A 57,671-nucleotide genomic window follows, 5' to 3' on the forward strand; every position below is an offset into this window, starting at 1 on the left:
ACATCATCAAGGCGACCGGCTATGACGCCTTGCTGCTGCCGATGGTGTCGGCGGCCATGGCCTACGACATCATCAAGAAACACCCGGAAACGCAGCACTTCACGGAAAACGCCACCAACCAGTGGCACTATGCCACCGATGGCTACCACGCGCTGCTGTGCCAGTTGCAGCACCAGGCCCAGGTCGCCGGCGTGGAATTCCAGCTCGAACATCGCTTGCTGTCCGTTGAAAAATCGGGCGCCGACCATGTGCTCGCCTTCAGCCACCACGGCGACACGCAGATGCACCGCACACGTCATCTGGTGATGGCCATCCCGCCATCCGCCATGCCGCGCCTGAACCTGGATTTCCCGGCCGCCTGGAGCCCGTTCCAGTACGACTCGCTGCCCCTGTTCAAGGGTTTCCTTACGTTCGACACGGCCTGGTGGGACGCGCTGGGGCTGACCGACAAGGTGCTGATGGCGGCAAATCCCCTGCGCAAGATCTACTTCAAGAGCGACAAGTATGTGCTGTTCTACACCGACAGCAAAAGCGCCAGCTACTGGCGCGACAGCCTGGAACTCGGTGAAGACGTGTACCTGGAGCGTGTCCGCAGCCACTTGGAAGAAGTCCTGCCGCTCGATGGCCGGCCGCTGCCGCGGATCAAGGCGCACTTCCACAAGTTCTGGCCGCATGGCGTCGAGTTTTGCGTGGAACCGGAAGCCGAGCATCCGGCCGTCTTGCTGCACCGGGACGGCATCATTTCCTGCTCGGATGCCTATACCGGGCATTGCGGCTGGATGGAAGGCAGCCTGATCAGCGCCCAGCAAGCCAGCGGTCTGTTGCTGCAACGGCTAGCTCAACTGGACGAGGTCGCGGCCGCCAATGATACCTTCATCACTTCCTCGACCGAGCGCGCATGAGCCTACTTGACTTCCCCCGCCTGCATTTTCGGGGTTTTGCCCGCGCCAATGTGCCGACGGGGAATCGCAATACGCACGGCAACATCGATATCGCCACGAATGCGGTATCGATGGCGGGCGAGGCCGTCGACCTGAGCCGGCCGCCGGCCGAATTCCATGCGCACCTGAAACAGCTTGCCCCCCGCTTCAATGCGGAGGGCAAGCCCGATCCGGACGGCGTCTTCAGCCAGGCTGCAGGCTACAACCTTTGCGGCAACAACCATTTCTCGTGGGAAAACGCGCGGATCACGGGCGTCCAGCTGCGCGATGGCGAGGTCGATACGCAGGACGCGCTGGTGGGCGCCAAGCTGGCCCTGTGGGGCCACTACAACGAGTACCTGCGCACGACGTTCAACCGCGCCAGGTGGATCGACAACAACCCGGCACAGCCGGACACCACGCTGATCTACGCCGGCCAGTTCACCTTGAGCGACAAGCTGGCCACGCCCAACACGCCCACCTTGTTCACAGCCGATATCGCGCAGGCGCACTCGGTACGCTGGCTCGGCAGCGGCCATGTCACGGAACGCAGCGGGCATTTCCTGGACGAGGAATTCGGCCGCTCCAGGCTGTTCCAGTTTTCCGTGGCCAAGCAAGATCCGCATTTCCTGTTCAATGGCGATCTGCCGCTGCCGGCCAGCATGCAGGCCTTGCGGCAAGCCCTGGCCGACGACGCGGTGCTGGGCCTGACGGTGCAATATGCGCTGTTCAATATGTCGACGCCGCTAAAACCCGATTCCCCCGTGTTCTACGACCTGGCCGGCAGCATCGGCCTGTGGCGGCGCGACGAGCTGGCAACCTATCCGGCCGGCCGCCTGCTGCAGCCGCGCCAGGGCAGCCTGGGACCGGTGCTGGTGAAAATGCATGCGGACCGCGTCACTTTCAACATGCCGACCGCCATTCCCTTCACCACGCGCGGCACGGGCGCCGTCTCGGAACAGCATCCCACGCATGCCCTGGGCGACAAGCAGGCGCTCGGCGACCTGCTGCTGCAGGACGGCGCCGGCACCTTGCTGGCGCGGATACCCGAGCAGTTGTACCGCGACTACTGGCGCCATCACGGCGTCTTCGACGTGCCGCTGCAGCACACTGGCGCGGCCACGGCTTCGCTCAGCCTGGGCAGCGCGCAGGCCCAGTGGGACGAAGCCGACTGGGTACTGCAATCGGACAGCAATCAGCTGTACCTGGAAGCGCCGAACCGCAACAAGCACGAGCATTTTCCGCAGACGATCACCGTGCAAAGCCGCTTCCGCGGCGAACTGGCGGCGCCTGCCCTCCTGCCGGCGCAGGCCGAGGACGGCGCGCTGCTGGCCGTGGAGCAGCAGCCGTCGCCGCTCGGAGATGGCTACACGGCGCTGACCCTGACGGGGCGCCAGCCGGGCGCGACCAGGATCGTGCTGGGGGCAGGCAAGGATAAACAATACCTCGGCGTGCGCGTGCTGCCCGACGACTGGGACCTCGACGACGTACCGGCCGAACAGGTCGACTACGCCTTCCTCTACCGGCATGTGATGAGCTACTACGAGCTCGTGTATCCCTTCATGTCGGACAAGGTCTTCAGCCTGGCGGATCAGTGCAAGTGCGAAACCTATTCGCGCCTGATGTGGCAGATGTGCGATCCGCAGAACCGCGACAAGAGCTACTACATGCCCAGCACCCGCGAACTGTCGCTGCCAAAGTCGCGCCTGTTCCTGAAATACCTGACGCAGGTCGAGGCAAAGGCCAAGGCGGCGCTGCCGGAAGCGGCGATGCCGCCTGTCATCGGCAGCAAGGCCGAGCTGATCGAGGAACTGAAAAAGGCCATCGACCTGGAACTGTCTCTGATGCTGCAGTACCTGTATGCCGCGTATTCGATTCCCAATTATGCGCAGGGGGCGGCGCTGGTGCGGGCAGGCCGCTGGCTGCCGGCCGAGCTGGAGCTGGCCTGCGGCGCCGAAGACCGGCGCCGCAACAGCGGCACGCGCGGCGCGTTGCTGGAGATCGCCCATGAAGAAATGATTCACTATTTATTAGTCAACAATGTGTTGATGGCGCTTGGCGAACCGTTTTATAGCGGCACCCCGGTGTTGGGCCAGTTGGCGCGCAAGCGTTTCGGCCTGGACACGGAATTTGCGTTCGAACCATTTTCCGAACACGTGCTGGCCCGTTTCGTGCGTTTCGAATGGCCCGACTACATTCCCACGCCGGGCAAATCCATCGCCACCTTCTATATCGCGATCCGCCAGGCCGTTGCCGAATTGCCCGGCCTGTTCGAGAGCGGCGGCGGCAAGCGCGGCGGCGAACATCATTTGTTCCTGAAAGAACTGACCAACCGCGCCTATCCCGGCTACCAGCTGGAAGTGTCGGACCGCGACAGCGCGCTGTTTGCCATCGACTTCGTCACCGAACAGGGGGAAGGCGTGGCCGTCGATTCGCCGCATTTCGCCTCGTCGCACTTCCAGCGGCTGCGCGCCGTGGCCGGCAAGTTTTCAGCCTGCGACAAACCGTTCGAGCCGGCGCTGCCGGCGCTGAAGAATCCCGTGCTGGAAGCGCGTGCGGACTGCACCGTGGTGACCGACCGGAAGGCGCGCGCGCTGATGCAGCTGTATCAAGGCTGCTACGAACTAACCTTTTTGATGATGGCGCACCATTTCGCGCAGCGGCCGCTGGGCAGCCTGCGCCGTTCGCGCCTGATGAATGCATCCATCGACATCATGACCGGCCTGTTGCGTCCCCTGTCGGCCGCCCTGATGAACATGCCGTCCGGCGTGCCCGGCCGCCATGCGGGACCGCCCGTGCCAGAGCCGGTCAGCAGCCTGATCAGCAGCGACTACAGCCTGGGCTGCGACATGCTGGCGCAGAAATGCCAGGCGCTGGCGCAATACGCGCGCGGCCTTGAGAGCGATGTCATCGGCATGGCGCCGATAGAGATGTTGGAGTTTTTTAATCAGCAACTTACCGATTTATCTCGGGGAAAGATGTCAAGAGAGGCTTGAAATGCATAAAATCATTATCGTCGGCGGAGGCCTGGCAGGTAGCCTCAGCGCCATTTATCTGGCGCAACGGGGACACGATGTCCACGTTATCGAAAAACGCGGCGATCCGTTGCTGGAGAATGCGGCAAACACGGACCCGGTCAACTCGCGTGCCATCGGCGTGAGCATGACGGTACGCGGCATCAAGGCCGTCCTGGCAGCTGGCATCAGCAAGCAGGAGCTCGACCAGTGCGGCGAACCCATCGTCGGCATGGCATTTTGCGTGGGCGGCCGGCACCGCATACGCGAGCTGACCCCGCTCGAAGGCCTGTTTCCCCTGTCGCTGGACCGCACCGCCTTCCAGCGCCTGCTGAACCGGCATGCCGCCCTGCACGAGGTGAAGTATTACTTTGAGCATAAATGCCTGGATGTCGACCTGGAAAGAAAAATCGTGCTGATCCAGGGCCCGGACGGCGCCGTGCAGCAGCTGCATGGCGACCTGGTCATCGGCGCCGACGGCGCCCACTCGGCCGTGCGGCGCGCCATGCAAAGCGGCGTGCGCCGTTTCGAGTTCAAACAGAGTTACTTCCGCCACGGCTACAAGACGCTGGTCTTGCCGAACGCGGCGGATCTGGGTTTCCGGAAGGATTTGCTGTATTTCTTCGGCATGGATTCCAAGGGCCTGTTTGCCGGCCGCGCGGCCACCATTCCGGATGGCAGCATCAGCTTCGCCCTGTGCCTGCCCTACACGGGCACGCCCAGCCTGGGCACGCTCAACCGCGAAGCCATGGCCGACTTCTTCAGCCGCTACTTCGGCAACCTGCCGCCGGACCGCCGCAAGGAGATGATCGACCAGTTCATGGCGCTGCCCAGCAACGACCTCATCAATGTCCGTTCCAGCACCTTCCACTACAAGGCCAATATCCTGCTGATCGGCGATGCGGCGCATGCCACCGCCCCCTTCCTCGGACAAGGCATGAACATGGCGCTGGAAGACGTCCACGTCTTCGTTTCTCTGCTGGAAAAGCACGGCAATACCCTGGGCCCCGCCCTGTCCGAGTTCACGCAGCAGCGCAAGGTGCAGGCGGACGCCATGCAGGACATGGCGATCGCCAACTATGAAGCGCTGAGCAATCCGAATCTGATTTTCTTCCTGCAGACGCGCTACACGCGCTACATGCACAAGAAATTCCCCCGTGTTTATCCGCCAGACATGGCGGAGAAACTGTACTTCACATCGGTTCCTTACGATGAATTGCAGCAAATCCAGAAGAAACAAAACGTTTGGTACAAACTTGGAAGGGTAAATTAATGAACATTCTCGTTATCGGCGCAGGCCCCGCAGGACTGCTCTTCGCCAGTCAGATGAAACAAGCCCAGCCCGGCTGGAATATCAGCATCACGGAAAAAAATACCCCGGAAGAAGTGCTGGGCTGGGGCGTCGTGCTGCCGGGACGGCCGCCGCGCCATCCCGCCAATCCGCTCTCCTATCTGGAGCAGCCGGAACGGCTCAATCCGCAGTTCCTGGAAGAATTCAAGCTCGTGCACCACGACCAGCCCAATCTGATGAGCACCGGCGTGACCCTGTGCGGCGTCGGACGCCAGGCCCTGGTGCAGGCGCTGCGCGCCAAGTGCGTGGCGGCCGGCATCGCGATCAGCTACGAAACGCCGCCGGCGCCCCGGGCGCAGCTGGAAGCCGAGTACGACCTGGTCGTGGTAGCGAATGGCGTCAATTACAAATCGCTGGAGTTGCCGCCAGCGCTGGCGCCGCACATCGATTTCGGCCGCAACAAATACATCTGGTACGGCACCACCCAGCTGTTCGACCAGATGAACCTGGTGTTCCGCAGCAATGAGCAAGGCATTTTCATCGGCCATGCCTACAAATACTCGGACACGATGAGCACCTTTATCGTCGAATGCAGCGAAGAGACGTACGCCAGGGCCGGCCTGGAAGCGCTGTCCGAGCGCGACGCCGCCGCATATATCGCCAAGACGTTCAAAGCCGAGCTCGGCGAACATGGGCTGCAGAGCCAACCGGGCCAGGGCTGGCGCAACTTCATGACCCTCAGCCGCGACCGGGCCCGCGACGGCAAGTTCGTCCTGCTCGGCGATGCGCTGCAATCGGGGCATTTTTCCATCGGCCATGGCACCACCATGGCGGTGGTGGCGGCCCTGCTGCTGGTCAAAATCCTCAATACCGAAGCTGGCACGGCCGCCGCCCTGGACAGCTTCAATGCCCGCGCCGTGCCTCTGATGCAATTGTTCAAGGACCACGCCAACGCCAGCCGCCTGTGGTTTGAAACCGTAGGCGAGCGTATCGACCTGAGCAATGCAGAGCTGACCGACAGCTTCGACGCCCGCCGCAAGGACTTGCCATCGCTGCAGGAAGCGCTGATGGCCAGTCTTGGCTACGCGCTGGGCCGCTAGGGAGATACCATGCCGACACACGTCTCCCCGCCGCTGCTGCCGATGCAATGGAGCAGCGCCTATGTTTCCTACTGGACGCCGATGCAGGAGGACGACCAGATCACGTCCGGCTATTGCTGGTTCGACTATGCGCGCAACATCTGCCGCATCGATGGCCTGTTCAACCCCTGGCCGGAAAAGGAACATGGACACCTGTTGTGGATGTCGGAAATCGGCGACGCCCGGCGTGAACAAAGCCGCAAGCAAAAAGTGGCTTATGCACGGCAGGCGCAGGCAACTGGCGCGCAGCTGCAGGGAACGGCGCTGGCCGACGAGGTGACGCCGTTTCAGGCGCTGTTCCTGCCGCAAGCGGTGCTGCTGGACGGCGGCGCCCGTCACGACGGCCGCCACAGCGTGCTGGGCCGGGAGGCGGATGCCTGGGTAGTCGAGCCAGCGGGCAAGCCGCCATCGGTGTTTTACCTGGAGGCCGGTGGCAACCGCCTGCTGCGCATGGTCACCGGCAATGACCCGCAGCACCGTTCGGTACGCGACTTTCCCAATCTGTCTGTCGGCGACATTCCGGACAGCGTCTTTACGTCTTGCAACACCTGACCAGGGCATGGCGCGTGCAAGGGCCGCATGCGGCCGGCGCGCGCGCCATCCCTGGCTAGTGTTTTTTGTTATTACTCTCGAAGGATATTGCTATGCCGCTGGTTGTTTACATTCTGGGGTTGACGATCTTTTCGTTAACCACATCCGAATTCATGGTGGCGGGCATGATGCCGTCACTGGCCCTGGCCATGGACGAACCGGTGACACGGATCGGCTATCTGATCTCCCTCTACGCCATGGGCATGGTCATCGGCGGGCCGCTGAGCACCATCGTCCTGCTCAAGCTGCGCGTGCCGAACAAGCAGGGGCTGCTGTGGCTGCTGGGCTTTTATGTCCTGGCCCAATCCGTCGCCGCCTCCGCCACCAGCTATGACATCCTGGCCGTCGCGCGGGTGGTCACGGGCGTGGCCGCCGCCACCTGCTTTGGCCTGTCCCTGGCGATCTGCGCCGATATCGTCAGCCCCAACGCGCGCGGACGCGCCGCCGCCGTCGTGATCGGCGGCCTCATGCTCGCTTCGGTGGTGGGCGTGCCGGTTGCCACGCTCATCGACCAGCACCTGGGATGGCGCGCCAGCTTCTGGCTGGTGGTGCTGCTCGCGCTGATGTGCCTGGCGCTCATCACCGTGCTGGTGCCGCGCACCAAGCCATCCGAAGTCGTCAGCCTCGGCAATGAACTGGCAGAGTTCCGCAACCGCCACCTGTGGGCGGCGTATGCCAGCAGCGGCCTCATCATCGGCGCGATTTTCGCGGCGTTCAGCTACTTCGCGGCCATCCTGACGGAAGTTACCGGTTTTCCGGCCTCCGCTATCCCCTGGCTGCTGGGCGTCTACGGCGTCGCCAATGTAGTGGGCAATGGCGTGGTCGGCCGTTATGCGGACCGCTACACCACCGTCATCATGGTCTGGGGCATGGTCATCCTGAGCATCAGCCTGGCGCTGTTCGCCGTCTTTGCGCACGACAAGACCATCAGCGTTGCCCTGCTGGTCGTCACGGGCCTGGTCGGCATGTCGATGAATCCCGCCATCATCGCCCGCGTGATGAAGACCGCCCATCCGGGGCCGCTGGTCAACACCGTCCATACCTCGGTCATCAACATCGGCCTGGGCGCCGGCTCATGGCTTGGTGGCCTCGGCATCGCCGCCGGCTATGGCTTGCGCTCGCCGCTGTGGGTCGGTGTCGCGCTGGCAGTGCTTGGTCTCATCAGCTTGCTGCCTTACCTCGGGCACAAGTCGCGCGATTCGGTGCTGTCGCATTAGCGGCCGGCGACGTGTCTTGACGGCCAGGCCCAATCCCGGCAAGATCATGGTGCTGGCTGACAAGCTGCCGGCAACAGCTACCCTCTAGCGCTGGAGCCACCACCATTGAGCCAGGAATATTCCACGGCGATGCGCGACCTACTTGCCGCGCGTGACATCAGGCATGCCCGCACGCCGCCCGTCAGCGGGCTGACGCGGCAGCACTTCAGCGTCGCCAGCGAGCACAAGGAACTGCAGCTACTGGCCTGGCGCGATTATCTGGGCCGGTTCCTTGACCTCCAGGTAAGGCGCCAGCAGCTGGGCAATGGTTTTCACGCAGAACTCGACACGTACTTGCTGCCGGACATGGCATATCTGGATAGCCGCACGGACGCGGTTACCCAGCTGCGCAGCAATGAGCGCATCTCCACCGACAGCATGCGCGATTTCGTCTTTCACATCGCCGTGCAGGGCATTATCGAGACCAGCACGGCGCGCCCCAGCGCAAAAGCGCTGCAATACACGCCAGGCATACTGGCCCTGGACATGAACCAGCCGATGCGCATGGTGCGGCCGACACGGGCGCATGTACTGGCCTTCTTCCTGCCCCGTGCCGCGGTCAGCGCGCACCTGCCCGACGCCGAAGCCATTCATGGCCGCATCGTCGGCTATACCACGCCACTGACGCGCATGCTGCCGGCTTACCTGAATATCCTATGCCAGCGCCTGCCAGCGCTGCCGGCAGACCAGCAAGAGCAGACGCTACGCACGTGCGCCCGGCTGATCATTGCCGCATTTGCCAAGCAGCAGCGCCTGGAAGAGCATGGGCGCGCTGTCGCCCGCGCCGCGCTGCAGGGACAGATCGAACACTATATCCAGGCGAACCTGCACGAGGAACACCTGACGCCGGACGGCGTGATGCGGGCGTTTCCCGTCGCGCGCTCGACCATCTACCGCCTGTTTGAATCCCAGGGGGGCCTGGCCGCCTACATCCGCCATTGTCGCCTGCGCGACGCGGCACATGAACTGACCAGCATGCGCCATCTTGCCGTGACGCAGATCGGGCTGGGACTGGGCTTCAACAGCGCCTCCGATTTCTCACGCGCGTTCAGCCGCGCGTATGGCATGTCGCCGCGCGATTTTCGTGAACAATTCGGGAACAGTTCAGGCACAGTCCGGAATGATCTTTCCTCAAAATAATATTTTAAAAAAGTGAAACAGGGTGTCAAGTCGGCATGAACCGGGGATGGAGAATCAAGTTCCCTACCCGCCCGCGACAGCTGCGGGACCGGTTCCTACTCTCGACGGAGTTCTGCACCCATGCGTAACGACAACAACGATGCCACCTTCGCCCCCGCCCTGGCTCCGTACAATGAAAAGGCGAACGCCGCCATCGTCAAGGCGGTGCGCGCCAGGGACTGGACAAAAACGGCGGTGCGCTACGGTGAAATTTGTTTGACTTTGGCCAAGCCGGATGAGTTCACCGAAGTATGGAGCCAACTGGACCTGAGCACGTTCCCCCCCGACCTGAACAACATGCCGTGGATCGGCCTATACCATTTCACGGGCAGCGGGCAGCGCGATGCGAATTGCCTGCCTGTCGGCGACATCGCGGTGTCCACCAGACTGGCTCCGCCGTATCAGCCGCCCCGGGCATCTCCCATGTTTTACCTGTCACCGTGCCCGGAAGCGCCGCCGTCCGCCCTGGGTCCCGCATTGGCGCATCCGACGGGGTTCCGTTTTCTGGTCAATGACAGAGGCTCCAAAAACCCCCGGGACATCTGCTACTGGCAGCCCATTGCGCCCGATGGCTATTACGCGCTTGGCATCTGCTTTAACGCCAGGGAACCGGACAGAAGCAAGTATTGGTGCGTGAGAAAAGACCTGTGCATTTCCGTCGACAAGATCCGCGTATGGCAAGAACACGGATGGCACGGCAGCGGCAGCGTGGAAGCGCCGAAGGCGCGCCCGGACAAATGGAAGGATGTTCAGGATGGATACGTCCTTTTGTCGCCGCTGGCGTATACCTATGGCAGCTTGCCGGCATTTTACTTGCGCCTGCCCATGGCCTGCCTCGACGTGGAACCATTTGATTTTCCAGGCCCGCCACGTCCGGAGCTGGACCCGGCAATTGTGGTCAACCACAAGCTGAAGGCCGGCTTGAGCCCAGTCGTGATCGTCCCGTTTACCGCCATCCCCGGCGACGCCAGCAACGTACCCGACCTGCCATACACGTCACCCTTCTATTTCATCGCCGCCCAGCCGTATTACTTTTGCTACAACGTTTTATCGCCGACCGGGGGCGGCACCACGACGACAACCTACCGCGTCGGCGTAACCAAAGAAGAATCCACGACCTTCGAACGGTCGACGTCGATCACCACGAATGTCGAGGTCGGTGCCGTGTTCGAAGGTCCCACCGCCTCGGCATCCCTTTCCATGACCAACACGTTTTCATTAACGCAGCTGAGCGGCCGCACGGAAGAGACCAGCGTCGAATACTCGGAACAGCTGATCTTCAAGGAAACGGCGCGTGTATGGCAATGGCAATTGCTGACCGACCTGGTGGTGACGCGCTCGGATGGGACGCAGATCAGGCCGATCGCCTACCGGAATCAGGACCGCACCAACATTCCCCCGCCGGACAAGGCAAGCCCGCCAGAAGCCATGGAAAATTGAATCACCGATCTTTCCCAGCAGTACAACAGTGTGTTTGACATTTCTCATCCAACCAGGAGGTTTATATGAAACTGCAACGTCTGTTTTGCCTTGTCGCCTTGATCTCGGCCGTTTCCATGGCGAGTGCCGCCAAGCAGGACAAGGAAACATCCAAGGAAAATGCGGTGGACAGCCCGGCCACCGCCAAGGCAGAGAAGGATACCGCCGCGGACGAGAACGTCTTGGCCCCTTGCTGGTCGGCGCGGCAATGCAGCGGCAAATCCAGACCCAATTTCACGATTGAAGCGTGCAAGCGGGGCAGCTTCGGCAAGTCGTGGGGACGCGCTCCCGGCCCGGGCTGCAAGACTTTCTGATGGCGATACCTTGATCCTGCCCGCATGGCGCAGGCGTCAATAGCCCCGCCCGCACCGCCTGGCCGGTTGCGCGGCGGCGTGTTTCGGCTAGTGCTAGCTGATGACCGGCTTGGCACGCCCCGCCCGCGTCGCCAGCCAGCACAGGATGGCGCCGCCGCACACCATCGCCGCGCCTTGCCAGAAGGCCAGCGACAGCGGCGTGCGCAGCAGCAGTGACGACAGCGCGGCGGACAGCACGGGGATAAAATACGAGGCGCCAGCGAGGATAGTGACGTTACCGTGAAGAATACCCACGTTCCACGCGGCGTAGCCAAAGCCCATGGCGCCCGCGGCCAAGACCAGATAGATGATGGCCTCGGCGGTGAACGCCATGTGGCCGCCCCCTTGCAGCAGGTATTTGATCCACAAGCTGACGGAAACGAGGATGAAGAACAGGGTCACGCCGTTCTTGCCCTGCGCGAGGCGCGCCGTCACGGTACAGTACGCGGCCCAGATCAGCGCGCCTGCGAAGGCAAGGCCATAGCTGAGCGGACTGGTCCGCACATTGGCCACGGTGCCGGCCACGTCAAAACCCTGCTCGCCGCCCAGCACCCGACCGATGCCGGCGACGGACAGCAGGAAGCCCGGCACGATGAGGAAATTGCTCTTTTGCCCGTTGAATAGGATGGCCGCGACAATGGTGAAGGTAGGCCACAGATAATTCACCATGCCCACCTCAATGGCCTGCCGGGCCGTGCTGGCATAGCCTATCGATAGCGCCAGGCACAGCTCGTAGGTGACGAACAGCACGCTGCCCCAGACCAGGTAGCGTCGCGGAAATTCGCTCAGCCTCGGATAACCCACGGACAGCAGCAGGAATACCGACGCCACGCTGTACATCATCGCCGCCCCGCCCGTGGGCCCCAGCAAGTCAGTGACACTGCGGATCAGCCCGATAATCGAGCTCCACAGCAGAATGGCGCCCAGCCCGGTCAGGGTGGCCTTGTTGGTGTTTTTCATGTGTATGTCATTCAGGTAAGGCAATCAAACGCCCGGCGGCACCAGCCAGGCGCCGGGCTTGCGAGACCATACACGGTGTCGTTCGCCAGGGCAATCAGCGGTGACAATTATTGAGATTTCATCAATTATTTGCGGATACTATATTCCAGTAACCAAACTTAAACAGGTGCATTCATGTCCGCTCCCAAGTTAGTGTCCGCCAGCCTCGCCGTATTGTTCTGCGCCACCGCAGCCGCCGGCACGCCCGCCTACCAGCCCTTCCCCAAAGGCTATGGCTATCTGGAACCGGCAGAAACCCACGCGCTGCAGATGGCGGTAAAGACAGGCGACAACGCCGTCGTGCGCGCGCACGGCTGGCGTCTGTGGGCCGGCATCATGCAGCCGGCCACCGGCCTGGACTGGCCAGTCTGGTACACCTGGCCCAACGGCACCGACGCGTTCGCCGGCACGGCGGCGTTGAGCGGCAATGCGGCAACCGCCACGGCGGACGTGAAGCCAGCCAAGCGCCGCATGGGCCGCCTGGGGGCGAGCACTTTGACTCCCGTCAACGTGCAAAACACGCCGTTTTACCGCATCCCGCAACAGGTCATCGCCGCGTATCCTGGCGCCATAGCCCGCACGACGGAAGGGGGAAAGACCAAAATCAGCATCCGCGACGGCATCCACTTCGCCTTCAACGGCGATATCATGATCGCGACGGAATCGCTGAGCAAAGAGGCGCTCGATTTCATCCGCGACCCGAAACAGCCCGTCTACAAGCAAAGCACGCTCGATGCCTTGTACAGCAAGGACGATCCAGCCAAGCGCGTGCATAACCTGAATGCGCCAGCCAGCTATGTCGTTACCAAGCACATGTATTGGCCCGTAAAAGCCAAGGGATTGACCGCATTGCCCGTGTGGCACGACGACTTCAGCGCCAAATATACCGGTTATGCGGGCTACGAAAAGTGGCGTACGGCCGTTGCCATCGCCCCGGACGGCAAGCAGGTCGGCCAGATGGCCAAGGTCAGCTATCTGCACGGCCTGTACAAGCACGATACCACCACGCCATGGCCCGTCATCACCAAAGCCGCCAAGGTATACGGTTTGCAGGACTTCTACCACCACAAGGTGAGTGCGGCCGACTGGGCCAGTTTCGACGAAGCCGACAAGGCCATCATCAACGCCGCCAGCTACTGGCTGAACGGCCAGCCCTTCGGCGCCGGCGACTACCTGGTCACCGTCGCCATGCACATCAATACCAAGGAAATTCCCAGCTGGGGCCTGCAAAGCGTGTGGTGGTCGGACCGTCCGGACAGCATGCCCTATGCCGCCAACCGCCCGGCCGACATCCAGGCCACTGGACCATGGAAACACTATCTGCTGACGGAAGCCTACGGCATCCCGGAAAAAGGCAACCCGGACCTGCTCCCCGTCGCCACCAACCCGTACATCGAACTGGTGACGCACCCGGTCGGCACCAGTTGCTACACTTGCCACGCCAACGCAGGTTGGCCCAGCAGCTTTAAAGCCATGACTCCGGGCGTGGCCAGCTATCAAAATCCGCAATGCCCGAACCTGCGCGCCTCGCTCAACCCCAAGAGTTCATGCCTGGCATCCTTCACTCTCACGGATTTCCAGTGGATCATCCCGGATCGGGCCGTGGGTAATTAACATACGCAAGCAATTGCCGCCTCCCGGATTGATACCGGGAGGCGCATCCTGACGACTCAGGCCGCCGCCCTGAACAGTCATCTTTTCGCGGCAATTATCGGCAGCAACTGCGCCAGGTTTGCCGTGCCGCGTTCGAAGAGCTGGCGCGCAACACCGTATGCATATTTCACCCTCGACAACAATGACCCCCAGCCCCTCACCCGACCTGTCGGCAGCCGCTGCGGCAAAGGCCTCGGTAAGGTGATGATGCTCATCATCCTTCAGATTGGTCGAGCGGATCGAGTGGATCGAGTGGATCGATGCTACATACTTTTCTGCGAAGCCCCTGAGTTCCCTTTCATTCCATACTTCAACGTTAACACCCTTTTTTGACCTATGCCATGGCCTGGGCCACTGGCAGGATGTCGTGGCCAGCTGGCGCAATGCGGCGCGCCATATCGGCGTTGCTCAGCATGTCGTAGACGCGCTGCTTCTGAAAGTGCCCCTTAGCCGATTCATACTGAGCAAACGTGTAGACCGTTTAGTGAACGATGGCACTTGGAGCCGATCCATTTGGCGTACTGAGGTATGGAGAATCGGAGAATTTCACTGATGCGCAAATCACAGCGCTTTTTGACGCCCTGCAACACTTGACCGAAGACGATCCGTACTTCCTGAGCCGGAATCGGGACGATCGCACGGCAGCCGGATCGACAATTTTTCCGCTCAAGGAAAGGATCAAGAGCGCTATCGCATCAGCAAATAACATCCCCGATAGCTGGAAAGCGTACTTGTGCTCAGCTGGAACGGGACACCACTGATGCACATCAACGATATTTTCAAAAAATTAATATTATTACATTTGAATAGTTTTTCTTTAGTAGAAACATGTAGGATTTGTATTTCTTACATCTTGGAGCTACTCGCCAGACCTCAATTTGAGATACCAAACTCAACCATTCAACCAAGTCGAAAGGAACAAGATGAAATCCCAGATGCGTCATGCCGCAATGATCGTTTCGCTGTTATCTGCCTCCTCCTGTGCTTTGGCGCAGGTTCCAAATCGATGCCCATCGCTGGCGTTTTATGGCAATGCCGCCGCCAGCGGCCTCTGCAAAAGCCTCAGCCCTGCTACGCAAAACCTGCAAGTATGTGAATTGACGGCCGCACAACCCGACGTTCACTTGACCTTTGGCCTCCAGCCAAATGGCGTGAACCCACCGGTCCCTCTCCACCTGACAGTGCGCACTCAGGCCAACAACTGCGAACAAGCGACCAATATCGTCCAGAACGCTGCCGGAGCGTTTGTCGCGCAAAGCAACGCCCTGCTCTGTGGCGTCGACCCCGTCACCTATGTTCAACGCATGAACGCTCAAACGATTGTCCCGGGGAGCAACGGTCAAAGCGCTTGTCGCACAGCATTCATAAACGCACAGACGGGCGGCAAATTGACGCCCGCAGTGGCGCAAGGCTACCTCAATGCTTGCAACACCGGAGGCCTCGCGAATGCCGCATGTCCGTGATGTGAAGCGGCAAGCAACAAAGGCGACAAGAAATGAGCTGCATTCCGAATGCGAGCGAAGGCATTTTGAAAGGCTAGCGAGTGTCCAGCAGACTCGTGGCGATTCAACATTGAGCAAATGAAGTACCGCCATCGCGTCTTCTCGCGGTGGCGATCGAGGGCGTGGATCTCGCCCCGATATTGGGCGCAAACGCAGGCGCAGATGAGGAGTCAAATGTCCGGCAGGAGAATCAGTGTCCGGGTATGAGATTGACTGTCCGAGTAGGAGAACAGGTGTCCGGTTAAAAATGCCAAAAGGTGTCCGGCTTCAAATGCCATTCATTGTCCGGCTTGACATGAGAATGAGTGTCCAGATTCAGGAGAATACTCAGCCGTGTCGCAAGCAATGGGACGCTGGGCCAATTTTGTCGGCGAATTCGACGAAGTCTTTGGATATAGCTATTTGGGAGACGTTTTCTTACGTAATCCTTCCAGTGGCCAATGTGCAGTTCTTTTTACAGTAAATCCGGAAATCGTTCCACTGGGAATGAATTCAATCACTGCTTTTATCGAATCTTTTCTTGCTCATCCCGAGACCAAGCGATTGATTCTAAAGGAAGAAAAAGTCGTCGAAATTGAAACCCGACTTGGGTCTCTCGATGATGGCGAGATTTTCATTCCTGTACCTTTTCCATTTATGGGTGGGGACAGCTCAGTCGCGTCATACAAGAAGGGGAATTTCTTCACATATGTGGAGTTGGTGGGTGGATTGCAGGATATCCGATCGAGGCAGCTGTAGAGCGCTCGCTTCTTAGCACTGTAAGGACTTTGTGCTTGCGTCGAACTCATGCACATGATCCACGAAGGCCAGCTCGCAAGGCACGCACAGTGATGACGGCGTTCGCCGACCAATTTTATGCGCTGGCAGGACACGTTCGTCCAGTTTTCGGGCCATAGTGCCACTCTAGGGAAATTTCGCACTCAGATTAACAACGCGACAGAGTCATTTATCCTGAATAGACCTCGTTTAATTTTGGAGTTAATGAAATAGTAAAACCTTTAACATTCAGCTGTTTATGTGCATTTCTTCGAACGATTTTTCTCCATTGCTTTTTATGTGTAGATACGAGACAGACCCAAGTCTGCTCTATTTTCCCCATACTCCGCGAGTAAGGTACAATTGATGCGTGAGGATACTGAGCGTGCAATGCAGAAAATAATGCCTGGCTGGTATGGGGCCGAGTATGACTGAACCAAGGCGTAGCGATAGTCAGGCGACGAACCGTCAGAGGAAGCGTGACGGCATTTAGTACTTCCGAAAGTTCTCCAAATATAAGGTTATATCGCTGAATCGGACTTAGCACTTTTCCACCAGGTGATAAGTTTAGGTGCAGTGATACCTCATCCGCCGTTTCCCAACGTAATGTGAATTTGAAATGTGCCGTTCGGTAAAAAATACAACGAGAAATGTGAATATATTGAAGACATGTTGCGGCTAAGATCATAACCGGCCAGATACCGTCTAGTTTTCCCGACATCCGGAGTATTCCAATAAAATCAAAGAGTATGATTATTATCACTCCAATAATGGAAAGTGCTGCAAGATAGACAGATAAGGGAGAAATTAAGCGCAGTGGTACGCAGGTGAGTGGCGACAATACAGAAAATTGCGTATGGGTGGTATTGAAAATACGCCTCCCCATGATGAGGCACACAACGACGGCAGTCCAAAATATCTCGTTGTAGTAGTAGGATAAATAGTGCATGTGAGACTTATTTCCAAATAAAACGCATATTTTAATGTCTCAATCGAAAAAATGATACATTAAGGCAACATTGCGGTGAGATGCTATTCGAATACCAAGTCCTCAAATTGAATCGCCACCAGTAGCTTAGACCCTCCTGATCCATGGTTGTCGAAAGAAAAAGAGCCGATGTTCGTGTTAGGATCTGGGGTGTTGCCAGGCACCTAGTGCGCGATCTCGTAGCTGGCTGATCCAACGGCGAGGTCTGGCCTGTCTATCTCCCCAGCCCTGCAGAGACACTTACCACGCGCTAGCAAAAGCGGGCCTTCCTGAGCCATAACTGCCGGCCAAGGATGGTTTATCCGACCGAGGCAGCAGAGCGCCTGCTTTTGCGCGCGATAGTGCCACAGTTGGCTACGATAAACTAGCCCGTCATCTGCTTCGTGCGCTCGGCCAGATCGGGGGCTTTGCACGCTGGCGGTCGAATTGCCGTCACGGCGGCTGGATATGGCACCTGACGGCATCACGCCAAAACAGAAGCTTGCCATGGCCGCTTAACCGAAAGCGTCTTCCCAGTGCCGTCTGGACGGCCTGAACCGCGTCATTTATGATCGACTTTTGTCACAGTATTTGTGCCCACAATTTTCGATTTTAGACACAAATTCTCAAACGATCATTTCCACGAATAAACGCGCCTACTATCGCCAGCATCCCTTGGAGTTCAAACGCGCATTGGTGGCGCTGTCGCTGCTACCGGGCGCCTCGGTAGCTCGCACCGCCCGCGAACACGGTTTCAATGCGAACCAGGTGTTCAGCTGACCCCGTCTTTACGAGCAAGGGCGCCTCGGCGTACCCGCGTTAATGCGTGACAATGTGATCGGTCGGTGGGGCGTGACCAGCGTAAAGCTGGTCGCACCCATAGTTCCAGAGAGGTGACGGTTGAAGCGTCGAAGTAGGCGGCGTGCCCGTCTCTTATTAAGGCCGTATCAAATCCGGTCAGCGTGCAGCTACTGCAGATTAGGACGATGTACCAAAGGCCAATTGACTTGACCTTGTTGTCGAACAGTGATTATCCCCTGCATGGCAGGATATTTTCGTACTATCGAAGTGAGTTATCCTTCGTCAAATATCGACATAGCGAGGCAGCAAGTCCTGATCGACCAGACGAATTTCAATGGCATTGGCGATCTTGACGTGCTCAGGATTCTCATCATTGAAAGGCTCGTCGGTGACACTCACGATGATGGTGCCGATCTGCTTGTCTTTACCTTGCTCATCCATCGCCATCACGGGCACTAAAGCGCGTGCCTCTGGCACCTGTTGGACCGTGAGTATGCGCGGCAGGTACAACATCCAGCCAACACCGGGACGATCCTTGAAGACCTGTTTTTTAAAATACTGATTACGTGCAACCGTAATCAATACCGGCCGCAGGGACCTCGCGATAATGGACAGCATCTCTTTCACGCCATCAATACCAAGCCGTTTTGCGCCGACGCCTTGATCGCTGATTTCCAGACTCCTAGAGGGCCACTCACTGTCGCTGAACCCAAGCGCAATACTCGCGCCCTCGCCGTCTCCGAGTTCGCCATTCCAAGCACTGAGATATCGAAATTTCTCATCCTTAAACTCGGCCTCGAGTACGGCTTCGGCCGCAGTAGTAAGCTCTCCCGAGGCATCGAAAACCGGATACAGAAACGACTCTGCTTCTGTCTCTTTCGACAGAAACCAGTTCTTTCCAAACGCCTCAGTTTTTTGCAAGAAGCGGACAATCGTCGCGATTTTTTGGACGGAAGGTCGGAACGCAATGGATGGGTTCGCTGCATCGCGTTTGAACAAGGATTTTATTATCATAATATTATGGAGTGTAATAAGTGGTAATACCCAATGCACTTAGACTGGGCAGCATGTGTTCATACGCGAGTGGCGTTTGAAAGTACCAGCTAAGCGAGGCTGGAGGGTTATTTTTGACAATATTGGACTGAGCGGTGGCCTGTTTCAATACCATGTTCTGGAAGATACTTTTTTGAAAATCGTATCTAAGTTCACCGTTTTCCTTAAAAAACTGGTCATAATCCGCTTTTGCTTCCTGCAACAAGCACAGGCGGGATTGAAAGCCGTCAAAGTCCTTCCCTTCAAACACCCATTCCATGCCAATCAGAAAACCGGTGATACGGGCTTGATAATCGCGCGCGGCTGGCGACATGCTGTGTGGAACAGCCATCAGCGTACCCTTGTCTGGCGGGCACCGACATCTTTCTTTGGTATCGCTTCGCGTCTCGGCACGCGCGAGGGGGGTGACGCGTCGAAGCATCATGCGAAACGACTTGGACCTTGGGCGGAGCGCTACAAAGCAAGCCAGGCCCAGGAGTTTGCCGATCATGTTATCCGTGACATGAGCAAGCTCATACCAAATAAGAAAACCGGCAAACTGGAGCCGGCCTATGCGCCAGCGACGGTGAACCGGTCATTGGCCTGTGCAAAAAAAGGCTTGCAGTTGGCATGGCGCCAGCGCCTCATTCCTGAAAATTATGGCTTGCGGATCGATAACATGGCCGTCAACAACAAGCGCGAGGTGTTTCTTACGGTTGAGCAAGTGAGGAAGATCGCATCCTTCTGCACGCCGATTGCGCAGGCCGCGATATGGGCGGCACTGCTGACTGGCGCGCGCCGCGGTGAGCTGTTCCAGATCCAGCGTGAGCATATTGGAAAGGACTCGATTACCTTCCCTGCCAGCAATACTAAAACACTCCGGATGCGCGTGGTGCCTATCATCCCGGCCTTACGACCATGGTTGAAGTATTTTCCGTTGGAGATGACGTTGTACGGTGTCCAGTCCTCGTGGCGCCGCGCACGCGTGAAGGCTGGCATGCCTCACGTGAATTTCCATGACCTGCGCCATTCTTGCGCGAGCATCATGCTGGGCTTGGGCGTGGACCTCTATACGATCAACAAAATTCTCGGCCATGCCAATGTGCAAACAACACAGCGCTACGCACACCTGCAGGTGGATGCTCAGCGCCTCGCGCTGGACAAGCTGTCCGCTCTGGTGGTGGCAAAGTAAATTACACCCGAAAATTACACCCAATAAAAAAGCCGACCACATAAATGTGTCGGCTTTAATATAAGTACTTGATTGTATTGCGAATTCTGGTGGGAAGTGCAAGTTTCGAACTTGCGACCCCTGCAGTGTGAATGCAGTGCTCTACCCCTGAGCTAACCTCCCGAAGCGAGGCAAATTATCGCATAGGTGTTGCGGCATCCGCAAGGGCTGGCAAGAGGAAATTTACCATGCCCCGCTTTTTCTCAGGCGGCCGCTGGCGGCGATGTGACGGCGGTCCAGATGCACTGGCCTTTGGCGGCCTTGTCGAGGCCTGCGATGGTGGCTTCATGGGCGGCGAGCTCGTCGGCAGTGGCGCTCTGGAAGATGACTTCGGCCAGGGGCACGATTTCCAGCACGGCGCCGTCGGCAGCCACTTCCACTTCTTCTTCCATGCTCAGGCTGTTTTGCCCGCGCGTCATGGCCAGGTAGACGTCGGCCAGCAATTCGGAGTCGAGCAGCGCGCCGTGCAACTTGCGGTGGGCGTTCGAAACGCCATAGCGGTCGCACAGGGCGTCGAGCGAGTTGCGTTTGCCTGGGTGCATTTCCTTCGCCTGCACCAGGGTGTCGATCACGCCAAGCACTTGCTCGTGCACCGGTGGCAGGTTCAGGCGCTTGAATTCCGCGTTCAGAAAGCCGATATCGAACGGGGCGTTGTGGATGATCAGTTCGGCGCCGGCGATGTAGGCACGGAACTCGTCGGCGATTTCCGCGAATTTCGGTTTGTCGCTGAGGAATTCCGTCGTCAATCCGTGGACGGCCAACGCGCCCTCTTCCGAATCGCGCTCGGGATTGATGTAATGGTGAAAATTATTGCCCGTCAACATGCGGTTGTTCAGCTCGACCGCCCCTATCTCCAGGATGCGGTCGCCCGTGCGCGGGTTCAGGCCGGTGGTTTCAGTATCGAGAACAATTTGACGCATGGCGGATTCATTCGTAAAAGCAAAAAGCGAAGGGCACAGTATAGCAAACCTGTGCCCTGCGATTACAACTCCCGAGCTTGGATATTCTTACGCGCGCACGGTTTCCACACCCAAGTTGGCCAGCTGATCGGCCCGCTCGTTGCCCGGATGGCCATTATGGCCGCGCACCCAGCGCCATTCCACTTCGTGCACGGCCTGGGCGATGTCGAGCGCCTGCCACAGGTCGACGTTCTTCACGGGAGCCTTGGCCGCCGTTTTCCAGCCGCGCGCTTTCCAGCCGTGGATCCATTCACTGATGCCCTTCTGGACGTACTGGCTATCGGTATACAGCACCACCTGGCACGGACGTTTGAGCGCCGTCAAGGCTTCGATCACTGCCTTCAATTCCATGCGGTTATTCGTCGTATTCAGTTCCCCGCCATAAATTTCTTTTTTGGCGCCATCAGCCACCATCAGCGCGCCCCAACCGCCCGTGCCGGGGTTGCCCTTGCATGCGCCATCGGCGTAAATCTCAACCTTATCCATCTTGCTGTTCCCGCCTTTTATTCGTGACCGGTGCGCCTGCGGGCGCCGTCGCCGGTTTCTTGGTCCACGCCGGACCGATCAAACGCATCCCTTTGACGCGCTTGATCGCCTGCACTATATACACTGCGCCCAGATATGGCCACCAGCGCGCGCCCGCCTTGTCCATGAAGGCGTTGCGGCGCAGCCATTTTTCTGTCCTGCAGGCAGGTGCGTAACAGCCAAAGTAGCTTTGGCTGACGCCCATATTGAGCAATTTTAACCAGTCTTTCATGCGCGGCATAGAGATCAGCTCGCCCGCCTGCGGCAGGTAGTGGCGGCCCGTGACTCGCCCCAGGCCCTGGCGCATGCCCCACAGGCTGGCCGGATTGAAGCCGCAGACGATCACCCTCCCTTCCGGGATCAGCACGCGCTCGACTTCGCGCAAGACCTGGTGCGGCTCGGCGGCAAATTCGAGTACGTGCGGCAAGACCACCAGATCCAGGCTTTGCGAATCGAACGGCAACTCATCGAAGGCCGACACCAGGGTCAGGCGATTGCCCTGCGGCGAATGCGAAGGCAGGCGCGCATCGAGCAGCCATTTGTTCGGCATGCGGTTGGCGGCCAGCGCGTCGAGCTGGGGCAAACCGATCTGCACGGCATTAAAACCGAAGATATCGACGGTCAGGCTGTCGAGACATTGCTGCTCCCAGGCGCGCACGTACAGACCGGCCGGCGTCTGCAGCCAGCCGTCAAGCGCTATAATGGATTTTTCGGATGCCACACTGTCCATTCAGTTTTCTCTTTTGCTCATGACACACTCCCCTGAACACGCTCTATCGGTACTTGCCGTGCCCGCCTTTGCCGACAATTACCTGTGGCTGATCCACGACGGCCGCCACGCCGCCGTGGTCGACCCCGGCGACGCGATGCCCATCCTCGATGCGCTGCAAGCCCATCAGCTGACATTGTCCGCCATTTTACTCACGCATCATCACGCCGACCACACGGGTGGCGTGCCTGAATTGTTGCAGCATTTCGCCGTACCCGTCTTCGGCCCACGCAATGAGGCTATCACAGCCATCACGGAACCGCTTGCCGAAGGCGATGTCGCCCATGTGCCCGAGCTGGGCCTGCAAATGACCGTCATCGACGTGCCCGGCCATACCAAGGGACATATCGCCTACGTGCGCCAGCGCGACGAGCGCAGCGGCGCACCATGGCTGTTTTCCGGCGACACCCTGTTTGCGGGCGGCTGCGGCCGCCTGTTCGAAGGCACACCGGGCCAGATGGCCGATTCGCTGGGCAAGCTGGCCGCCCTGCCCGACGATACCGAGGTATTTTGCGCGCATGAGTACACCTTGTCCAATTTGCGCTTTGCCAACGCCGTCGAGCCGGGCAATGTGGCCTTGCAGGAACGCATCGCCATCGACACGGAAAAGCGCCAGCAGGGTTTATCGACCGTGCCGTCGACCATTGCCCTTGAAAAGGCCACAAACCCCTTCCTGCGCTACCGCGAACCGGCGATCCTGACCAGCCTGAAGGTGGAAGGCAAGCTGACGGCCGATGCCTCACCCGTGGAAGCGTTTGCCGCGCTACGGATGTGGAAAAACAGCTTTTAAGCTTGTGCCTCCAAAAAGAAAAATCCCGGCGATACCATCAGGCACCGCCGGGATTTTTTATTGATCTATTTGATCAGGATCAGATTTCCTCGTACAGCGGCAAGGTCAGGAATTCGGCGAACGATTCCGACGTCGACATTTCCTCGAATATCTGGCCGGCGCGCACATAGGTCGGGCCGTTGCCGCCTGGCGCATCGCGCTGCACTTTGGCCAGCTCTTCCGGAATCATGGCGCGCACCATCTCGGCCGTCACCTTGCGGCCATCTTCCAGCACACCCTTGCTCGAGCGGATCCACTGCCACACTTGCGAGCGACTGATCTCGGCCGTGGCCGCGTCTTCCATCAGGTTGTGGATAGGCACGCAACCGTTGCCGGCCAGCCAGCTGCCCAGGTAGTGGATGCCGACGTTGATGTTGTAGCGCAAGCCCGCTTCCGTGATCGGGGCTTCCGGCTGGAAATTCAGCAGATCCGACGCTTTCACGTCGATGTCGGGACGCTGTTTCTCGATCTGGTTCGGCTTGTCACCGAGCACTTTCGTGAACTCGCCCATGGCCAGTTCCACCAGACCCGGATGGGCAACCCAGCCGCCGTCGTAGCCGTCGGTGGCGTCGCGCGCCTTGTCATTGCGCACGCCGCCCATGGCGATGTCGTTCTTTTCCGGATCGTTCTTGATCGGGATCAAGGCTGCCATGCCGCCGATGGCTGGCGCACCGCGTTTGTGGCAGGTTTTCAGCAGCAGCAAGGCGTAGGCGCGCATGAACGGCGCCGTCATGGTCACTTTCGCGCGGTCGGCCAGGCAGAAATCCTTGTCCAGCTTGAATTTCTTGATGCACGAGAAAATGTAATCCCAGCGGCCCGCGTTCAGGCCCGAGCTGTGCTCTTTCAGCTCGTACAGGATTTCATCCATTTCAAACGCGGCCAAAATAGTTTCGATCAGCACGGTCGCCTTGATCGTGCCTTGTGGCAAACCCAATTCATTTTGCGTCATCACGAAAATATCGTTCCACAGGCGCGCTTCCAGGTGCGATTCCATCTTCGGCAGGTAGAAATACGGACCGGCGCCGCGCGCCAGTTGTTCCTTGGCGTTATGGAACATGAACAGGGCGAAATCGAAAATGCCGCCGGAAATGCGCTTGCCGTCGACCAGCACGTGCTTTTCATCGAGGTGCCAGCCGCGTGGACGCACGACGAGGGTCGCGATCTTGTCGTTCAGCTTGTACGACTTGCCATTTTGCTCGAGCGAAATCGTCTTGCGCACGGCGTCGAACATATTGATCTGGCCCGTCAGCTGGTTATCCCAGTTCGGCGTGTTCGAATCCTCGAAGTCCGTCATGTAGCTATCCGCGCCCGAGTTAAAGGCGTTGATGACCATCTTGCGCTCGACGGGACCCGTGATTTCCACGCGGCGGCATTCAAGCGCTTTCGGAATCGGCGCGATCTTCCAGTCGCCTTCGCGGATGTGCGCGGTTTCTGGCAGGAAATCAGGACGCTCGCCCGCGTCGAGGCGCTTGGCCCGCTCCACGCGCACGGCCAGCAACTGCTGGCGGCGCGGCTCGAATTCACGCGTCAGCTTGGCCACCAGCGCCAGCGCGGCCGGCGTCAAGATCTGTTCGTAGCCGGGCTGGATGTCACCCGTGATTTGCATGCCTTCTGGAAGTGCGATCGTGTTCTGCGTCATGAAGTTCTCCGGTTTTTAGTCAATATAAGCAAAGGTAATCTGGTGATCCAAGTATAAGCTGAACGACTGCGCGGACAAGCTGGACAGAGGCGCAAAAACACTCTGCCGGGCGGCGCGTTTGTTCTATAGTATTGCACTATAAGGCATGGAAACGAGATTAAAAATCACTTCATCTATGCGTTTTTATCACAAGTGATGGCATCGCGGGAGCATGGCATGGGACAGTTCAGACAAATATCGACGTTCGTGGAAGTGGTGGCCAAAGGCAGCCTGTCGGCCGCCGCGCGCGCGGAAGGCATCGCACCTGCCATGATAGGCCGGCGCCTCGATGCGCTGGAGCAGCGCCTGGGCGTCAAATTACTGCAGCGTACGACGCGCAAGCTGGCCTTGACGAATGAAGGCGCCGCCTTCCTCGAAGATTGCCAGCGCATCCTGGGCGAACTGGAAGAGGCGGAAGCGGCCGTGGCCGAACGCAGCGTGAAGGCCAGCGGCCATTTGCTCATTTCCGCGCCGGCCGGCTTCGGACGCCAGCACGTGGCACCGCTGATTCCCTCTTTTGTCGCCGAACACCGCGACGTGACGGTGTCGCTGAACCTGAACGACCGCCTCGTCGACCTGATCGGCGAAGGCATCGACGTGGCCATCCGTATCGCCAGCCTGTCCGATTCCTCGCTCGTGAGCACCAAGCTGGCGGACAACCAGCGCGTGCTCGTCGGTTCGCCCGCCTACCTGAAACGGGCGGGTACGCCCCGTATCCCGGCCGACCTGGCCAAGCACAATTGCCTGGCAATCAGCAGCGAAGGCAGCCAGCGAGGCTGGACCTTCCGCGAAAACGGCAAGAACGTGATTTTAAAGGTGGCGGGCAATATGGTCTGCAACGATGGCGAAGTACTGCACGACTGGGCCTTGGCCGGCAAGGGCCTGGCGTGGCGCTCGATGTGGGAAGTGGGCGCCGAAATCGCCTCGGGCCAACTGGTGACGGTGCTGGACCAGTTCGCCGCCCCGGGCAATGACATTTACGCCGTGTTCGCCCAGCGCCGCCACTTGCCGCTGCGCATACGGGCGTTTGTGGATTTTTTAAGGCACAGTTATTCGCAACCCGACTACTGGCGTGAACGAGCAATCTAGCCACTGCCGGCCGGACCGGTAGAGCGTCGTTTAACGCAGGCTGATGTAGGTCGGCGTAGGTCAGCTTAGCGCAGCGCAAGCCGACACCAGCCCATACATCTGCCACACCACCGTTGTCGGCTTACGCGCAAGCGCTAAGCCGACCTACCTGATGACGCAAAGCACGCCGAAAAAGCGCGCGGTCCAAGCAAAACCTATACTTCACGGAAATTCAGACGAAAAAAAATCCTCGGAGACCGAGGATTTCTTTATTTCGTTTGATCCAGCGTATTAGATTGGCTGAATGTTCGAAGCTTGCTTGCCTTTAGGGCCAGCGGTCACTTCAAAAGAAACGCGTTGGTTCTCTTGCAGGGACTTGAAGCCGTTCGACTGGATAGCCGAGAAGTGAGCGAACAGATCTTCGCCGCCTTCGTCAGGGGTAATAAAGCCGAAACCCTTCGAATCATTGAACCATTTTACGATGCCAGTTGCCATTACAATTTCCTATTTCAGTTAAGTTGGGCTTGCGCCCGTTATATCGTTTGAAGCAAGAAAGAAATGACAGACAAACTGCACTACTACCTCGAATCCAACGATGCCCAATTATACCAACAAAACTGAGAAAAACCATTCTTTCGCAAAATAAACTTACGAACACTACTTTAATAGCCAAATCCCCGTCTTGCGGCGCCCTGTACCAGCGGCATGGACACACTATATCCTAATCTTCGACGCGGGTGCTTTGCGTTGCATCAAATGAATCATTGCAACCACAGCTATATATTGCGGTCGCTCACGCCGTGAAATGGGTGGCGGCCGCATCGCGTCCCGCCCACTCCAGCAACGCCGTTACTTGCGCCCGCACAACAGGCCATTCCGCCCCCGCTTGCGCGGGGGCATTGAGCATGGCGCGCACCAGCTGTTCGATGCGCCGGCATTCCTGGCCCAGCGCGGCGAAGCCGAAGGTGGCGGCCGAGCCGGCCACCGCGTGCAGCGCGCGGTGCAGCTCCGTCAACGGTTCCAAACGGGGACCATCGCTGTCGCAGCGGCTGCTTGCCTGCGTGATCGCTTGCAACAGGGCCGGCACGCCAGCCGCATATTTTTCATTCAGGGCGCGCAAACGCGCGCGAAAGTCCGGGTCGATCAAGGTTGCCATCGCAATACTCGCCTGACGTGGCTTACTTGGTGCCGAAGATACGGTCGCCGGCGTCGCCCAGGCCCGGCACGATGTAGGCGTGGTCATCCAGGTGCGAATCGAGCGCGGCGCAGAACATCTTGACGTTCGGATGCGCGTTCTGGAACACGGTCACGCCTTCCGGTGCGGCCACCAGGGCCAGGAAGATGATCTGCTCGTCCGTCACGCCACGTTTTTTCAGCACGTCGACGGCATACACGGCCGAATTACCGGTCGCTACCATCGGGTCGCACAGGATAAAGGTGCGCTCGTTCAAGTCGGGCAGGCGCACCAGGTATTCCACCGGCATATGCGTGGCCGGGTCGCGGTACACGCCGATGTGGCCGACGCGCGCCGATGGCACCAGGTTCAGCAAGCCGTCGCTCATGCCGATGCCGGCACGCAGGATGGGCACGATGGCCAGTTTCTTGCCAGCAATGACGGGCGCGTCGATGGTGACCAGCGGGGTCTTGATTTCGCGCGTGGTCAGCGGCAGGTCGCGCGTGATTTCATAGCCCATCAGCAAAGTGATTTCCTTGAGCAATTCGCGGAAGGTGCGCGTCGACGTGTCGTGCTCGCGCATGTGGCTCAGTTTGTGCTGGATCAAAGGGTGATCGGTAATGAACAAATTCGGGAAGCGTGGGTCTTGTTTCATATTGTTTTTCTTTCTCTACTGTCTGGCGCGGCGGCAAGCCTGGGCCGCAAGCGCGCTGTGTATCGATAAAATGATGGATTGCAGCATTATCCCAGCCCGCAGCCCGCCTGTGGCCGGAATTTTCGAAATAATCGGATTTATTGAAATCAATACTCGCGCAGCGCGCGCGCCAGGATGGCCGCGCAATCGGTGCCGGCGGGCAAGCGGCCATACGCCCCGCCCGGCGCCTGCACCAGCCGCGACTGCAGGAATGCTTGCGCAACAAACGGCGGCGCATGGCGCAGCAGCAAGGCCGCTTGCACGGCCAGCACGATGCGTTCGGACAATTGCCTGGCGCCAAATTCATCCGTTTGCGGCCCGTCCAGGTCGGCCAGCAGCCGCGCGCGGTAGGCAACAAAAGCGGCGTCATCATCGCCGGCCAGCGCCAACTCGGCCGCCAGGGCGTCGCGCGCGGCCGGCGACTTGCCGAAGGCGCGCAAGACGTCGAGGCACATGACATTGCCCGAACCTTCCCAGATCGAGTTGACGGGCAGTTCGCGGTACAGGCGCGCCAGCGGCGCGTCTTCCACATAACCGGTGCCGCCCAGCACCTCCATGGCTTCAAAGCCGAAGCCGGGACCGCGCTTGCAGATCCAGTATTTGCCGGCCGGCGTGAGCACGCGCGCCAGCATCGCTTGCCGCGGATCGTCCTTTTCATCGAAACAGCGGGCCAGGCGCAGGGCGAAGGCCGTGGCCGCTTCCGATTCGAGCGCCAGGTCGGCCAGCACGTTTTGCATCAGCGGCTGCTCGGCCAGCGGCTTGCCGAACACGGCACGCTGGCGCGCATGGTGCAGCGCCTGCGTCAAGGCGGCGCGCATGATGCCGGCGCTGCCCAGCACGCAATCGAGGCGCGTGTGACTGGCCATTTCCAGAATCGTGGGTATGCCCCGCCCCGGCTGCCCCACGAGCCAGCCGTAGGCATTCGTAAATTCCACTTCCGACGAAGCGTTCGAGCGGTTGCCCAATTTATCTTTCAGACGCTGCACGCGGATGGCGTTGCGGCTGCCGTCGGGCAGGTAGCGGGGCAGGAAGAAGCACGACAATCCGCCCTCGTCCGCCTGGGCCAGGATCAGATGGGCGTCGCACTGGGGTGCCGAAAAAAACCATTTGTGGCCGACGATGCGCCAGACGCCATCAGCCTCGCCGCCGAACAGGGCTTGCCCCTCGGCCGGCGGCACGGGCACGGCGCGCGTGGTATTGCTGCGCACGTCCGAGCCGCCCTGCTTTTCCGTCATGCCCATGCCGACCAGTGCGCCCCGCTTCTGCTCCACGGGCAAAGAGCGGGGATCGTAGTCGCGCGAGAGGATTTTCGGCAGCCAGCGCTGCGCGATCTGCGGCAGATCCAGCGCCTGGCGCAAGGCCGGCACCGAGGCATACGTCATCGTCACGGGACACTGCGTGCCGTTTTCCACCTGTCCCACTAATAGATAGGCGGCCGCGCGCGCCACCTGGGCACCGGGACCGGGCGCGGCCCACGGCGAAGCATGCGCGCCCGCGCCCACGAGGATGGCCATCAGTTCGTGCCAGGCCGGATGGAACAGCACTTCATCGATGCGGCGCCCGGCCCGGTCGAACTGCTGCAACTCGGGCGTGTGGATATTGGCCAGGCGCGCCAGCGCATAAGTTTCGGTGCGGCCCAGCTTTTCGCCCAGCACGTCGAGCGCCTGCAGCGCCGCGCCGCCGCCCTCGCGCAGCAGCGCCTCAATCAGCGCCGGGTCGCAGGCGAACAGATTGACGTTTTCAAACGGCGTGGCCTGGTTGAAAACTTCATGCGTGTCAAAAGCATTCATGGGGGTCTCCCGCGATTTGTTATCATGGCGCCCTTGCCTGCCGCGGACGCACCGTCAACACCGCCTGCCAGCCAGACTAGCGTAAAGCGCATGGCGGGGCAAGCGCGCCAGTGGAAGCAAGCGCAGATAAATGTTTCCATGCAGAATGAAAATGACTATGTGTGTCGCGCAGCATGATTTTTTTCATGGAAGGCAGGAATATTTACAAAACCTGAAGCAATGTTGCTCTATTTCATGTAATCGGGTGCTTTTCAATGATACATTTCGTGTGGATCGCGTTCCGATAGCCGCCTTTCGGCCCCTATGGCGCGCGTCACGCAAGACGCATTCTTTCCGTTGGCACGCCGCCCTGCAGCGAGCGCCGGCACTGATAATAAAAAGGTAAAAGCCAGCACGATGTTTTCCAGTACCCCATCCGCCGCCCACCGCGAGGCCCGCCACGAGTTGGACAACCTCATGGAAGAGGCCGGCGACGTCGTGTTCCGGCTCGATACGGACGGCCTGATCCTGTTCGCCAGCAAGCGCGCGGCCACCCTGTTTGGCGCACCATCGGGCATGACGGGCCACTTGCTGCTGCCGCTGGCCACCGAAGCGTCGCGCGCGGCGCTGCAGGCGGCGCTGGAAGATGCGCTGGAAGAACCGGGCCGCCTCGAAGTGCGCCTGCAAACGCCGGACCAGGAAATCTGGTTCGAGCTGCGCCTGTCTTCTTATATGAACGCGGCCGGCGTGGCCGAATTGCTGGTGGTCGGGCGCGACACGTCGGCCCAGCACAATACGGAAGAACGGCTGCGCCACATGGCCACGCACGATGCCCTCACGGGCTTGCCGAACCGCTTGCTGCTGTCGGACCGCATCCGCATGGTGATCGCCCAGGCCGCCCGTTCGGGCCAGGGCTTTTCCGTCGCCACCATCGGCCTCGATGGCTTTAAAAAGGTCAACGATGGCCTGGGCCACCCCGTCGGCGACGCCGTGCTGCGCCTGGCCGCCGCGCGCCTGCGCAAGACCCTGCGCGACAGCGATACCCTGGCGCGCGTGGGCGGCGATGAATTCGTCGCCGTGCTGCCCGGCAGCGCCACCGACGCGCAGATCAAGCTGGTGACGGGCCGCCTGCTGGCCACCCTGCAGGCGCCGTTCGAAGTGGACGGCCACACGATCTACGTGGGCGCGTCCGTGGGCGTGTCGATCTATCCGCTGCATGCGGAAGATGAAGTGCGCCTGGTGGCGCTGGCCGATGCGGCCATGTCGCGCGCCAAGGAAACGGGCAAGGCCCGCTGCCTGGTCTACAGCCCGCGCCTGAACGGCCCATCGGAACACGACATCTCGCTGGAAGCGGCCATGTTCCACGCCGTGCGCGAAGGCGAATTCCTGCTCTTTTACCAGCCCATCGTCGACGCGCACACGCGGCAAATCCAGGGTTTCGAAACCCTGATGCGCTGGAAGCACCCGACCCTGGGCCTGGTGCCGCCCGTGCGCTTCATCCCGATTGCCGAAGCCAATGGCCTGATCAATCTGCTCGGTGCCTGGGCGCTGAAGGCGGCCTGCGTGCAGCTCAAGCAGTTCCAGGAAGTGGCCAAGCGGCCGCTGTACATCTCCGTCAACATCAGCCCGCGCCAGTTCCGCAACGACAAATTCCTCGACGTGCTCGATGACGCCATCGCGTTTTCGGGGCTCTCGGGCGAACACCTGGTGCTGGAAATTACGGAAGGCACCTTGATGATCGACCCCGTGCATGCGGAAACCATCCTCGTCAAGATGACGGAGCGCCGCGCGCGCATCGCCATCGACGATTTCGGCACCGGCTACTCTTCGCTCGCGTATCTGAAGCGCTTTCCCATTTCCGTGCTGAAGATCGACCGCACCTTCATCAAGGACTTGCCCGAATCGAGCAAGGATGCGGCCATCTGCAACACCATTCTCGACCTGGCCAAGCATTTGAATCTGTCCGTGGTGGCCGAAGGCGTGGAAACCGAAGAGCAAATGCACTTCATCGAATCGCGCGGCTGCCAGTACGTGCAAGGCTACCTGACGGGCAAACCGATGCCGGCCCATGCCGCGCTGTCGGCCTTGAGCGACAAAACCTATGCGGCGCTGGTGCCTGTGCCGTCTGCCAATGAACCGCGCGGAGGGGTGCAATGAATCCAGGTCATTTCACGGTACCGACACAACTGGGCAAAAACACCCTCGACCTGCTGTGGGCGCGCACGCGCCAGCAGGGCGACATGCCCGGCTTCGCGAAAGCCATCAGCGCCATCCTCGGCGCCATGCGCGGCGAGGATGACCACGAATTCGACATCACGCAAACGGTGCTGTCCGACCCTGTCCTCACGCACAAGGTACTCAGGCTGGCCAACAGCGGCATGTATTCGGCCTTCGGCCAGCGGGTCAACACGGTCTCGAAGGCCGTGCTGGTGCTGGGCATCGACGCCATCGGCCACCTGGCGCTGGGCCTGAAGCTGATCGAGGAACTATCGCAGGCGTCGCCCGATTCCGTCAGCGCCCACGTGGAAATGGAAAAGGCCGTGCTGGCCGGGATGGTGGCGCAGCAGGTGGCCACCAGCGCCGGCAGCCTGCAGGCGGAGCAGGCAGTCGTCTGCTCGATGCTGCACACCCTGGGCCGCATGATGGTGACGTTCTACATGACGGACTTCTGGGCGCGCATGCAGGCGCATGCGGGTCCCGGCAACGAGGCGGCCGCCGCGCGCGAAATCCTCGGCCTGTCGCTGCCCGAAGTGGGCTATGCCACGGCCGCCCACTGGGGCTTGCCGCAGCACCTGATCAACGGCATGCGTCCGATGGATCCGTCGCCGGACAACTCTCCCGTCAGCGGCGCCGACTGGATGGCGGGCCTGTCGACGATGGCGGCGCGCTGCGCCGACTCGCTGTGGCATGACGATGCGGCCGGCGCGGCGCAGGTGCACGCGCTGATCGACGATTATGCGGGCACCCTGGGCATCACGGCGACCGACCTGGTGGTGGCCGTGGACAAGGCCAAGGCGATGGCGGCGGCCGACCTGTCGATCGCGCCCCTGTCGAAGCCGGCCGAACGGCGCGCGCGCCAGCTGGCGTCGACGCGCATGCGCGCCGAAGGCAACCGCGTATTGATCGGCGGCCTGGCCGACCTGCGCGGCGCCATCGGCAGCGCCAGCCCGGGACAAATGGTCTCGATGGCGCTTGAAACGCTGCACCAGGGCTTCGATTTTTCGCGCTCGGTGGCATTCGTGCGCAACCACAGGGATCATCTGTATTCGGCGCGCATCAGCATGGGCGAAGGCATGGCCGACTTGCAGGATTTGATGGTGTTTGGCGACGCGTATGAACCGAACGTCTTCCACGCGGCCCTCAATAGCGACCGCGTGATCTTCATCGACAATGCGCGCGACCCGAAATTTGCCGCCAAGCTGCCGCAATGGTGGAAAGCGACGCTGTCGGAAGCGCGCAGCTTCGTCGTGCTGCCGCTGTCGGCCAACGGCCACCCCACGGGATTTTTATATGGCGACTGGGACGACAGCTTCCCGCCGATCCAATTGAATCAGACGGAATTCAACCTGATCAACGATATCCGGGCTTTACTGGTGCAGTCGGTGGAGATGCGGCACCAGTTGGAGCTGGTGGCGAACAAGGTGGCGTGATGCAAATGATGTCGGATTACGCGCAAGCGCTAATCCGACCTCCCCATGGCATGGGCCGTAGGTCGGATTAGGGCTGCAGGCCCGTAATCCGACGACATTCCACTTACTTCAACTTCGGCGTCGAAACCGACACATCGCCGCACTGCGCGCGGTGCATCAGGGCGTGGTCGATCAGCACCAGCGCCAGCATGGCTTCGGCAATCGGCGTGGCGCGGATGCCCACGCAGGGGTCGTGGCGGCCGAACGTCTCCACCATCACGGGATTACCCTCTTTATCGATCGAGCGGCGCGGCGTGCGGATCGACGAGGTCGGCTTGATGGCGATCGAGACGCTGATATCCTGCCCCGTCGAAATGCCGCCCAGGACGCCGCCGGCGTTATTGCCGACAAAACCTTCCGGCGTCAGTTCGTCGCCATGCTCGGAACCCTTCTGTGCCACCGAATCGAAACCGGCGCCGATTTCCACGCCCTTGACGGCATTGATGCCCATCATGGCGTAGGCGATGTCGGCGTCGAGCTTGTCGTAGATGGGCTGGCCCAGGCCGACCGGCACGTTTTGCGCGATCACGTCGATGCGCGCGCCGATGGAATCGCCGTCGCGGCGCAACTGGTCCATGGCCTCTTCCATGCGCGCGATCAGGTCCGCGTCGCCGCTGGCGGCAAAGAACGGATTCGCATGCACGTGTTCCCACGACTGGAATGGCACGGGAATGTCGCCCAGCTGGCTCATGCAACCCTTGAACGTGGTGCCGTACTGCTGCAGCAGCCATTTCTTGGCAATCGCCGCCGCGCCCACCACGGGCGCCGTCAGGCGCGCCGACGAGCGCCCGCCGCCGCGCGGATCGCGCACGCCGTATTTGTGCCAGTAGGTGTAGTCAGCGTGGCCGGGGCGGAAGCTTTCCGCGATATTGCCGTAATCCTTGCTGCGCTGGTCTTCATTGCGGATCAGCAGCGCGATGGGCGTACCCGTCGTCACGCCCTGATACACGCCGGAGAGGATCTCGACCGTATCCGATTCCTGGCGCTGCGTCACGTGGCGCGACGTGCCCGGCTTGCGGCGGTCCAGCTCGGGCTGGATATCGGCTTCCGACAGGATCAATCCCGGTGGACAGCCATCGATCACGCAGCCGATGGCCGGACCGTGCGATTCGCCGAAAGTGGTAACAGTAAACAGCTTGCCAAAAGAATTGCCGGACATAGTAGGAAGTGTAAGGACTGAAAAACTCAATTCTACCAGCCTGCGGGGCATGCCATGCCGCTAATGCCGCGCCCAGGCCCGATATTCCCCCGCCCAAATCGCCATTTTTACATCCCGTGTATTTTTTCACACAAAAACACCAAATATGAGTTGCAATAATGCAAAACAAGAAATATTGCTCCACAGAATAGATTTAAAAAAACATTTTGCTTATTAAATAGCTATATACTTGGATCAAAGCGCGCCACACAATACTGGTTATCAAACCGATTTGGACTGCGCCGAGAGCACGTCACAAATGCCCAGGGCTAGGCGCGTTGCCGAAGACAGTACGCAAGTACGGCGAGACAACGCAACAACGCGATGGGCTTTTGCGACGCGCTCGTATAAACATCGAGTCATCCTGGAGAAGCTATACATGCCCGCACCGATCATCCCCCTTGACGCCAACAAGGACGATCACGACGACCTGGTATTCCTCGATGAGCAACCGGCTGCGCCCCTGACGGCCGCACCGCACAGCGTCTGGCGGGTGATGATCATCGACGACGATGAAGACGTCCATTCCACCACCACTTTCGCCCTCGGCAACCTGGAAATGCAGCACCGCCCGCTGGAATTCGTGCATGCGTATTCGGCCGGCCAGGCGCGCGAACTGCTCAGGCATGAAGACGACATCGCCGTCATCCTGCTCGACGTGGTAATGGAACAGGATGACGCGGGCCTGCACCTGGTGCGCTACATCCGCGAAACCCTGAAAATGACGGACGTGCGCATCATCCTGCGCACGGGCCAGCCAGGCTATGCGCCGGAAATCGACGCCATCCGCGATTTCGACATCAATGACTACAAGACCAAGTCCGAACTGACGCGCATCAAGCTGTTTACCACGGTGACGGCGGCCATCCGCTCGTACGAGCAGATCCGTTCGATCAACAGCAGCCGGCGCGGCCTGGACCGTATCGTCCACGCCAGCACGCAGCTGATGGCGCTGCACGGCGTGCAGAATTTCTCGGCCGGCGTGCTGGCGCAGATCGCCGACCTGCTGGGCATCCGCGCCGACGGCGTGCTGTGCGTGCAGGATTTGCAGGACAACGGCAGCAAGGAGCTGCTCGTCTCGGCCTGCACGGGCAGCTTTTCCAGCCTGCCGCACAGCGCCCTGTGCGGCTTGCAAAATCCCCGCGTGATGGCCGCGATCGAACACACGCTGGCGCAGCGGCGCAATGTGTACGCGCACGACTACGCCACCTTGTACTTCGCGGGCAAGGCCAGCCGCGATGCGGCCGCCTACCTGGTGCTGCCGCGTCCCCTTTCCGCCATCGATGAAAGCCTGCTGGAAGTCTTCTGCAGCAACGTCGCCGTGGGCCTGGACAACGTCGAGCTGGTGTCGCACCTGCACAATGCCGCCTTTTACGACCAGTTGTCGAAGCTGCCCAACCGCACGCGCCTGGTGGAAATCCTCGACGCCACCCTGGCCGGCCCCGCGCGCGACGACGCCACCTTGTCGCTGGTCGATCTCGACCATTTTGCCGAAACCAACGACGCGCTGGGCCACCAGTTCGGCGACACCTTGCTGATCGCCGTGGCGGGCCGCTTGCAAACCCAGCTGGGTCCCCAGCTGACGGTGGCGCGCCTGGGCGGCGACATTTTTTGCGTGCTGGGCGACTCGTCGCAAGTCAACCCAAACAAGATCCTCGCCCTGTTCCAGCCGCCGTTCTGCATTGACGGCCAGGACGTGCAGCTGTCCGCCACCCTGGGCCTGGTGCGGCTCGGTGAACATGCGGGCACGGGCGCCGATGCGCTGAAGGATGCCGATATCGCCCTGAAGCGGGCGAAAAGCCAGCAGCGCGCCGGCCACTTCTATTTCTCGCGCAGCATGGGCATCGAAATCCGCGAAAGGGTGCGCATGATGCACGCGCTGCGCACGGCTTTCAGCCAGGACCAGCTGTTTGTCGTGTACCAGCCGCAGATCGACCTGACGACGCGCCGCCCCGTGGGCGCGGAAGCGCTGCTGCGCTGGCAGACGCCGGACGGCAAGTTCATCTCGCCCGACCGCTTCATCCCGATTGCCGAATACTCGGGCATCATCATCGACTTGGGCGAATGGGTGCTGCGCACGGCCTGCCGCGAACTGGTGCTGCTGCGCCAACAGGGCCACCGCAACTTCGTCATGTCCATCAACGTGTCGCAGGTGCAGTTCCGCCATCCGCTATTTTTGGACATGCTGCGCGCGGCGCTGGAAGAGACACAGGCGCCGCCCGAGTTCATCGAGCTGGAAATCACGGAATCGATGGCCATGGAAGAGCCGGACCTGCTGATCAAGATGCTGTGGCAGATCAAGCAGACGGGCGTGAGCATTGCCATCGACGACTTCGGCACGGGTTTTTCCTCGCTGTCCTATTTGCAGCGGCTGCAGGTGGACCGCCTGAAAATCGACCGCGCGTTTGTGACGGAAATCACCGGTTCGGCGCGCGGCAGCAGCATCGCCGAGATGGTCATCCAACTGGGCCGCAACCTGGGCCTGGCCGTGATCGCGGAAGGCGTGGAAGACGAGCGGCAAGCGCAAATCTTGCAGGCGCTGGGCTGCCCGATGGCACAAGGCTTTCTGTTCGCCCGCCCGATGACGGCCACGGCGCTGGGCACCTGGCTGAACAACGAGGCGCTGCAGGGAGCGGCGTAGGCGCCACCCTGGATAGCCAATGCAAAACGCCGGCAGTTGCCGGCGTTGTTTTTACTGCATGCTGATATCAGTCCGTCGTTTCGGCCGGCCAGTCGCGGATGTAGGCCTTGAGCATCTGGTTTTCAAAGCTTTGCGCCTCAAGCACGGCGCGCGCCACGTCGTAGAAGGAGATGACGCCCAGCAGGGTCTTGGCGTTCATGACGGGCAGGTAGCGCGCATGTTTTTCCAGCATGATGCGGCGCACTTCGTTCACTTCCGTATCCGGGGTGACGGTGATCGGGTGGTCATCCATGTGCTTGCGCACGGTGCCGCCGCCGATCTGGCCCGCGTTTTCATGCAGCGCGTTCAACACTTCGCGGAAGGTCAACATGCCGACCAGGTCGCCAAATTCCATGACCACCAGCGAACCGATGTCTTTTTCAGCCATGGTATTGGCCGCGTCAAGCAGGGGCTGGTCAGGCGTGACCGTGTAGAGAATATTGCCCTTGACTTGGAGAATTTCAGATACTTTCATATTGGCCGTCCTGTCCGCGTGATTGGTATTTTAGTTATTCTAGCCCTTACTGCGACTGTAGCCTATGCCTGCGGAAAAATCCAGCCTTGCGCGCAATCAAATCGGGGGGATTGCGCGCCACGTTCCATTACGCGCGGCGGCGGAACCACCCTGCGATGGACAAGCGCTCGCGCGCCGTCGGCAGCACTTCGTGCAACATCTCGCCCGACATGAACATGGCCATGCGGCCCGCCTGCGGCAAGATGTCCATCACGGCCGCGCCTTGCGGATGCAGGCGCAGCGCGCCGCCATGCTCGGGCTGCCAGTCGTCGTTCAGGTACAGCACGACGGACACGGTGCGCTTGTCGTCGTCGCGGAAACGGTCAAGATGGGCCCGGTAAAAGGCGCCCGGCGCGTACAGCGCGAAATGGCTTTCGTATTCTTCCAGCCCCAGGAACAGCTCGCGGTTCAGCATGCAGCGCAGCGCTTCCATGTGTTCCAGGTAGCGGTCGCACGCCTCTGAACGGCCCGCTTCCAGCCATTCGATATGGTCGCCGCGGATATCGGGCTGCAGCAGCGGTGCATGGCCGCTGCCCACGCCGGCGCCCTTCATCTTGCCGCTGAGCATGGATTGCACGCATTCGGCGGCCAGCTGGCGGTTCAGTTCAGGGGAGATGAAATGTTCTTGCATGAGCCAGCCTGCCTGGCACAGGCCGTCGACGATAGAGGGTCCGGGAACGGCAAGGGAGCCGTCGAACGATATTGCGGGCATAAAATCTTTCCTGGTGGACATGCGATGGAGTGCGCCTGAAGCCCAGGAATTCGCTGGCACGTAGCCGCCTTCCCTGCGGCGCGGCGCACGCGCACAGGTCAAACAGCCCGAATATCACTGATCCGGTATCCTACCACCGCCCTGCCTTGCCGGTCACTTTTTTTACACTGCAGGTTACATGCCCTGCCCGCCAGCACGGCGCCATGCGCCCTGCACAGGAGACCTTTTGCTCAGCTGCAAATCAGGTTACGATCTTGCCACTATAAAAACTTGGCGGAGACACCATGAGCGGTCCGAAATACCCCGGTTTCGACACTTTATCCCTGCATGCGGGCGCGGCGCCCGATCCGGCCACAGGCGCACGCGCCACGCCCATCCACTTCACGTCCTCGTTTGCCTTCAAGAGTTCGGAGCATGCGGCTTCGCTATTCAATATGGAGCGGGCCGGCCACGTCTATTCGCGCATCTCGAATCCCACGAACGCCGTGCTGGAAGAGCGCATCGCCGCGCTGGAAGGTGGCGTGGCCGGCATCGCCACGGCCAGCGGCCAGGCCGCCATGCACCTGGGCTTGTCCACCATCGCGGGCGCCGGTTCGCACATCGTTGCCTCGCGCGCCCTGTACGGCGGCTCGCACAACCTGCTGGCCTACACACTGAAACGCTTCGGCATCGAGACGACCTTTGTCGACCCGCGCGACGTGGACTCTTGGCGCGCCGCCATCCGCTCAAATACAAAAGTGCTGTTTGCCGAAACCCTGGGCAATCCCGGTCTCGACGTGCTGGACATCCCCCGGATTGCCGCTCTGGCGCACGAGCACCATCTGCCGCTGATGCTCGATTCGACGTTTACCACGCCGTATTTGCTGCGCCCCTTCGAGCATGGGGCCGACCTGGTGTTCCACTCGGCCACCAAATTCCTGTGCGGGCACGGCACGGCCATCGGCGGCCTGCTCGTCGATGGCGGCACCTTCGACTGGCAAACGGCGTACGACAAGACGGGCCGTTTCGCCGAACTGTGCGAGCCGTACGAAGGCTTCCACGGCATGGTCTTCGCCGAGGAATCGACGGTGGCGCCGTTCGCCCTGCGCGCGCGGCGCGAAGGTTTGCGCGATTTCGGCGCCGTCATGAGCCCGCACAATTCCTTCGCCATCCTGCAGGGCGTTGAAACCCTGGGCCTGCGCATGGACCGCCATGTGGCCAACACGCGCAAAGTCATCGACTTTTTGCTGGCCAATCCGGTCGTGGAATCCGTGTCCTATCCGGAGCTGCCGTCGCACCCCGATTACGAGCTGGCAAAAACCCTGCTGCCGAAAGGCGCGGGCGGCGTGTTCACGTTCCGCCTGCGCGGCGACCGTGCGGCCGGCCAGCGCTTTGTCGACAGCCTGAAGATTTTCTCGCACCTGGCCAATGTGGGCGACGCCAAGTCGCTCGTCATCCACCCCGCCTCCACCACGCATTTCCGCGTGCCCGACGACCAGCTGGCGCAGGCGGGCATCACGCAAGGCACCATGCGCTTGTCCGTGGGCCTGGAAGACGCGGACGATTTGATCGAAGACCTGGCCCGTGGCCTGAAACTGTCGCAGAAAGGCGCCTGAGATGCTGTTCACCATCGACAATAGCGTCGCCTACTGCTACACGGGCGGCAAGGCTTTTAACCCACATCAGCCGACGGCCGTCTTCATCCACGGCGCGCAAAACGACCATTCCGTGTGGGCGCTGCAAACGCGCTATTTTGCCCACCACGGCTGGAACGTGCTGGCTGTCGACTTGCCCGGGCACGGGCGCAGCCTGGGCGCGGCGAAAACCAAGGTGGAAGAGCTGGCGCGCTGGATACTGGCCGTGCTGGACGCTGCCGGCGCGGCCAGGGCCATGCTGATCGGCCACAGCATGGGCTCACTGATCGCGCTGGAAGCGGCATTCCTGGCGCCGGAACGGGTCAGCCACCTGGCCATGCTGGGCTCCACCTACCCGATGAAAGTCTCGCCGGCGTTGCTGGAAACGTCGCTGAACGATGAGCAGGCGGCCATCGACATGGTCAATATCTGGTCGCACTCGTCGATCGCGCAAAAGCCGTCGTTCCCCGGCCCCGGTTTTTATGCCATGGGCGGCGCGCGGCGTCTGAAACAGCGCATCGCAGCCCTCAACCCCGATCACGTGTTTCACACGGATTTTTTCGCCTGCAATGCCTATGCGAACGGCGAAATCGCCGCCGCTTCGGTACACTGCCCGACTTTATTCATTTTCGGCGCGCGCGACATGATGACACCGCCCAAATCGACCCGTTTACTGACTTCTGCCATCGCGCATGGCACGGTGGTGCAAGTCGACAGCGGGCACGAATTGATGGCCGAGCAGCCGGACGCCGTGCTCGACGCGCTGTTTGCGTTTGCGCAAACGGCAGCGGCATGAACGCTTTTTTTTAGGATAGATGCACATGTTGTTGAATACCCTGTTCGATGAATTGACTGGCCGCGGCAGCGGCACGGAAGCGGAACGGCACGAACGCTATAAATGGCTGGAACAGCTGCGCTTCACCAACCCGCTGGCGGACGAAGGCGGTCCCATGGCCGGCATTCCGTACTACCAATGGTGCCGGCTGCCGCAGGCGCTGGTCGTGGCGGGCCAGCACACTGATCTGCTGGTCGGCACCACGAGCTCCCAGTACCTGGTCTTCGAGGGCCGCCACGCGGCAGCCTTCGCTGCCGAACTGGGCCTGCAATACGACGCCAACAACCGCATCGACCGCCCCGGTGGCCTCGACGAGCTGCTCGACGCCTATGAAGAGCAGGCGGACGGCAGCTGGACTACCCTGCCGAATGAACCGCCAGCGCCACCGCCGGCCGGCTGGGACGACGTGTACTTCCGCGTACGCGACCTGAGCGACGGCAGAACCATCCAGAGCGTGACCACCATCGCTTACGAGAGCAGCCGCTTCCCTGGCTACACCCTGCTGGGCACGACCATGGTAGGCGTCGGCGCCATCGTCCACGACGACGAGACGGCGCAGTATATGCAGCAAATCTTCGCCGACTGGGCCATCCAGCGCGATTGCGCCGCCACCTGCCCGGCTTCGTCCACGCCCTGGCCTTGCACGCCGCGCCAGACGCCGCCCGCACCGTTCGATTTTGCCCGCAACCTCGCCTACCTCGACACCTTGCTGGCCGCCTACGCACGCGCACAGACGCAGGCGAAAAACGACGGCGGCGACGCGGCCTACTGGGCATGCGCGGCCGCCAGCACGGCTTACCAGGTCTTCTCGCTGCGCTACACGGCGGGCTCGCCCTTGCCGGAAGTGGAGCCAGCGCTGGAAGCGGCCGTCGCCGCCTGCGAAACGGCGCGCACGGCCCTGGCCGCAGCCTACGATGACGACGCCTTGCCGGCCTTCGATTTCGAACAGTTGACCGATTATGCGCGCACCCTGCAGCTGCTGGGCGCTACCCTGCTGTTCGGCCGCCACGACCTGGCCATGCGCCTGGCCGCCCTGCAAACGGCCTTCGATGGCGAAGACGGCGTGTACGAAGCGCTGCTGTCCGCCGTCGATCCGCAGCGTCCCGCCGTCAACGAGTGGTATTTCGCCGAACCTTATACCGCCCTGTACGACTGCCTGGACGCGGACGACCCTGCGCAGCAGCTCGATCACTTGCGGCACTACCTGGCCAGCTGGCACGGTGCGCTGATCCACGAAGACTGGTTCAACGGCCATTTGCGCGCGCAGGGACTGGGCGGCTACTACGGCCTGTGGGCCTTCGAGGCAGCCGCCGTGGCCAAGCAGCTGGGCCTCGAGCGCAGCGCGCTGGCGCACTGGCTCATGCCGCCATCGCCCTGATCCCCCAACATTTTAACGAAGAGACATGATCAATACCGCAGCCCTGTTCAGCACCGCCTTTTTACCCGGCCAGGCCGGCTTCGACACCGAGACTATCGCCGGCCTGGCCGAATGGCGGCTGGATGTACCTACGCTGTTCAAGCTGCTCGTCGGCGCCGGCACGCAAGCCGTCGCCTGGCCCATCTACGGCGATGGCGAGGAGTGCCCCTGCGTGCTGGCCGCGCCGATGGCGCAGGCGCAAGCCAGCTGGCAAGCGTTGTCCGCGCTGATGGACAAGCCGCGCGACGCGGCCGCCATCGTCGCGCGCGGCGCCATCAGCGCCCTGCTGGCGGGCGGCCAGCCGTGGCTGATCCTCGATGGCGTGCAGCTGATCGCGCACGATATCGGCACGCCGGGCTACGCGGCAGGACTCGACGCCCTGCGCGCCGAGGCGCAAGCCTTGCACTCTGCCCTGCTGCGCGGCGACCGGGACGCGCTGGCGCCGTTGCTGACCATCGGCGCCGCGTCGCCGGCTACCGGCTACTGGTCGGCCACGGCCGATGCACAGCTGGCCGATGTCGAGGAACTCGATACGCAAGACCTAGCCTTCTTACAGGGCCTGGAAGTAGCGGGCTGGGTGGAAGATGTACTGTGCTATGAGGTAAGCGCCGCCGGCGAACCGGACGTCACCGGCCTGGTCACGCCGTATGGCCGCTGGATCGTGCCGCTGTCGCAGCGCTATGTGGACCTGGGCGTTTACTATGCGGACGATGGCTGGATCACCTTTGCCACGGCGGACGCGCCCGACGCGCACGGCGTCATGGACTTGAATGGCACGCTGGTGCTGCCGCCCGCCCCCGGCGCCCTGTACGTGATCACCCCCCACCTGCTGCAGAGAATCGATGCGGACGGCGCCAGCCGCCTGCTGCGCCTGCCCGACGGCGCGCTGATGATGGACGGGGTGGACAACATCTGCCTGCGCGAAGATGGCTTGATCGACATCGAGCGCCAGACAGATGATGACGAGCGCAATGTGCACGGCGTGGTCGACAAGACGGGCAAGGTCGTGGTGGCGCCAGCCTACAGCTCGGTGCAGGATTTCGGCACCAAGAAAAAAATCGCCATCGTCAGCCAGCGCATCGCGGGGCGCTCCCTGTTTGGCCTGGTCAATCACCAGGGCGAGCTGCTGGCGCCGTGCCAGTACGAAGCCATCGACTGCGCCACCACCTCGTCGCCGCCCAAGCTGCGCAAGAACCGGATCTTCGCCATCGATGCGCAAGGCCTGGCCTGCATGCTGACCCTCGATGGAAAACCGGCTTTCACGCCCCTGTATCCACCGGCCCACCATCTGCGCGGCGTGGCCGTGCAAAGCGACTTTTTATATGTCGTCAAGGATGGCATGGCCTGGAGCATGGATTTCACGGGCCAGCTGCTCGAGCAGTTCGACACCGTGGACAACTTCAAGGCGGCCATCACGGCCCAGTTGAGCGAAGCCATGGGACTGGGCAAAAAGAAACCCGCCAGGCGCCGCAGCTTCACGCCCGCGCAAATCCTGGCAAAGGCCGAGCGCGGGCAATTGCGCAGCATGGCCGCCCTGCTCCTGCTGGGCGATGCGGATCTGGCCGCGCGCTGCGTGGACATCACCCTGGAAGCGCTGGCGGAGGACGATCCGGAAGAGGAATACGACGGCGACTCGCCCGAAGCGGCCTGCTTCTTCCTGCTCTGGTCCACGGCCGCCGATGCGCTGGGCCACGGCACCACCCTGGACTGGAAATCGGTCGATGAAGTGCCGCGCATCGCCCAGCATATCGCCCTGCCCGCGCTGCGGGACTTCCGCTGGGCGGACCAGCAAGATGGCGATGCCATGGCCGACGGCCTGGCCGCCATCGCCGCCCATCTGTCGCCGCACCAGCTGCGCCTCGTGAACCTGCAGGGTGGCGAGGATACGTATTACCTGGGCGTGGTGCGGGCGCAGGATGCGGCCGCGTTCAGCGCCGTGGCGCTGCAGGCGGCCTTGCGGCCGGTCCTGCTATGAGAGGATTGCCGGCACGTCGTCGTTATTTGGCGGAACGATCGAATAGCGCCTTGTCAAAACGCAGGGTAATGACTTCGGTGTCGTCCGGCTTGCCCGGCTTGCGGCCGTCTTCACCCGGGTAGTTCGTATCGATTGCCACGACAAGCGTCTGGGCATCGAGTACTTCAACGCTCTCCACCGAGTCGAAAGGCATGCTGAACTTACCCACGGGCATATTGCTCGCCTGCCCGCCTATGCCTTTGGGATCGGAAATGTTCAGCAAGTCCACCAACAGCGTTTTCTTGAGCGCGCCGTCAGCGTCTTTTTCTTTCAGGTCCACCAGGTACAGGCGCTTGATCACGGCCTTGGCGCCCCAGAAGCCGTCGCGTTCGATCAGCACGAACTTGCTGCCGCCGACATTGGTCATGTCGCCGATCACGACGCCATTGTCCTTGGCCGCGCCATCCTTGCGGTACACGAGGTTCTTGCCCGTGTAGCGCATGGTGCCGGGGTCGAACTCGAAGATGTTCAGGTAGCGCTCATCGGCTGCGACGGGCCGCAGCGACGGGTCGCCTGGCGCCGCTTCCGGTACCGCGTAGAGCAGGCTGCGGTCGGCATTGTAGGCCAGGCTTTCGAAGCCGCGGCTGCCTGACAAGGTAATGCTGGCGCCCTTGCCCAGCACTTCCGGATTGGCCGGGCTGCGCAGGAAGGGATGGGGAACCGGGTCGCCCATCAGCGTGCCGTTTTTGTCGAAGTGCAGGATATAGGGGCCGAATTCCTCGCCCACGAAGTAAGTACCGTCGGCAGCGAGCGCAAGCGACTCGATGTCGAAATCAAAACCGGTCAGCAAGCGGCCGGCGCGAATGCGCGCATCGACGGCGATACCGCTGTCGGCAAAGACCAGGCCGCCGGTGGTGTTGCTGGGGTAGTTGACGTAGTCGGCCGTGATTTTCAGATCAACGCCCTTGCCATCGTTTAAGAAACCCTTGGCGTCGTTGAAGGCCAGGAAGCTGTTGAGCTTGATGCTGCCAGGCGTCTTGCTGGCGTCAGCGGCCGTGCGGAAGTTGATGCTGGCGTTATACAGGCCGAGCACGAAATCAGCCGAATTGCCCTTGGCGCCATAGCCATTGTCGGCCATGGCAGTCCAGCTGCCGTCATCATTCCTGAGCAGCGCGGAAAAGCCGGGAATCGGCACGCCACTGGCAAACGGCGGGGTGACGCCCAGCACTGCGGCTGTGAACTGTCCGGTAACCGGCCCTGGCCAGCGCGCCGTGTCAGGCAGCGCTGCCCAGCCGGCAAGCTGGTGCGGCAAGCCTTCCCCGTCCTTGGGCACCGCATCAGGAGCGGTAGAGGAACTGCCGCCGCAGGCAGCGAGCACGCCGCTGACCACCACGATGGCCAGGCCGCGGCACACATTCAAACCGCTCAAATGACAACGCATATTTGCTTCCTCAACAAGATGAATGAAGAGGAAAGCTTACCGGCCTTCGGTGACCAGTTTATGACATGCGCGCCCTATCGTGCGGGGCATAGGCGGGCAAGGAAGCGCGCCTCCCCGGCCCGTCACGCGCAGCGCACCTCCCCAAAATGCTGTGCCAGACTCAAACCCAGCCCCTGCTCCACGGCGTTTTCCACCTGCGCCGCCAGCGCGGCCGCTTCTTCGGCCGCCTTGATGTCGCGTTCATTCGTGGAACCGGCCGGATAGCCGGAGTTCACGCGCATGCCGCCGAAGACGAACAGCCGGTAGACATCGGCCAGGCTGATGCGGTTGACGTTGCCCAGCAAGACCCAGTGGTCGGAACTATCGGCCACGCGCTTGCCCCACTGCACGCGCACGGCGCCATCCACGTTGACCCGTCCCACCCATCCCTGCTGCACCATCTTGTCGAGCAGGGTTTCCATCTCTTCGAAGCCCAGGCGCGTGCTGCGGCGGATCTCGGCCGCGCCTACCAGGGCCGAATCGGCGCAGTGGCAAGCCTGGTGCAGCACTTTCAGGATGGCGACGGCATCGACGAATTCGCTGCCCGGCGCCGCTTCGTACCACCAGCGCTCGTATTTCACGACGGGCAAGGCGGCCACCAGCAAGGCGCCCACCAGGGTGATCATCCAGCTCAGGTATATCCACACGAGGAACAGCGGCAAGGCGGCCAGCGCGCCGTAGATGCGCGAATACGTGGGGAATTCCTGGATGAATTCGCCGAAGCCGCGCTTGGCCACCTCGAACGCCAGCGCCGCCAGCAAACCGCCCCAGGCCGCGTCGCGCCAGTCCACGTCGCGGTTCGGCACGGCGATGTAGAGCAGGGTAAACGCCAGCATGGTCAGGCCGATCGACACCAGGGTATAAAACACGGCGCCGATGAAAGGCACGGCGCCCACCACGCCGCTGGTGGCCATGAATAGGCGCGAGGTCACCGTCAGCGACACGCCCACCAGCAGCGGTCCCAGGGTGACGATGGCCCAGTAAACCAGTAGACGCTTGGTCCAGCGGCGCTCCTGGCGCACGCGCCAGATGCGGTTGAAGACGCGCTCGATCAAGCCCATCATGCCTATCGACGTGACGATCAGGGCGCCCGCGCCGATGGCCGACAGGCGCGTGGCCTTCGATGCAAACGTGGTCAGATAATCGAGGATGGTGTTCGATATCCCCTTCGGCATCACGCTTTGCACGAAATAATCTTCCAGCGCGTGGCGGAAGGTATTAAACAGGGGGAACGTGGTGAAGATCGCCAGGGCCAGGGTGAGCAGCGGCACCAGCGCGAACACGGTGGCGAACGTCAGGCTGCCGGCCACTTGCGGCAGGCTTTCCTCGCGCACGCGGCGGCGCGCGAACTGCAGCAGGTCGCGCGTTTCGGACCACGTCAGGCCGCGCACAATGTCGGCACCGATGTGCAGGGTGCGCCACAGGTATTGAAAGAACGGGAATATATATTTTGAAAACATGTGCAAAATCAGAACGGCGCCATGACAGCAGTCGTATCAGGCTGTAAAGCGCCCTATAATACCAATGATGAAGCCAACCAATCTGATTATTCTCGTATTGTTTTATTCACGCCATGGCGCCACGCGCCAGCTGGCCGAGCTGATAGCCCAGGGAGTGGAAAGCGTGCCTGGCTGCGATGCGCGCCTGCGCACCGTGCCCGCCGTCTCGACGGTGGCCGAAGCGACGGCGCCCGAAGTGCCGCCTGATGGCGCACCCTACGTGGAACTGGAAGACTTGCAGGAGTGCGCGGGCCTGGCCCTGGGCTCGCCCACGCGCTTCGGCAACATGGCCGCCGCCATGAAGTACTTCTGGGATGGCACGGCCAGCGACTGGCTGGCCGGCAGCCTGTCCGGCAAGCCCGCCTGCGTATTCACGTCCACGGGCAGCCTGCACGGCGGCCAGGAATCGACCCTGCTGTCGATGATGATCCCCCTCTTCCACCACGGCATGCTGGTCATGGGCCTGCCCTACACGCATCCCGAACTGATGACGACGTCCACGGGCGGCTCGCCGTATGGCGCCACGCACTGGTCGGGCATCGACGGCGACAAGGCGCTCAGCGACGATGAAAAGCGCCTGGCCATCGCCCTGGGACGGCGCCTGGCGGAAAACGCCGCGAAACTGGCAGGCGCATGATGCACGGCGTACTGCACAAGTATTTTCACTGGGGCGCCATCGCCAGCCTCGTCACCCTGATCGTCTGGTGCGTGCTGTGGGAAACCGTGATCGCCCCGCTGCAGCCGGGCGGCTCCTGGGTCGTCCTGAAGGCCGCGCCCCTGCTCATTCCCCTGTACGGCGTCATCAAGCGCGACGTCTATACCCTGCAATGGTCGTCGATGGTGATCCTGCTGTACTTCACGGAAGGCGTGGTGCGCGGCTACAGCGACACGAACGCCACCTCGGCCCTGATGGCCTGGGGCGAAGCGGTCATCGTCTGCATCTATTTTGTCTGCGCCGTGCTGTATCTGCGTCCGTATAAAAAGGCGGCCAAGCGCATGGCCAAGGAACTGCTGGAAAAAGTGAATAAAGTGAGCATCAAGAAATGAGCGACATGCCTGTGTGTGACCAAGCCGATAATGACCGAGCCGATTTCCTCGCCGTCTGCCGCGACCTTCTGGGCGACAGCTACGTCCTCACCCTGGACGCCGACACGGCGCCCTTCCTCACCGACTGGCGCGACCGGTTTACGGGCAAGGCGCTGGCCGTGCTGCGCCCCGCCACGGTGGAACAGGTGGCGGGCGTGCTGCGCGCCTGCGCGCAATGGCAGGTGCCCGTCGTGCCGCAGGGCGGCAATACGGGCCTTGTGCTGGGCAGCATACCCGACGCCGCCGGCACGGCCGTCGTGCTGTCGCTGGCGCGCCTGAACGGCATCCGCGCGCTCGATCCCGTCAACCGTACCATCACGGTCGATGCGGGCTGCATTTTGCAAACCATCCAGGAAGCGGCCAGCGCCGCCGGCTGTCTGTTCCCCCTGTCGCTGGCGGCCGAGGGCAGCTGCACCATCGGGGGGAATTTGGCGACGAACGCGGGCGGCACGGCCGTGCTGCGCTACGGGAATACGCGCGACCTGTGCCTGGGCCTGGAAGTGGTCACGCCGCAGGGCGAAATCTGGAGCGGCTTGCGCGGCCTGCGCAAGGATAATACGGGCTACGATTTGCGCGACCTGTACATCGGCGCGGAAGGCACCCTGGGCGTCATCACGGGCGCGGTCATGAAACTGTACCCGCAGCCGAAAGCCTGCATCACGGCGCTGGCCGCCATGCCCTCGCCCGCCCACGCGCTGCGCCTGCTCTCGCTGATGCAGGACCATTGCGGCGCCAGCCTGACGGGCTTTGAATTGATGTCGCGGTATTGCTTGCAACTGGTGGCGCAGCAGTTCCCCCAGCTGCCGCGCCCGTTCGCCGACGCGCACGGGCAGTACGTGCTGCTGGAATTATCGAGCAGCCAGTCCGAGGCGCACGCCGTGGAACTGCTGGAAGCGAGCATCGGCGCGGCCCTGGAGGATGAGTTGATAGCCGACGCCGTCGTCGCCAGTTCCGTGGCGCAGTCCGAGGGACTGTGGCAGCTGCGCGAACACATCCCATTGGCGCAGGCGCAGGCGGGCAAGAACATCAAGCACGATATCTCGCTGCCGATTTCCCGCATCGCCGATTTCATCGCCGTCACGGATGCGGCCCTTGAGTCAGCCTTCCCCGGCTGCCAGCTCGTGTGCTTCGGCCACCTGGGCGACGGCAACCTGCATTACAACGTGGCGCCGCCCGCCGGCATGACGGACCGCGACTTCCTGGCCAACCAGGATGCGATCAACCGCATCGTGCATGACCAGGTCCATGGTCTCGGCGGCTCGATATCGGCCGAACACGGCATCGGCGCGCTGAAGAAGGACGACCTGGCCCGCTACAAGTCGCCGCTGGAACTGCAGCTGATGCGCGCTGTCAAACAGGCGCTGGACCCGCGGAACATCATGAATCCGGGGAAGATATTGTGAAATCGCCGTCCCTCCTGCTATGTGCCATGGTCTTGCTGGCCGGCTCCGCCGCTGCGCAGGACGTCTACAAATGCGTGCAGGATGGCCGGACCAGCTACAGCGCCACGCCCTGCACGGGCGGGCAGCTGCGGATACTGGAAGTCCCCTCGCCTCCGCCCGCCGTCGACAAGGGCGCGGCCACGCGCCAGGAACGGGTGGCCAGCCAGATGGAAGCGGCGCGCAAGCAGCGCGAGAAGCTCGAAGACCAGGCCCGTGAACGGGCCGCAAAACAGAAGGAAATGCACGAGAAGCATTGCGCGCAGCTGCGTCTGGAACAGAAATGGGCGGCGCAGGACGCCGTCGGCGCGGGCAATAAAACCCGCGATGCGGCGCAACTGAAGGCGCGGCGCGCCGGCGAGCGCCTGGCCGTCGAATGCCTGAATTGAGTGCGCAGGTGGAAAGCCCGGCAACGACGCGCCTGCTGTCGCGCTGGCTGCTGCTGGGCGAATGGCGCTTTCACCCCGTGCGGGCCTTCGTCGCCATCCTCGCCATCGCCATCGGCGTGTCGCTGGGCTTTGCCATCCATTTGATCAACGCGGCCGCCTTCAATGAATTTTCCACGGCCGTCAAAAGCCTGTCCGGCCAGGCCGACGTCCAGGTGGCCGGGCGCGAAGCGCTGTTCGATGAAAGCATCTACCCGCAGCTGGCGCAGCGCGACGGCGTGGCCGTCGCCTCGCCCGTGCTGGAGCTGCAGGCCACGGTGACCGGCAAGAAGGACGGCGGCCCGCTGCACATCCTGGCGCTCGACGTCTTCCGCGCCGGCTTCATCTCGCCCGACCTGATCGGCGCGCCTGCCGAAGGCCAGCCTTTCGACACCCTGGCCGACGACGCCGTCTTCCTGTCGCCGGCCGCCCTGCGCTGGCTGGCCGTGGCCGAAGGCGGCCAGGTCGCCCTGCAATCGGGCACGGGCACGGTATCCCTGCGCGTGGCAGGTCCGCTGCAGCGGGCGCGCGCCGGCCAGCGCATCGCCGTGATGGATATCGGCGCGGCGCAGTGGCGCTTCAACAAGCTGGGCAAGCTGTCGCGCATCGACTTGAAACTGCGCCAGGGCGTGAACCGCGACGCCTTTCAGGCGGACCTGGCGCGCACGCTGGAAGCGCGGTATCCGGGGCGTTTCCAGGTGGGCCAGCCCAATGATGAAAACCAGAATAGCCGCAACAATAACCTGAGCCGCGCCTACCGCGTCAACCTGACGGTGCTGGCGCTCGTCGCCCTGTTTACGGGCGCCTTTTTGGTCTTTTCCACACAGGCCCTGTCCGTCATCCGCCGCCGTGGCCAGTTCGCGCTGCTGCGCGTGCTGGGCATGGAGCGGGGCCAGTTGCTGCGCCAGGTGCTGCTGGAAGGCGCCAGCCTCGGTATCGTTGGCGCCGCGCTGGGTATCGCCGGCGGCTACGCCATGGCGGCCGTCGCCCTGCGCTTCTTCGGCGGCGACCTGGGCGCCGGCTATTTCGCGGGCGTGCAGCCGCAGGTGCAGTTCACGCCCGTCGCCGCCTTCGTCTATTTTGCGCTGGGCCTCGGTGTCGCCTTGCTGGGCTGCGCCGCGCCCGCGCTGGAAGCGGCCCGCGCGGCCCCCGCCATCGCCCTCAAATCGGGCAGCGAGGAAGTCGTGACGACGCGCCTGGCAAAAACCTGGCCGGCGCTGGCTTGTTTGCTGCTGGCCGGCGCACTGACGTTCCTGCCTCCCGTGTTCGAGCTGCCCCTGTTCGGCTACCTGTCCATCGCGCTGCTGCTGATCGGCGCCATCGCCCTGATGCCGCAGCTGGCTGCCGTCGTCTTCCGCTTCCTGCAACGCGCCTGGCTGCGCACGGAAACGAGCAAACATGCGCCCGTGCGCGGCCTGACCCTGGCCCGCCTGGCGAACGCCTCGGGCCAGGCCGGCATCGCCCTCGGCGGCGTGCTGTCGAGCTTTAGCCTGATGGTGGCGATGGCCATCATGGTGTCGAGTTTCCGCGTCTCCGTCGACGACTGGCTGCTGCAGATCTTGCCCGCCGACGTGTATGCGCGCACGGCCGCCAGCGGCGGCACGGCAGGCTTGAACCCGCGCGAACAGGCCAGCATCACCGCCTTGCCCGAGGTGGCCAGGGTGGATTTCCAGCGCGTGCGTTCGCTGTCTCTGGCGCCCGACCGCCCTAACGTGGCGCTGCTGGCGCGTCCCATCCATTTGCAGGACCCGGGCAAGAGTATGGTGCTGGTGGGCGACACCCTGCCCGTTCCCAATGGCGCGAAACCCGTGTGGCTGTCCGAAGCGGCGGCCGACCTGTACAACGTCAAACCTGGCCAGCAGATAGCCCTGCCGCTGGCGGGCGGCTTGCACCAGTTCTTTGTGGCCGGCATCTGGCGCGACTATGCGCGCTCGTCCGGCGCCATCCAGATGCCGCTCGACGATTATCGCGCCCTGACCGGCGACAATGATGTGAGCGATGCGGCCCTGTGGCTGGCCAAGGACGCCACGGGCGACGCGCTGCAACAGCGTTTGAAGGCCCTGCCGTTTGGCGCCAGCCTGGAAGTGTCGAACCCGTCGACCATCCGCGCCCTGAGCCTGCAGATCTTCGACCGCAGCTTCGCCGTCACCTATCTGCTGGAAGCCATCGCCATCGTCATCGGCCTGTTCGGCGTGGCCGCCACGTTCTCCGCGCAGACCCTGGCGCGCGCGCGCGAATTCGGCATGCTGCGCCACATCGGCGTGACGCGCGGGCAGATTTTATCCATCCTGGCGCTCGAAGGCGGCGCGCTGACGGCGCTGGGCATCGCCACCGGTTTTGTCCTGGGCCTGTTGATCAGCTTTGTGCTGGTCTTCATCGTCAACCCGCAATCGTTCCACTGGACCATGCAGCTGCACCTGCCGTGGCCCTTGATCGCCACCGTGGCCGGCGCTCTGCTGACGGCGGCGGCCGCCACGGCGCTGATCGCGGGCCGCCAGGCGCTGTCCGCTGGCCCCATCCGCGCCGTCAGGGAGGACTGGTAATGCGCCATACTTTCATCTTGCTGCTTGCGCTGGCCCTGCCTGCGTTGGCCGCGCCACCCGCCTTCGCCCCCGTCACGCCGCTGCCGGCCGGCCAGACCCTGCGCCTGCCGCACGACTTCGGCGCCCATCCCGCCTATAAAACGGAATGGTGGTATGCCACGGGCTGGGTAAAAACCGCCGGCGGCGAGCAACTGGGCTACCAGATCACCTTCTTTCGCAGCGCCACCGCCACCGATACGGATAACCCCAGCGCGTTCGCGCCCAAGCAGCTGATCATCGGCCACGCGGCCCTGTCCGACCCGAAAGTGGGCAAGCTGCTGCACGACGAGAAAAGCGCGCGCGAAGGCTTCGGCCTGGCCTACGCCAAGGTGGGCGACACGGACGTGAAACTCGACGACTGGCGCATACGGCGGCAAAAAGACGGTACTTACCAGGTCAGCCTGGCCGCGCGCGACTTTTCGCTACAGCTGACCCTCGCCCCCACCCAGCCCGTGCTGCTGCAGGGCGAGAACGGTTATTCGCGCAAGGGCGCGCGGCCCGCGCAATCGAGTTACTACTACAGCGAGCCGCAGCTGCGCACGACGGGCACGATCGCGCGCGCGGGCGGCAAGCCGGAAGCCGTGACGGGCACCACCTGGCTCGATCATGAGTGGTCGAGCCAGGTGCTCGATGCGGACGCCAGCGGCTGGAACTGGATAGGCGCCAACCTCGATGACGGCGGCGCCCTGATGGCCTTCCAGATCCGCAGCAAGACAGGTGCTAAACTATGGGCGCACGCGACATGGCGCGATGCGTCCGGTAAGATGACGCAGTTCGCGCCCGGCGACGTCGATTTCACCCCCACGCAGCTGTGGCGCTCGCCCCGCACGCAAGCCGAATACCCGGTCGCCACCGAGATCCGCACGGGCCCCACGCGCTGGCACATCAAGCCGCTGCAGCCGGACCAGGAGCTCGATTCGCGCCGCTCGACCGGGGCCGTGTACTGGGAAGGCGCCGTGACGGTGGAGCGCGACGGCCAGCCGGTGGGCCGCGCCTACCTGGAAATGACGGGCTATGTCCAGCCGATGAAGTTATAAGCACTACCGAATATGTAAATCAAAGCGAAAAACAATGACAACCAGCACAGAAACAGGCAGCACCAGTTCAACAACCGCGGCAACCGCCGCAAGCACTGCACCCACGCCCGACACCGGCACCAGCCGCGAACTGAAAAAAGGCAGCCTGGCCGCCTTCAAGGGTTTGATGCCTTTCCTGACGCCGTACCGCAAGCAGTTCTTCCTGGCCGGTATCGCGCTGGTGGTGGCCGCCGCCTCGACCCTGGCCATTCCCGCCGCCTTCAAGCAGATGATAGACCTCGGTTTCGGCGGCGCGGCCGGTTCAAGCAGCATCCAGCACGTCGACCTGGTCTTCCTCGCCCTGTTCGGCGTGGCGTCCATCCTGGCGCTGGCCACGGCGGCGCGCTTCTATACGGTGTCGTGGCTGGGCGAACGTGTCACGGCCGACATCCGCAGCGCCGTGTACCGCCACGTGGTCACGCAAAGCCCCGCCTTCTTTGAAACGACGCAGACGGGCGAAGTCCTGTCGCGCATCACCACCGACACGACCCTGATCCAGGCCGTCGTCGGCACCAGCATCTCGATGGCGCTGCGCAATGTGCTGCTGTTCCTCGGCGGCCTGGTGATGCTGTTCGTTACCAGCGCCAAGCTGGCCGGCATCATCATCGGCTTGTTGATCCTCGTCGTCGTGCCCATCATTGTGTTTGGCCGCCGTGTGCGCAAGCTGTCGCGCGATTCGCAAGACCGCATCGCCGACGCGTCGGCCATGGCCGGCGAAATCCTCAACGCCATGCCGACCGTGCAAGCGTTTACGCACGAAAAAATCGAATCGAAACGCTTCGGCGACTCCGTCGAAGGCGCCTTCATGACGGCCATGCGCCGCATCCGCGCCCGCGCCCTGCTCACCATGATCGCCATCCTGCTCGTCTTCGGCACCATCGTGTTCGTGCTGTGGCTCGGTGCGCGGGCCGTGCTGGAAGGCTCGATGACGGGCGGAGATTTGGGCCAGTTCATCCTGTATGCATCCATCGTGGCCGGCGCCATCGGCGCCCTGTCCGAGGTGATGGGCGAAGCGCAGCGCGCCGCCGGCGCCACCGAGCGCCTGCTGGAACTGATGGCCGTCAAATCGGAAATCGAATCCCCGGCCACGCCGCTGCCGCTGCCCGCGCGCGCCGCCACCGGCGCCGCGCTGTCGCTGGACGACGTCATGTTCTCGTACCCTTCGCGCCCCGATACCCACGCACTCGATCACGTCAGCCTCGACATCCGCGCTGGCGAAACGGTGGCCGTCGTCGGCCCGTCCGGCGCCGGCAAGACCACGCTGTTCCAGCTGTTCCTGCGCTTTTATGACCCGCAAAGCGGCAGCATCCGCCTCGATGGCGTCGATATCAAGCAGCTGGACCTGCACACCCTGCGCGACGCCATCGGCATCGTGCCGCAAGACACGGTGATCTTCTCGGCCGACGCCATGGAAAATATCCGCTACGGCCGCGCAGGCGCGAGCGACGCGGAAGTGATCGCGGCCGCCAAAATGGCGGCCGCCCACGAATTCATCGAGCGCTTGCCGAACGGTTATAAATCGTTCCTCGGCGAACGGGGCGTGCGCCTGTCCGGCGGCCAGCGCCAGCGCATCGCCATCGCCCGCGCCCTGCTGAAAAACCCGCCGCTGCTGCTGCTCGACGAAGCGACCAGCGCGCTGGACGCGGAATCGGAACGCCTGGTGCAAAAGGCGCTGGAAGCGGCCATGGTCGGCCGCACCACGGTCATCATCGCCCACCGCCTGGCCACCGTTCAGCGGGCCGACCGCATCATCGTCATGGAGGACGGCAAGATCGTCGAGACGGGCACGCACGCGTCGCTCGTCGCAATGAAAGGCATTTACGCCAACTTAGCTGCCCTGCAATTCCATCACGTACAAGTCAATTAAACAGAACCATCATGAACGCACTTTTCCACGCCAACCTGGGCATCACCGATTTCTGGACCTTTTTGCTGGGGACCATCTTCATCGTCATCCTGCCCGGTCCCAATTCCATGTATGTGCTGTCGGTCGCGGCCCAGCGGGGCGTGCGGCCCGCCTACCAGGGCGCTTTCGGCATCTTCGCCGGCGACCTGATATTGATGGTGCTGTCGGCCTGCGGCGTGGCCTCCTTGCTGAAAGCCAGCCCGGCCCTGTTCTACGTGGTGAAATACATCGGTGCGGCCTACCTGGGCTGGATCGGTCTGCAAATGCTGATCGGCTGCTGGCGCAAGCTGCGCGCGCCAAGCTCCGTCGACGGTGAAACGCCTGCCGCGCCAGCGCCCGTCAAGGAAAGCGATCCATTCCGCAAGGCGCTGATCATCAGCCTGATGAACCCGAAAGCGATTTTGTTCTTCATCTCGTTCTTCATCCAGTTCGTCGACCCGGCCTTCCCGAATCCCGTGCTGTCCTTCGTCGGCCTGGGCCTGATTTGCCAGGTGATCAGCTTTACCTATCTGACGGCCATCATCTTTGTCGGCGCGCGCCTGGCCGACACCTTCCGCCGCCGTCGCCGCCTGTCGGCCGGCATGGGCGGCGGCGTCGGCGCCATGTTCATCGGCTTTGGCGCGAAACTGGCCACGGCCACCTTGTAAGGAATACACCGTGAACGAGCTTGAACTGCGCCAGCGCTGCCATACCGTCCTGCCCGGCCACCGCCAGCCAACGCCAGCGGCCACCTTCGCGGCCATGGCCGCCTGGTGCGACGCCAACGCTGTTGCGCACGACACCTACGGCGAAGGCGCGCTGATCGAACAGTTCGAGAACAAGATCGCCAGCCTGCTCGGTTTCGAGGCGGCCGTGTTCTGCATCACGGGTACCATGACGCAGGTGACGGCCCTGCGCCTGGCCTGCCAGGACCGGGGCTCGCGCCTGGTGGCGCTGCACCCCACTTCGCATATCCTGCGCCACGAGCGCGGCAACCACGAATTGCTCGACCACTTCAAGGGTTTGATACTGGGCGACCCGCACCGTCCGTGGACGGTGGACGACTTGCGCGCCGTGCCCGATGCCCTGGGCGCCGCGCAGGTCGAGCTGCCGATGCGCGAAATCGGCGGCCAGTGTCCATCCTGGGAAGCGTTGAACGACATCAAGCGGCACTGCCGCGACCACAACATCCATTTGCACATGGATGGCGCGCGCCTGTGGGAAGCGCAAGCGGGTTTCAACCAGTCCCTGCCCGCCATCTGCGACGGTTTCGATTCCGTCTACGTGTCGCTGTACAAGGGTATCGGCGGCCTCGGCGGCGCCGTGCTGGCCGGCAGCCGCAGCTTCGTCGAACGGGCGCGCGAATGGTTCCGCCGCCAGGGAGGCAACATCGTGCACCGCACGCCCTACGTGGTGGCCGCCGCCATGCAGTTCGACGCGCGCCTGGCCGCCATGCCGCGGTATTTTGCGCGCACGCAGTGGCTGTACGCGCTGCTGCGCGATTTTCCATCGATTGCCGTCAATCCCGCCGCCCCGCACGCCAACATGCTGCACCTGCACTTGCCCGTCTCGCGCGAGCGGGCCATCGCCATCCGCAACCAGGTGGCGGAAGACCACGGCATCTGGCTGTTCGGCCGCGCCAGCCACGCTGCCCTGCCCGGCCACAGCGTGGCGGAATGGTATGTGGGAGATAACTTGCTGGAACTGCCCGACGACACCGTGCGGCTGGCCCTGACCCTGCTGGATCAGGCCATGCGCATCAAAGCCTGAGCGGCGTAGGTCGACATAGGTCGGGGTAGGTCGGGTTAGCGCGCAGCGCGTAAGCCGACAACATCCGAAAACCCATGAAAGGCTGGGGTCTGACCCCGAAAAAAAAGCGCCCGAAGGCGCTTTTTTCATTTCATGGCGGCCGGGTCGGCCGCCACTACCTGCTTAGAACTTGTAGTTGTAAGCGAGACC

At 62.0% G+C, this 57,671-nt stretch carries 50 protein-coding genes and 1 tRNA gene (2 of these 51 cut by a window edge); 32 read left to right on the top strand and 19 right to left on the bottom strand.

Annotated features, from left to right (window positions below; all coding sequences use genetic code 11):
- From IGS55_RS04705 to IGS55_RS04745, 9 genes are all read left to right on the top strand, one after another.
- On the top strand, positions 1-902 hold the 3' portion of the coding sequence (locus tag IGS55_RS04705) for an FAD-dependent oxidoreductase (RefSeq protein WP_230518585.1). It extends 406 nt beyond the left edge of the window; only the last 902 of its 1,308 coding nucleotides appear in the window; its start codon lies beyond the left edge, outside the window; it ends in the stop codon at positions 900-902.
- A complete protein-coding gene (vioB, locus tag IGS55_RS04710) occupies positions 899-3,916 on the top strand; it encodes an iminophenyl-pyruvate dimer synthase VioB (protein WP_230518586.1) in 3,018 nt (1,005 codons plus the stop codon). Before IGS55_RS04705 ends, vioB begins: the two co-directional genes overlap by 4 nt.
- A gap of 1 nt (position 3,917) precedes the next feature.
- Complete coding sequence (locus IGS55_RS04715; RefSeq protein ID WP_230518587.1) at positions 3,918-5,207, top strand: FAD-dependent oxidoreductase; 1,290 nt, start codon at positions 3,918-3,920, stop codon at positions 5,205-5,207.
- The gene (locus IGS55_RS04720) at positions 5,207-6,325 is read left to right on the top strand and encodes a tryptophan hydroxylase (RefSeq protein WP_230518588.1); all 1,119 of its coding nucleotides are present in this window, start codon (positions 5,207-5,209) and stop codon (positions 6,323-6,325) included. Before IGS55_RS04715 ends, IGS55_RS04720 begins: the two co-directional genes overlap by 1 nt.
- A 9-nt stretch (positions 6,326-6,334) precedes the next feature.
- Complete coding sequence (vioE, locus tag IGS55_RS04725) at positions 6,335-6,916, top strand: violacein biosynthesis enzyme VioE (protein WP_230518589.1); 582 nt, start codon at positions 6,335-6,337, stop codon at positions 6,914-6,916.
- A gap of 92 nt (positions 6,917-7,008) precedes the next feature.
- On the top strand, positions 7,009-8,172 hold the full coding sequence (locus IGS55_RS04730; protein ID WP_230518590.1) for an MFS transporter: 1,164 nt from the start codon (positions 7,009-7,011) through the stop codon (positions 8,170-8,172).
- Positions 8,173-8,301: 129 nt separating this feature from the next.
- Complete coding sequence (locus IGS55_RS04735; RefSeq protein ID WP_081368119.1) at positions 8,302-9,351, top strand: helix-turn-helix domain-containing protein; 1,050 nt, start codon at positions 8,302-8,304, stop codon at positions 9,349-9,351.
- Between the two features lie 120 nt (positions 9,352-9,471).
- Positions 9,472-10,830: a Vps62-related protein gene (locus IGS55_RS04740; protein ID WP_230518591.1), complete on the top strand. Its 1,359-nt coding sequence runs from the start codon at positions 9,472-9,474 to the stop codon at positions 10,828-10,830.
- A 65-nt stretch (positions 10,831-10,895) separates the two neighbouring features.
- The gene (locus IGS55_RS04745; protein ID WP_230518592.1) at positions 10,896-11,183 is read left to right on the top strand and encodes a hypothetical protein; all 288 of its coding nucleotides are present in this window, start codon (positions 10,896-10,898) and stop codon (positions 11,181-11,183) included.
- Positions 11,184-11,276: 93 nt separating this feature from the next.
- Here the strand turns inward: IGS55_RS04745 and yddG are convergent, their stop codons facing one another.
- Positions 11,277-12,182: an aromatic amino acid DMT transporter YddG gene (yddG, locus tag IGS55_RS04750; RefSeq protein WP_230518593.1), complete on the bottom strand. Its 906-nt coding sequence runs from the start codon at positions 12,180-12,182 to the stop codon at positions 11,277-11,279.
- 174 nt (positions 12,183-12,356) lie between these two features.
- On the opposite strand from yddG, the gene IGS55_RS04755 reads away from it, so the two are divergent.
- The 3 genes from IGS55_RS04755 (at position 12,357) to IGS55_RS27950 (ending at position 16,114) form a co-directional block, all read left to right on the top strand.
- A complete protein-coding gene (locus tag IGS55_RS04755; protein ID WP_230518594.1) occupies positions 12,357-13,835 on the top strand; it encodes a hypothetical protein in 1,479 nt (492 codons plus the stop codon).
- Positions 13,836-14,797: 962 nt separating this feature from the next.
- Entirely contained in the window at positions 14,798-15,337 is a 540-nt protein-coding gene (locus IGS55_RS04760; RefSeq protein WP_230518595.1) for a hypothetical protein, read from the top strand.
- Between the two features lie 372 nt (positions 15,338-15,709).
- Positions 15,710-16,114 (top strand): T6SS immunity protein Tdi1 domain-containing protein, encoded by a 405-nt coding sequence (locus IGS55_RS27950; RefSeq protein WP_230518596.1) that lies wholly within the window; start codon positions 15,710-15,712, stop codon positions 16,112-16,114.
- Between the two features lie 208 nt (positions 16,115-16,322).
- Here IGS55_RS27950 and IGS55_RS04770 read toward each other — a convergent pair whose 3' ends face one another.
- Entirely contained in the window at positions 16,323-17,081 is a 759-nt protein-coding gene (locus IGS55_RS04770; protein ID WP_230518597.1) for a hypothetical protein, read from the bottom strand.
- 693 nt (positions 17,082-17,774) lie between these two features.
- On the opposite strand from IGS55_RS04770, the gene IGS55_RS04775 reads away from it, so the two are divergent.
- Positions 17,775-17,879 (top strand): transposase, encoded by a 105-nt coding sequence (locus tag IGS55_RS04775; RefSeq protein ID WP_268992011.1) that lies wholly within the window; start codon positions 17,775-17,777, stop codon positions 17,877-17,879.
- A 303-nt stretch (positions 17,880-18,182) separates the two neighbouring features.
- Here IGS55_RS04775 and IGS55_RS04780 read toward each other — a convergent pair whose 3' ends face one another.
- On the bottom strand, positions 18,183-18,899 hold the full coding sequence (locus IGS55_RS04780) for an immunity 52 family protein (RefSeq protein ID WP_230518598.1): 717 nt from the start codon (positions 18,897-18,899) through the stop codon (positions 18,183-18,185).
- A 19-nt stretch (positions 18,900-18,918) separates the two neighbouring features.
- A complete protein-coding gene (locus IGS55_RS28020) occupies positions 18,919-19,284 on the bottom strand; it encodes a Tox-REase-5 domain-containing protein (RefSeq protein WP_369123279.1) in 366 nt (121 codons plus the stop codon).
- On the opposite strand from IGS55_RS28020, the gene IGS55_RS04785 reads away from it, so the two are divergent.
- Positions 19,171-20,124 (top strand): tyrosine-type recombinase/integrase, encoded by a 954-nt coding sequence (locus tag IGS55_RS04785; protein ID WP_369123280.1) that lies wholly within the window; start codon positions 19,171-19,173, stop codon positions 20,122-20,124. The genes IGS55_RS28020 and IGS55_RS04785 overlap by 114 nt on opposite strands.
- A gap of 87 nt (positions 20,125-20,211) precedes the next feature.
- On the opposite strand, the gene IGS55_RS04790 is transcribed toward IGS55_RS04785, so the two are convergent.
- The 4 genes from IGS55_RS04790 to IGS55_RS04805 form a co-directional block, all read right to left on the bottom strand.
- Positions 20,212-20,286, bottom strand: a tRNA-Val gene (locus IGS55_RS04790).
- Positions 20,287-20,366: 80 nt separating this feature from the next.
- Positions 20,367-21,083 carry a DNA polymerase III subunit epsilon gene (gene dnaQ / locus IGS55_RS04795; protein WP_230518600.1) on the bottom strand — a complete coding sequence of 239 codons (717 nt, stop codon included), beginning with the start codon at positions 21,081-21,083 and terminating at the stop codon, positions 20,367-20,369.
- An 87-nt stretch (positions 21,084-21,170) separates the two neighbouring features.
- On the bottom strand, positions 21,171-21,608 hold the full coding sequence (rnhA, locus tag IGS55_RS04800; protein ID WP_034755581.1) for a ribonuclease HI: 438 nt from the start codon (positions 21,606-21,608) through the stop codon (positions 21,171-21,173).
- Entirely contained in the window at positions 21,601-22,377 is a 777-nt protein-coding gene (locus tag IGS55_RS04805) for a class I SAM-dependent methyltransferase (protein ID WP_230518601.1), read from the bottom strand. Before IGS55_RS04805 ends, rnhA begins: the two co-directional genes overlap by 8 nt.
- 19 nt (positions 22,378-22,396) lie before the next feature.
- Here IGS55_RS04805 and gloB point away from each other — a divergent pair, with 19 nt between their 5' ends.
- On the top strand, positions 22,397-23,206 hold the full coding sequence (gene gloB, locus IGS55_RS04810; protein WP_230518602.1) for a hydroxyacylglutathione hydrolase: 810 nt from the start codon (positions 22,397-22,399) through the stop codon (positions 23,204-23,206).
- 79 nt (positions 23,207-23,285) lie between these two features.
- Here the strand turns inward: gloB and aceB are convergent, their stop codons facing one another.
- Positions 23,286-24,884: a malate synthase A gene (aceB, locus tag IGS55_RS04815; RefSeq protein WP_230518603.1), complete on the bottom strand. Its 1,599-nt coding sequence runs from the start codon at positions 24,882-24,884 to the stop codon at positions 23,286-23,288.
- A gap of 216 nt (positions 24,885-25,100) precedes the next feature.
- Between aceB and IGS55_RS04820 the strand changes: the two genes are divergently transcribed.
- Positions 25,101-26,012 (top strand): LysR family transcriptional regulator, encoded by a 912-nt coding sequence (locus IGS55_RS04820; RefSeq protein ID WP_035819455.1) that lies wholly within the window; start codon positions 25,101-25,103, stop codon positions 26,010-26,012.
- A 270-nt stretch (positions 26,013-26,282) separates the two neighbouring features.
- Here the strand turns inward: IGS55_RS04820 and IGS55_RS04825 are convergent, their stop codons facing one another.
- The 4 genes from IGS55_RS04825 to IGS55_RS04840 all read right to left on the bottom strand — a co-directional run bounded on the left by IGS55_RS04825 (position 26,283) and on the right by IGS55_RS04840 (position 29,649).
- Complete coding sequence (locus IGS55_RS04825; protein WP_010398811.1) at positions 26,283-26,486, bottom strand: cold-shock protein; 204 nt, start codon at positions 26,484-26,486, stop codon at positions 26,283-26,285.
- Between the two features lie 298 nt (positions 26,487-26,784).
- Positions 26,785-27,147: an Hpt domain-containing protein gene (locus IGS55_RS04830; protein WP_230518604.1), complete on the bottom strand. Its 363-nt coding sequence runs from the start codon at positions 27,145-27,147 to the stop codon at positions 26,785-26,787.
- A 22-nt stretch (positions 27,148-27,169) separates the two neighbouring features.
- Positions 27,170-27,820, bottom strand: coding sequence for a uracil phosphoribosyltransferase (gene upp / locus IGS55_RS04835; RefSeq protein ID WP_046682928.1), 651 nt, complete (start codon positions 27,818-27,820; stop codon positions 27,170-27,172).
- A 146-nt stretch (positions 27,821-27,966) separates the two neighbouring features.
- Positions 27,967-29,649, bottom strand: a complete 1,683-nt coding sequence (locus IGS55_RS04840) for an isovaleryl-CoA dehydrogenase (protein WP_230518605.1) — start codon at positions 29,647-29,649, stop codon at positions 27,967-27,969.
- 396 nt (positions 29,650-30,045) lie between these two features.
- Here IGS55_RS04840 and IGS55_RS04845 point away from each other — a divergent pair, with 396 nt between their 5' ends.
- The gene (locus IGS55_RS04845) at positions 30,046-31,785 is read left to right on the top strand and encodes a putative bifunctional diguanylate cyclase/phosphodiesterase (RefSeq protein ID WP_139089487.1); all 1,740 of its coding nucleotides are present in this window, start codon (positions 30,046-30,048) and stop codon (positions 31,783-31,785) included.
- Complete coding sequence (locus IGS55_RS04850) at positions 31,782-33,278, top strand: HDOD domain-containing protein (protein WP_077405463.1); 1,497 nt, start codon at positions 31,782-31,784, stop codon at positions 33,276-33,278. Before IGS55_RS04845 ends, IGS55_RS04850 begins: the two co-directional genes overlap by 4 nt.
- A 103-nt stretch (positions 33,279-33,381) precedes the next feature.
- Here IGS55_RS04850 and aroC read toward each other — a convergent pair whose 3' ends face one another.
- Positions 33,382-34,476, bottom strand: coding sequence for a chorismate synthase (gene aroC / locus IGS55_RS04855; protein WP_230518606.1), 1,095 nt, complete (start codon positions 34,474-34,476; stop codon positions 33,382-33,384).
- A 418-nt stretch (positions 34,477-34,894) separates the two neighbouring features.
- Between aroC and IGS55_RS04860 the strand changes: the two genes are divergently transcribed.
- Complete coding sequence (locus IGS55_RS04860) at positions 34,895-37,156, top strand: putative bifunctional diguanylate cyclase/phosphodiesterase (RefSeq protein ID WP_230518607.1); 2,262 nt, start codon at positions 34,895-34,897, stop codon at positions 37,154-37,156.
- 67 nt (positions 37,157-37,223) lie between these two features.
- On the opposite strand, the gene IGS55_RS04865 is transcribed toward IGS55_RS04860, so the two are convergent.
- Together IGS55_RS04865 and IGS55_RS04870 are read right to left on the bottom strand one after the other, a co-directional pair.
- Positions 37,224-37,670 carry a CBS domain-containing protein gene (locus IGS55_RS04865; RefSeq protein ID WP_010398828.1) on the bottom strand — a complete coding sequence of 149 codons (447 nt, stop codon included), beginning with the start codon at positions 37,668-37,670 and terminating at the stop codon, positions 37,224-37,226.
- 127 nt (positions 37,671-37,797) lie between these two features.
- Positions 37,798-38,421, bottom strand: a complete 624-nt coding sequence (locus IGS55_RS04870) for a 2OG-Fe(II) oxygenase (protein WP_230518608.1) — start codon at positions 38,419-38,421, stop codon at positions 37,798-37,800.
- Between the two features lie 284 nt (positions 38,422-38,705).
- On the opposite strand from IGS55_RS04870, the gene IGS55_RS04875 reads away from it, so the two are divergent.
- From IGS55_RS04875 to IGS55_RS04890, 4 genes are read left to right on the top strand one after another with little or no spacing between them, the layout of a single operon-like run.
- Positions 38,706-40,016, top strand: a complete 1,311-nt coding sequence (locus IGS55_RS04875; protein WP_230518609.1) for an O-acetylhomoserine aminocarboxypropyltransferase — start codon at positions 38,706-38,708, stop codon at positions 40,014-40,016.
- 1 nt (position 40,017) lies between these two features.
- Positions 40,018-40,830 (top strand): alpha/beta fold hydrolase, encoded by an 813-nt coding sequence (locus IGS55_RS04880; protein WP_230518610.1) that lies wholly within the window; start codon positions 40,018-40,020, stop codon positions 40,828-40,830.
- Between the two features lie 25 nt (positions 40,831-40,855).
- Positions 40,856-42,247 carry a PoNe immunity protein domain-containing protein gene (locus tag IGS55_RS04885; RefSeq protein ID WP_230518611.1) on the top strand — a complete coding sequence of 464 codons (1,392 nt, stop codon included), beginning with the start codon at positions 40,856-40,858 and terminating at the stop codon, positions 42,245-42,247.
- A gap of 25 nt (positions 42,248-42,272) precedes the next feature.
- Positions 42,273-44,261: a DUF6630 family protein gene (locus tag IGS55_RS04890; RefSeq protein WP_230518612.1), complete on the top strand. Its 1,989-nt coding sequence runs from the start codon at positions 42,273-42,275 to the stop codon at positions 44,259-44,261.
- Between the two features lie 22 nt (positions 44,262-44,283).
- Here IGS55_RS04890 and IGS55_RS04895 read toward each other — a convergent pair whose 3' ends face one another.
- On the bottom strand, positions 44,284-45,681 hold the full coding sequence (locus IGS55_RS04895; protein WP_230518613.1) for an esterase-like activity of phytase family protein: 1,398 nt from the start codon (positions 45,679-45,681) through the stop codon (positions 44,284-44,286).
- 122 nt (positions 45,682-45,803) lie between these two features.
- Positions 45,804-47,180: a YihY family inner membrane protein gene (locus IGS55_RS04900; RefSeq protein WP_230518614.1), complete on the bottom strand. Its 1,377-nt coding sequence runs from the start codon at positions 47,178-47,180 to the stop codon at positions 45,804-45,806.
- Positions 47,181-47,247: 67 nt separating this feature from the next.
- On the opposite strand from IGS55_RS04900, the gene wrbA reads away from it, so the two are divergent.
- Genes wrbA through IGS55_RS04945 form a run of 9 tightly spaced genes read left to right on the top strand, consistent with a single transcriptional unit; the run spans position 47,248 to position 57,482 of the window.
- Positions 47,248-47,856, top strand: a complete 609-nt coding sequence (gene wrbA / locus IGS55_RS04905) for an NAD(P)H:quinone oxidoreductase (protein WP_152281303.1) — start codon at positions 47,248-47,250, stop codon at positions 47,854-47,856.
- Positions 47,856-48,266: a DUF2069 domain-containing protein gene (locus IGS55_RS04910; protein ID WP_442908143.1), complete on the top strand. Its 411-nt coding sequence runs from the start codon at positions 47,856-47,858 to the stop codon at positions 48,264-48,266. The genes wrbA and IGS55_RS04910 overlap by 1 nt, the downstream gene beginning before the upstream one ends.
- A gap of 5 nt (positions 48,267-48,271) precedes the next feature.
- On the top strand, positions 48,272-49,708 hold the full coding sequence (locus tag IGS55_RS04915) for an FAD-binding oxidoreductase (protein ID WP_442908138.1): 1,437 nt from the start codon (positions 48,272-48,274) through the stop codon (positions 49,706-49,708).
- A complete protein-coding gene (locus IGS55_RS04920) occupies positions 49,705-50,133 on the top strand; it encodes a DUF4124 domain-containing protein (RefSeq protein ID WP_230518617.1) in 429 nt (142 codons plus the stop codon). Before IGS55_RS04915 ends, IGS55_RS04920 begins: the two co-directional genes overlap by 4 nt.
- Positions 50,121-52,712 carry an FtsX-like permease family protein gene (locus IGS55_RS04925; RefSeq protein ID WP_230518618.1) on the top strand — a complete coding sequence of 864 codons (2,592 nt, stop codon included), beginning with the start codon at positions 50,121-50,123 and terminating at the stop codon, positions 52,710-52,712. Before IGS55_RS04920 ends, IGS55_RS04925 begins: the two co-directional genes overlap by 13 nt.
- Positions 52,712-53,788, top strand: a complete 1,077-nt coding sequence (locus IGS55_RS04930) for a lipocalin-like domain-containing protein (protein WP_230518619.1) — start codon at positions 52,712-52,714, stop codon at positions 53,786-53,788. The genes IGS55_RS04925 and IGS55_RS04930 overlap by 1 nt, the downstream gene beginning before the upstream one ends.
- A 34-nt stretch (positions 53,789-53,822) precedes the next feature.
- Positions 53,823-55,694: an ABC transporter transmembrane domain-containing protein gene (locus IGS55_RS04935; protein WP_230518620.1), complete on the top strand. Its 1,872-nt coding sequence runs from the start codon at positions 53,823-53,825 to the stop codon at positions 55,692-55,694.
- Positions 55,695-55,705: 11 nt separating this feature from the next.
- Entirely contained in the window at positions 55,706-56,380 is a 675-nt protein-coding gene (leuE, locus tag IGS55_RS04940) for a leucine efflux protein LeuE (protein WP_230518621.1), read from the top strand.
- A gap of 10 nt (positions 56,381-56,390) precedes the next feature.
- On the top strand, positions 56,391-57,482 hold the full coding sequence (locus IGS55_RS04945; protein WP_230518622.1) for a threonine aldolase family protein: 1,092 nt from the start codon (positions 56,391-56,393) through the stop codon (positions 57,480-57,482).
- Positions 57,483-57,644: 162 nt separating this feature from the next.
- Here IGS55_RS04945 and IGS55_RS04950 read toward each other — a convergent pair whose 3' ends face one another.
- Positions 57,645-57,671 carry the 3' end of an OmpP1/FadL family transporter gene (locus tag IGS55_RS04950; protein WP_230518623.1) on the bottom strand. Its footprint extends 1,407 nt past the window's final position, so the window shows 27 of its 1,434 coding nt (coding positions 1,408-1,434); its start codon lies off the right edge, out of view — the gene reads right to left on this strand; it ends in the stop codon at positions 57,645-57,647.

Origin of the sequence: Janthinobacterium sp. EB271-G4-3-2, from assembly GCF_020858035.1 — a bacterium.
GTDB classification, from domain to species: Bacteria; Pseudomonadota; Gammaproteobacteria; order Burkholderiales; family Burkholderiaceae_D; genus Janthinobacterium; species Janthinobacterium aestuarii.

Bases quoted from the DNA above. Each gene is read 5' to 3' on its own strand.
- IGS55_RS04840 (WP_230518605.1), bottom strand. From the start codon at position 29,649: ATGAATGCTTTTGACACGCATGAAGTTTTCAACCAGGCCACGCCGTTT.
- IGS55_RS04730 (WP_230518590.1), top strand. From the start codon at position 7,009: ATGCCGCTGGTTGTTTACATTCTGGGGTTGACGATCTTTTCGTTAACC.
- rnhA (WP_034755581.1), bottom strand. From the start codon at position 21,608: ATGGATAAGGTTGAGATTTACGCCGATGGCGCATGCAAGGGCAACCCC.
- wrbA (WP_152281303.1), top strand. From the start codon at position 47,248: ATGAAGCCAACCAATCTGATTATTCTCGTATTGTTTTATTCACGCCAT.
- IGS55_RS04720 (WP_230518588.1), top strand. From the start codon at position 5,207: ATGAACATTCTCGTTATCGGCGCAGGCCCCGCAGGACTGCTCTTCGCC.
- IGS55_RS04770 (WP_230518597.1), bottom strand. From the start codon at position 17,081: ATGCACTATTTATCCTACTACTACAACGAGATATTTTGGACTGCCGTC.
- vioB (WP_230518586.1), top strand. From the start codon at position 899: ATGAGCCTACTTGACTTCCCCCGCCTGCATTTTCGGGGTTTTGCCCGC.
- IGS55_RS04860 (WP_230518607.1), top strand. From the start codon at position 34,895: ATGCCCGCACCGATCATCCCCCTTGACGCCAACAAGGACGATCACGAC.
- IGS55_RS04850 (WP_077405463.1), top strand. From the start codon at position 31,782: ATGAATCCAGGTCATTTCACGGTACCGACACAACTGGGCAAAAACACC.
- IGS55_RS04735 (WP_081368119.1), top strand. From the start codon at position 8,302: ATGCGCGACCTACTTGCCGCGCGTGACATCAGGCATGCCCGCACGCCG.
- IGS55_RS04930 (WP_230518619.1), top strand. From the start codon at position 52,712: ATGCGCCATACTTTCATCTTGCTGCTTGCGCTGGCCCTGCCTGCGTTG.
- IGS55_RS04900 (WP_230518614.1), bottom strand. From the start codon at position 47,180: ATGTTTTCAAAATATATATTCCCGTTCTTTCAATACCTGTGGCGCACC.
- vioE (WP_230518589.1), top strand. From the start codon at position 6,335: ATGCCGACACACGTCTCCCCGCCGCTGCTGCCGATGCAATGGAGCAGC.
- IGS55_RS04880 (WP_230518610.1), top strand. From the start codon at position 40,018: ATGCTGTTCACCATCGACAATAGCGTCGCCTACTGCTACACGGGCGGC.
- IGS55_RS04805 (WP_230518601.1), bottom strand. From the start codon at position 22,377: ATGGACAGTGTGGCATCCGAAAAATCCATTATAGCGCTTGACGGCTGG.
- IGS55_RS04865 (WP_010398828.1), bottom strand. From the start codon at position 37,670: ATGAAAGTATCTGAAATTCTCCAAGTCAAGGGCAATATTCTCTACACG.
- IGS55_RS04895 (WP_230518613.1), bottom strand. From the start codon at position 45,681: ATGCGTTGTCATTTGAGCGGTTTGAATGTGTGCCGCGGCCTGGCCATC.
- IGS55_RS04740 (WP_230518591.1), top strand. From the start codon at position 9,472: ATGCGTAACGACAACAACGATGCCACCTTCGCCCCCGCCCTGGCTCCG.
- leuE (WP_230518621.1), top strand. From the start codon at position 55,706: ATGAACGCACTTTTCCACGCCAACCTGGGCATCACCGATTTCTGGACC.
- aroC (WP_230518606.1), bottom strand. From the start codon at position 34,476: ATGTCCGGCAATTCTTTTGGCAAGCTGTTTACTGTTACCACTTTCGGC.
- IGS55_RS04935 (WP_230518620.1), top strand. From the start codon at position 53,823: ATGACAACCAGCACAGAAACAGGCAGCACCAGTTCAACAACCGCGGCA.
- dnaQ (WP_230518600.1), bottom strand. From the start codon at position 21,083: ATGCGTCAAATTGTTCTCGATACTGAAACCACCGGCCTGAACCCGCGC.
- IGS55_RS04820 (WP_035819455.1), top strand. From the start codon at position 25,101: ATGGGACAGTTCAGACAAATATCGACGTTCGTGGAAGTGGTGGCCAAA.
- IGS55_RS04915 (WP_442908138.1), top strand. From the start codon at position 48,272: ATGCCTGTGTGTGACCAAGCCGATAATGACCGAGCCGATTTCCTCGCC.
- IGS55_RS04925 (WP_230518618.1), top strand. From the start codon at position 50,121: ATGCCTGAATTGAGTGCGCAGGTGGAAAGCCCGGCAACGACGCGCCTG.
- gloB (WP_230518602.1), top strand. From the start codon at position 22,397: ATGACACACTCCCCTGAACACGCTCTATCGGTACTTGCCGTGCCCGCC.
- IGS55_RS04845 (WP_139089487.1), top strand. From the start codon at position 30,046: ATGTTTTCCAGTACCCCATCCGCCGCCCACCGCGAGGCCCGCCACGAG.
- IGS55_RS04890 (WP_230518612.1), top strand. From the start codon at position 42,273: ATGATCAATACCGCAGCCCTGTTCAGCACCGCCTTTTTACCCGGCCAG.
- IGS55_RS04830 (WP_230518604.1), bottom strand. From the start codon at position 27,147: ATGGCAACCTTGATCGACCCGGACTTTCGCGCGCGTTTGCGCGCCCTG.
- IGS55_RS04715 (WP_230518587.1), top strand. From the start codon at position 3,918: ATGCATAAAATCATTATCGTCGGCGGAGGCCTGGCAGGTAGCCTCAGC.
- IGS55_RS04825 (WP_010398811.1), bottom strand. From the start codon at position 26,486: ATGGCAACTGGCATCGTAAAATGGTTCAATGATTCGAAGGGTTTCGGC.
- IGS55_RS28020 (WP_369123279.1), bottom strand. From the start codon at position 19,284: ATGGCTGTTCCACACAGCATGTCGCCAGCCGCGCGCGATTATCAAGCC.
- IGS55_RS04745 (WP_230518592.1), top strand. From the start codon at position 10,896: ATGAAACTGCAACGTCTGTTTTGCCTTGTCGCCTTGATCTCGGCCGTT.
- IGS55_RS04760 (WP_230518595.1), top strand. From the start codon at position 14,798: ATGAAATCCCAGATGCGTCATGCCGCAATGATCGTTTCGCTGTTATCT.
- yddG (WP_230518593.1), bottom strand. From the start codon at position 12,182: ATGAAAAACACCAACAAGGCCACCCTGACCGGGCTGGGCGCCATTCTG.
- aceB (WP_230518603.1), bottom strand. From the start codon at position 24,884: ATGACGCAGAACACGATCGCACTTCCAGAAGGCATGCAAATCACGGGT.
- IGS55_RS04885 (WP_230518611.1), top strand. From the start codon at position 40,856: ATGTTGTTGAATACCCTGTTCGATGAATTGACTGGCCGCGGCAGCGGC.
- upp (WP_046682928.1), bottom strand. From the start codon at position 27,820: ATGAAACAAGACCCACGCTTCCCGAATTTGTTCATTACCGATCACCCT.
- IGS55_RS04910 (WP_442908143.1), top strand. From the start codon at position 47,856: ATGCACGGCGTACTGCACAAGTATTTTCACTGGGGCGCCATCGCCAGC.
- IGS55_RS04870 (WP_230518608.1), bottom strand. From the start codon at position 38,421: ATGCCCGCAATATCGTTCGACGGCTCCCTTGCCGTTCCCGGACCCTCT.
- IGS55_RS04875 (WP_230518609.1), top strand. From the start codon at position 38,706: ATGAGCGGTCCGAAATACCCCGGTTTCGACACTTTATCCCTGCATGCG.
- IGS55_RS04755 (WP_230518594.1), top strand. From the start codon at position 12,357: ATGTCCGCTCCCAAGTTAGTGTCCGCCAGCCTCGCCGTATTGTTCTGC.